We start from the raw sequence: 57,671 nt of genomic DNA on the forward strand, positions 1-57,671 counted from the left end.
ACCGCCAGCAAGATTGGTATCGTCTCTTGAACCATCAGATAAACCTAGATTAGTATTAGATGCTTCTACTTCAGTTTTCGCTACACCCAGCTTACCTTTTGCATATAAGCCAGTATTTGGGAATGCATAACGATAGGTACCATAAGCGCCATATGTTTTGGCATCGATGTCGCCGCCTCTATAGTCAGCGTCATCTGAACCAACATACTCAGCTTCTATACCGAAGTTAGGATCAAAGTTGTAACCAGCATACACACCATAGGCAGTTGGATCATCAGCATTATCGATATCTAAATCGAATTGACCGACTTTAGCACCAACATACGGCTGACCTGTATAGCCATTACCATAGTTAACAGCGGCTTGTGCGCTAACAGTAAGTAAAGAACCAGTTGCTAGTGCAAGTAACGTTTTTTGTAGAGTTTTCATTATTAGCTCCTCAGAGAAAATTGGGACAAACAAGTTGTTTATTTATAGTGGTCTTAGTGACCTATCGTCTTGTCTGCTAACGATGAGGATATAGTAACAAACTATTTCAGACACTCTGTCAGTGTTTAATGGTATGACAGTTAAAGTTTGAAAGCATTTATCAGTCCACTAGTTACAAAGGCTTAGATATGAAACCTTTTGTTACAACCGCTCCATTTGTGCAATAATTCCTACTCATTTCGCAGAATTTTTGCCAAATATTTGGTCAAATACGACTTAAATGATAAAAAATAAAGAGAAAAGATGAAAAAAGCCATCACCGATCATTTGCAAGTCGCACTTGCAGACCTCAAAGCAAAACAACAATATCGCCAACTGCCCGAGCTGCAACATCATGGTCGCTACATTATTAAAGAAGGCGAAGCATTACTCAATATCGCCAGTAATGACTATCTAGGCTTGGGCGGTGATACCGAGTTGCAGGCTGAATTCTTCGATCAGTTGGAGCAATCATCCGATACGCTGCCTCCCAAAATGAGCGCTACTTCATCGCGGCTATTAACGGGCAATGACACCCAGCTACAAACATTAGAGTCTGAACTGCAAAATTGGTACGAGAGCGCAGTAGAAAAACAAAACGTTCCTAAACAAAATATCCTTAACTCAAGAACAGCACTGGTATTGAATAGTGGCTATCATGCTAACCTTGGTATTTTGCCCGCGTTGACCGCCTTGCCAGTCAAGACACTTATATTAGCTGACAAGCTGGTACATGCGAGTATCATCGATGGTATGCGTTTGAGTCAAAGCAAACTGGTCACCTATCGTCGCTACCGTCACAACGATTACGAACATTTGGCTCGGTTTATTGAGCAGGCAGATGAGAGCGTTGAGCGCATCATCATTGTCACTGAAAGTATTTTTAGTATGGATGGTGACCGTGCTGACTTACTTCAATTAGTACAACTAAAAGCAAAAGATGCACGTATTGAATTATATGTCGATGAAGCACATGCTGTTGGCGTACTTGGCAAAACAGGTTTGGGCCTAGCAGAAGAAACACATACTTTAGTAGATATTGATTACTTGGTGGGGACGTTTGGTAAAGCCTTTGCATCAGTTGGTGCTTACATCATGTGTGACGATATCACAAAGCAGTGGTTGATAAACGCCATGCGTCCACTGATATTTAGCACTGCACTCCCCCCTATCAATCATGCATGGACGCGCTTTATTTTAGGAAAAATGCCAGCGCTCACTGATCAACGCGTACACTTAGCACAAATTTCAAGACAACTGAGCCAAGCCATCAGTCCTGAATATCGTGTCCCATCATCAGCACAAACTCCTACCTACGAATCGCCTATTGTGCCTTATATCTTGGGTGACAATGCGCGTACCATGGCAAAGGCAAAACAGCTCCAAGCCGCTGGATTTTACGCCTTGCCTATTAGACCGCCTACTGTTCCTGCCAACACCGCTCGCATTCGACTCGTTATGAATGCCAAATTGACCATCGCAGACTGCGAGCAACTGATAGCGCAGTTATGACATAGTCGTTTAGCACAAACGTTTGCGCTCACTATCAGCTGATTAGTGACTCACTTGGATAGAATAAAGCACATGACAATACTTAGCGCCCCTAATACCTTTAGTGTCCGAAAACAAACCATCGCTCATCACTTTGCTAGTGCCAGTGACTATGATCAGCACGCCAGTATTCAACGAGAAATCTGTCAGTATTTGCTCGCAAATATCGCTCATACGAAGCAATCAAGTGTGTTAGAAGTTGGCGCAGGTACAGGCCAGATGACTCGTCTGCTTGCTGAGCACATTCGTAGCCAACACTGGCGCATTAATGAGTTATGTACTGAGCAAGCTGCGACATTGCAATCGATACTACCAACTGCTGAGATAGTTATTGGCGATGCTGAAACGATGAATTTGGCAGCACATCACAGCCTAATCATTAGCGCCAATGCGATACAATGGTTTGACAATCCACTCAGCTTTGTCGCGCAATCAGCACAGCGTCTACAATCTGGAGGACAGCTGGTCTTTAGCACCTTTACGCCAAATAATTTTCTGCAAATCAAGACTCTCACTGGTCAAGGGCTGAGTTATCCAGACATTGATGCATGGCAATCAGCATTAGACTGTGCTGGTTTTAAAAATACTGAGCTTTCGGTTCAGCGCTATGATTTACCATTTCTATCTCCCTATGCTGTCTTAAAACATATGAAACTCACTGGCGTATCGACCAATCAGACACAACAGTCAGCCCATGATACTCAGACTTTTAGATGGACAAAGTCACGTCTACAGCAATTTGAGTCAGACTACTGGCGGTATTTTTCCGCAGAAAATGAAACAGGGCAACCTGTTGTGAATTTAACCTATGAAGTACTTGTAGTGAACGCCTTTATGCCATAAGCGCGCAGCACGAAATCAAGGCAGTAGCTGGGGCATATCATAAATAGCAAAAATAACAGCCATAAAAAAACGCATCTCGAAAGATGCGTTTTTTGATTTAACTGCTTGTCGATTTGTATCAACTATACCATTTTCAAAAACGTGAGTAGCAAGGAAAACGAGCGTAAGTACTACATTGAGTAGACTAGGCGAGTTTGACGCAGCTAAACGCGTTTTTGGAGTTGATATTATTTTTTGTCTTCGTCTACTTCAGTAAACTCAGCATCAACGACGTCGTCATCAGCCTGGTTGTTTTCTGCTGCACCTTCAGCACCTTGTTGGAACTGGCTTGGATCCATACCTTCTGCGCCAGCACCGCTATCAGCGTAGATTTTTTGGCTGATTGGCAAGAAGGCATTGTCTAATGCTTCAAGCTTGGCTTTGATTTCGTCATGATCGTCTTCTTTCGCTGCCGCTTCAAGCTCAGTGATCGCAGTTTCTACTGTTGATTTTTCTTCATCAGTAACTTTATCTTCTGCTTCTTTCAGTGCTTTTTGTACCGCATGAATACGACCATCTGCTTCGTTTCGAACTTGCGCTAGGTTAGCGAATTTCTCATCTTCAGCAGCATTGGCTTCTGCATCACGAACCATTTGTTCAACTTCTTCATCCGACAAACCAGAATCTGCTTTGATCTGGATGCTTTGTGCTTTACCAGTACCTTTATCGGTTGCTGAGATGTTCATGATACCATCAGCATTGATGTCAAAAGACACTTCGATTTGCGGTAGGCCACGTGGTGCTGGTGGGATATCCGTCAAGTCAAAACGACCAAGCATTTTGTTTTGGTTAGCGATTTTACGCTCACCTTGATATACCTGAATCGTTACTGCTGGCTGGTTGTCTTCAGCCGTTGAGAATACCTGTGATTTCTTGGTAGGAATCATGGTGTTTTTCTCGATAACTGGCGTCATCACACCGCCCATGGTTTCGATACCTAGGGTCAATGGCGTCACATCAAGTAGCAATACGTCAGTTTTATCACCAGACAATACCGCACCTTGAATCGCTGCACCCGCTGCAACTGCTTCATCAGGGTTCACGTCTTTACGTGGCTCTTGACCAAAGAACTGCTGTACGTTTTGCTGTACTAGTGGCATACGAGTCTGACCACCAACGAGGATAACGTCATCGATATCGCCAATTTTTAGACCAGCATCTTCAAGTGCAGTCTTACATGGACCGATTGTACGCTGTACTAGGTCTTCAGTTAGGCTCTCAAGTTTTGAGCGGCTGATAGTAACAACCAAATGCTTAGGACCACTGCTATCAGCGGTGATGTATGGCAAGTTGACTTCAGTGCTTTGCGCGCTTGATAGTTCAATCTTCGCTTTTTCAGCGGCTTCCTTTAGACGCTGCATCGCAAGAGAGTCACCTTTTAGGTTCACATCTTGCTCTTTTTTGAATTCAGCAACTAAGAAATCAATCAATGCTGAGTCAAAATCTTCACCACCAAGGAAAGTGTCACCGTTGGTCGCTAGTACTTCAAACTGTTGCTCGCCATCGACGTCTGCGATTTCGATGATTGAGATATCGAAAGTACCACCGCCCAAATCATATACAGCAACCGTGCTATCGCCTTGCTTCTTATCCATACCATAAGCAAGTGCCGCAGCAGTTGGCTCATTGATGATACGTTTTACATCAAGACCAGCGATTTTACCCGCATCTTTAGTTGCTTGACGCTGTGAATCGTTGAAGTAAGCAGGTACAGTTACGACCGCTTCAGTTACGCTCTCACCAAGATAGTCTTCTGCTGTTTTTTTCATTTTTTTCAAGATTTCAGCAGAAACCTGTGGTGGCGCAAGCTTTTTACCGTTGATTTCTACCCATGCATCGCCGTTGTCTGCTTTAGCGATTTTGTAAGGTACCATGCCGATATCTTTTTGCACGACTTTGTCATCGAAACGACGGCCAATCAAACGTTTGATTGCAAATAACGTGTTGCTTGGGTTGGTTACTGCTTGACGTTTAGCTGACTGACCAACAAGCGTTTCGTCGTCTTTATAAGCGACGATTGATGGTGTGGTACGCGTACCTTCAGCATTTTCGATAACTTTAACTTTGTCACCTTCCATCACTGCTACACACGAGTTAGTTGTACCTAAATCAATACCAATTACTTTACCCATAATCAATTGCTCCTAATTTGTTTTTAACTATAAATACTTATTTATCCAGACCGTAGTCGGTCACTTGTTGCTATATATCGGTTTGCCTGTTGTATTTTTCAAGGCAATAAATACGCAAAAACTGTCTTTCCTGTGGTTTTTTGTGAAAAACCTTCATATTAGTAGGGTTTAACCCCTAGAAATACTACTGACCAACACGAACCATCGCCGGACGCAACAGACGACCATTTAGGCTATAGCCTTTTTGTAAGACTGTACCAACTGTATCCGCTTCTGCTTCTGGGTCAATACCAACAGCTTCATGGAAGTCAGCGTTGAACTTTTCGCCTTGTGGGTCGACGGTCTCTACGCCATTTTTGGTCAATACAGCGACCAGCGCTTTATGAGTCAATTGAACCCCTTCAGCTACTGGATCGTTTGCATTTGCATTTTCCATAGCGCGCTCTAAGTTATCAACGATGTCGAGTAACTCTTTAGCGAATTTTTGCAGGGCGAATTTTTTGCTCTTATCTGCTTCTTGCTCAGCACGCTTTTGCGCATTGTAAGCTTCAGCATTAGCGCGCGCAGTACCTTCTTTGGCTTTTTTTACTTCGCCTTCTAGCTCAGCAATACGTGCTTTGAATGTGTCGAGGTTGATTTCGTTTTCGATAGTCGCCTCTTCACCTGAGTTGTTTTGCGGATCAAACTCTTTCATGGTTTCTTCTAAGATACTGTTTTGATGCTCAACATTATCGTGTACCACAGTCTGGTCAAGCGTTTCTTTATTTGGGGTTTGCTCGCTCATGATAGCTCCTTGGAATTTCAATAATAATGATTACGACAATAATAGTTACGACAAGACGCAACGACTCAGCCAATTGTTGGCTGTATTGAACCTTTATCAGATGCCTAACGATTCTTACTCATTGTTTTTATTAATGCGCTCTAATAGCTGATTGATAAAGGTGATACGTATAAATTTCAAGCCTAAAACGCAGGATTTTTTCGTATTTATGACAAATATAGTCAAAATACTCTTTAGCAGCGTTGCACAGTATTTTTCCGTTGTGTCAACGAATCTCCATATTTACTCACAAAACGTACAAAAAAACGTCAATTAGTCAAAACACTTTACTATTGCTATTCACGCCATTACTAAACAACACCCTGCTTTACGCACTACTGCCTTATTATTGCTACAAATATTATGACTTACATCAAAATGTACCTCGATGTAATCGTAAACACCCAAACCGTTATGAGAGATGTTATGTCCAATCCCACAGTATCATCAATCAATACCTTACTTAACAAAACCTTGATGGCGATGCACCTAGCATCGAATGATGAAACAGCCAATGGAACAAGAGAAAGTAGCGCACATGAGAAGCGTCTGAGCGTCAGAGAAAAAGTACTCAGCTACAACCCAGTTTCACAGTACCAACCACATACTTTGCATTATGCGATGAAAGGCTTTGGTTATTTGCCAACGCCGATACTAGAGGGCTTAATTGCCTATCTAAAAGGTCCGAATTCAAAACAATATCTTCATGCCAATGCACATTTACGCTTGATCCTCGCTGTAAATAGTCATCTGAAGACGCCTTTAGAGCTGACGCCCATGCATGAGCTTCGCGAAAGGTTTATTACCGATGCGGTGGCAATGCAGGCACCAAGAGTATGGCAGCAAGCTAGCGACAACATCCTGAACAATATTAAACCCTTTACCAAAAAGGGCGAAAAGCTTGTCAATTGGGAAGACAAGACGATAGCTAATGCTGATGACGGTGATATGACCATTCGCTGCTATCAAACGAAGGCCAATAAAAAACGCGCTAAAAAAGGGGCAGTACACAATCCTGACGAGACAGTGATGCTGTTTTTCCACGGCGGTGGGTTCTGTATCGGCGATGTCGATACACATCATGAGTTCTGCCATGCAGTCTGCGAGCAAACTGGCTGGCCTGTTGTTAGTGTCGACTATCGATTGGCCCCTGAGTGTCCTGCACCAGCCGCCCTCAAAGACTGTATCACAGCTTATGCTTGGTTGGCTGAACACTGTCATACACTAGGCGCGTTGCCATCACGTATCGTACTTGCAGGTGATAGTGCAGGCGGTGGTTTATCCACTTTGATCGCACAGCAGCTGACTGCACCGACCGAGAGCGCTTGGTCAGACTTGGGCGCTCAAGGTCAGAAGATGTACAAGCTTCTAGAGAGCCTACCAAAGCCATTAGCACAAATGCCGCTGTATCCTGTTACCGATATCGAAACAGACTATCCAAGCTGGGAGTTATACGGCGAGGGATTATTGTTAGATCATGCTGACGTAGCAGTGTTTGATGCAGCCTGCCTAAAAGACAGTCTCCTACCACGCCTACACATACTAAACTCACCCATGCTCGGTGATAACAGCAAAGTATGTCCGACTTATATCGTGGCCTCTGAGCTCGATGTACTGCGTGATGAAGCGTTTGCTTATGCAGAGCAGTTGAAAGGCTACAATGTGCCCGTTGAAACTCATACTGTTTTAGGTGCACCGCATGGTTTTATTCATTTTATGAGCGTGCATCAAGGTCTTGGGCAAGAGACAAAAGACATTATCAATGGGTTTTGTGGTTTTGTGCGCGATGTCATCAGTACTCGATCACAGCTGGCAGCATAGTGGTTTTTGAAGGTGCTTTACTTAAAGGTACTGTGATTTAAAGATGCCGCTATTTAAGAGCGCTATTACTTAGAGGTACCACTCAAAGACACTGCTTAAAAATGCTATTGTACGAATACATCAGTATATTGAAGGTACTGATCGATTAAAAACATCTATCAATCAGCATTACCAGACACGTTGATCAACCAGACCTCAGAGCGTGAACCCAATCTAAAGGGAATGCCCCAAAATCCATAGCCAGAGGAGACTACAAAATGTCCTTGGCCGATTGCTTCATATCCATAACCTAGTCTATTGATAGCACTGACAATAAAGTTAGCAGGAAACACCTGGCCATTGTGGGTGTGACCTGATACTTGCAGATCGATTGGTAACTGGCTATGCTCGTCGATATCACTCGGTCTATGATCTAGTAGAATCACTGGCTGTGAAGTATCCACTTTCGCTAACAGATCTATCGTGGCGACACGCTGACGTTTATGATTATCAAAACGTCCGACCAACCATACCTTCTGCCCTTCATGCTCTATACAAAATACGTCATCATTTAATAGATGCACATCTGCATCACGTAACGCTTGGCTAATTGGTCGCTCATGACCGTACAAATCATGGTTACCCAACGTCGCATAGACGCCATATGGCAAATTGGCACACAGTTCGGCTAGATTATTCTCCATACTATAATCATTAAATGCGTCTGTATTATCATCCATGATATCCCCTGGCATTAGCAGCATATCTGCACGTGTACTGTTCATCAGACGGGTGAGTCTATCTATTGCTGTAACCCCGAATAACCGTCCTAAATGTAAGTCACTTGCAACTGCGATGCGTAGTGGTTTGGCTAAAGGTTTATCAATACTGATAGACAAATGACGTACGATAGGGACATAGGCACTATATAGCGAAAAAATAAACAGTCCTAAGAACACGACTACTGCCAGTGCTCGCAGCCTAAGAGAAAGCGTATTTGACCCGTACCCTGTCTCACCTATTAGCGATACTACTAGCCAATAACCACCATACAAAAAGCTTACTACCAAAGCGGTTAATAGTATGAAATGCATGATCAGCATCCAGCCACTGACCCAGCGATAACTGTTCGCAAAGACTCGTTTTACACTAAGTACTAATAAGCCATTGGTGATAATAAACACGGCAGACCATACGATAGTTTGCAGTGTTTGGGTGATCCAAGGTTGTAGCCACCACTGTATACTCAACGCCGCACCTGCACTGAACAGCTGCAATAGCACAAAGATAGTAATAAAGAACGCATAGCGCATGATAGATCCTTGAGCATGATTAACTACAATATATGATGCTCAGAGCAAATAAAGCTATATAGAATAGCTTACTATGTTTCACATGAAACAATCGAAACTTATTGGTTTTGCTTTTCTAATGCTTGCTTGAGTGTAGTGTGTTCAAATGAATAACCTGCTTCCAACAATGCTTTTGGCAACACTTTTTGTCCATCGATGAGTAATGTCGACATCTCACCAAACATGAGCTTGAGCAAGAATTCTGGTAAAGTAAACACTGTCGGACGATGTAGCCACGAGCCAAGTGCCTTAGTAAAAGTGTGATTGGTCACAGGCTCAGGTGCTGTAAGATTATAGACGACTGCTGCTGTATTATTTTGCGTCTTTAAGCTATTGTTATTTGAGGTGCGGTCGCTTAAAACTCGGTCATTTGAAACATTACTACCTAAAGCCTGTTCGTTAAGACTCATAGCATCAGTAACTGGCTCACTGATATATTTGGCAGCTTTTGTATTAGCAAGATGCTGTTCGATAATAAAAATCACCGCACTTACCCAATCATCTCGGCTAATCCAACTCATAATTTGTTGTCCATCACCCAGTTGCCCACCAACACCAAACTTAAATGGTAGCAGTAACTTGGCCACCATACCGCCGTTGGGATGAATAACCACACCTGTTCGCACGATTGCTACAGGGACATCATACTCAGTTGCTCTGAGTGCCATATCCTCCCATTCCTGACACAGTGCATGCGCAAAATCTTCTTTGTAGTCGCTGTTTTCCGTTAGTGTTTTGTCGCCTTGCGTACCATACCAGCCAATGGCTGAGCCACTTACTAATAGCTTGGGCTTTGTGCTGATACGGGCGATGAAGTCGAGTATTGATTGAGTAGGTTTGATACGACTGGCAACCAGTTGCTCTTTGCGCTCATCGCTCCAGCGTGAATCGGCAATACCAGCACCCGCTAAATTTAAGATGACATCAAAGCTCGTCTCACACGTCGTAAGCTCATCATAAGTCATCATATTGATGTCATCAGGATGCGCCTGACTACTATCGCGAGTCAACCAAGTCACACTCACATCTTTATCTTGTTTACGATACCGTGCCAGTAGCTCTCGGCTGAACGCACTGCCCAAAAATCCTGAACCACCACTGATCAAAACATGCATACCCTACTCCCTATATGTACCCAATATTGCTTGTCACCAATATTGCAACTATGACTTATCGTTAAATGATTTGTTATTCCATAAATACCAAATGGTTATAACCATCGTCTGCTTTTTTGTGGTGTTTATCAAAATGACTTTTACATACTTTTGGTAAAGCAAGGACGAGATAAGAATAAGCTTAGTTGGGGCGGTACTCAGGAGAGGTATTTCTATTTTAGTGATATGACGATCGTAATCACTCGCTCAAGAACAGTTACTTTATATAAGGAACGCTGCTTCATAAATAATAAAGTCAAAAGGAGTTGTTGTAGAAGATTGCATTACAGTTTTGTGTAAAGGGGTATATTACATTTTAACGAATAACTAAGCCGGTCACAGCATCACGGATTTGGCTAGGAAGCGTGTAATGCAACGTATCCGCCTGCAAATACCCGATTTGCTTATCAAAATACGCATAGGCAGCATCGAAAGTACTGGCAGGTGATTGACCTGATGGGTTGCAGCTGGTCGAGACAAGTAAGCCAAACGGATTATGGGTACTGACCATCTGTTGACACAGTTTACGTATGGTCGGATGAGCAATGACTCTTACCGCGACAGTCTGATGCTCACCAGTTATCCAAGTAGGAATGGCTGTAGACAAAGCGTCAGGAATGGGTAGTAACCAAGTATGGGCTTGTCGGTTCTGTCGGTCATTGTCATCACTGCCTACCTGCCAGCTGTCAATGACTTGTTTTCGCTGCTCATCGTTTAACGCAACCAATAATGGTGTCAAGCGAGCTGCACTGTCAGTGATAACAATCATACCTTTGGCTTGTGGACGCTGCTTAATGTCCAAAATGCGCTGTACAGCCGCTTGGTTATAAGGATCACAGCCAATGCCCCAGACGCTCTCTGTTGGATACGCGAGCAGCTGTCCTTCTTTTAGCCACTGTGCAGCTTGAACGGTAGAATCAGTAATAAAAGATGTAGAGTGGCTCATAGCTGAAATATTTCATACTAGAATGGAGGTAGATGCTCATAATAGCATAACAAAAAGAGCAACTCAGAGCGCTACCATTATAGATGAGCCTTCTTTATATGTAGAAGCAAACATGTGTAACACTTTAAACACGTAGGTACCGTCCGCCCTGAACGCTAATAATACCCATTAGCTCAAGTTCCATCAACTGTCCGATGAGCTGTGATGGCTCAAGCTTGGTTGCGACAATAAGCGCATCCAAATCCTGTCCATGCCAATCGAGCTGCTCGTAGATTGCTGTTAAATGCTCAGGTATAACGGGCGCGCTACGAGTAGATTTGATGTTAGAAGGCTTCTGCTGGTTATTCGCTGTGCTAAGCGATCTACTATGCGATTTTTCGACATCTGAGCCTTCAGAGGACACTTTTGGAGAATGACTTATTGCTGGTTGATCGTTACTTAGGTCAGTAGTAGCGCTTGATGCATTATACGAGCGATTGTCGTAGTCGAGCTGAGCATTCACATCTTCTAGTACTTGCTCAGGATGATAGATCAAGGTTGCGCCTTCACGTATTAAGTGATGGCAGCCTTCGGCATTGCTGTTATCAATATGACTTGGAATCGCAAAGACTTGTTTGCCTTGCTCTGAGGTTAGACGGGCGGTAATCAGCGAACCACTTTTGATTGTGGCTTCGGTCACGATAGTGGCTAGACTGAGCCCAGCTACCAGACGATTACGACGCGGGAAAGTATGCTTGTGCGGCTGAGTATGCGGTAACAGTTCACTAATAATACAGCCACCTTGATCAACAATTTGAGCAAACAACTGGTCACGATGATTGGGATAGTTCACATCAATCCCTGTACCCATCACGCCAATAGTACGGCCTTGATAGTCCTGATCTGTCTGCGCCAAGGCTCCTAAGTGCGCTCGTTTATCCACCCCTATCGCCAGACCACTAGTGATAATATATCCTGACTGCGCAAGATATTGCGCCATATCAAAGGTAATTTTTTGCGCGTGTGCAGTGGGTTTGCGGCTACCCACAATAGCAATTTGAGCCTGATGTAGACGCGCACTATTCCCCCGAAAAAACAATAGTGGCGGTGGATCGTAAATCTGTAGGAGCTGGATAGGATAATCAGGCTGATCAGCAAACAGTAGACTATAGCGACTATCAACGAGTGCTTGCTGGATTTTATCGATACTAGCGCGCGTTTGATCTGGCTGCTCGTGGCGTTTGAGATGGGTGTGGTGCAGACCCAACTGCTTCCACGCCTCTACTGTGGCTTGCCAAGCAAGCTGCGCGTTACCATAAGAGGTGACTAGCTTGTGGTAGGCAGACAATGATGCATTCACCTCGTACCATAGCGACAATATAGCACGCTGATCGTCGGATAAAGAAGCGGTGACTGCCGTCATTTTATCTGTCTCTTATAAGCAAATTTAGTATGGCTGTTTTATCACTCGTATTTATAGATAAGGTGGTGGTAATAACTGGTCACCAACGTTGAGTGGTAGCTCAGAATCAAGTACATAAGCATAGCTGATGTGGTCAAATGTGTTAAACACCATTACCATCCCACTTGGCTCATTTGGCAAACGTACAGGCATATCGTTGTCTTTGGTGTCACGTACTAATGGACCTTTTTGATAGACAGTCAACACATCGCCTGGCTTGGCACCATGTAGGCTACCTAAGTTGATAGCGACCACACTACCTTTAGCAGCAGCACTAATGGAATCCATCACCCGTACAATCATACCGCCACGGCTAACGCTGGCAGGTGTTGGGTAAAATACTGGTGGAATAGCATTATCAAGCTCAACAAACACGCGATCGCCTTCGCGCACTTCTTTATCATAACTTTCGGTCAGCTGTAAGCTGGTAATACCATTCGTTTCTGTCGATGTGACAAGACCAGTCGCTACCTGTGTAACCTCTAATCCGATAACCTCTTGAGTTTTAGGATCGACATACAGATCACCCTCGCGGTATACGCCATAACGCTGACCGACGATAAGCGGTACACCTTTGGCATAGACCTTGTCACCGCTTGCAGTAATGAGGTTGCGGTTTTTTGACGCCAAAATATAAGGAGTAGTATTGAAATCTTCTGGATTTACAATAAGGGTTTTATCCAACCAGTGTTGGATAGCAGACCATGGAATAGGCGGGACACTATTGGCGGTTGAAGTAACAGTGACTGTACTCGCAACCATGTTACCCATCATTTGTTTTTCGATACCTGCACAGCCTTCACCCGTATCGACTCCGATCAAGGTTTTGCCTTGAATAACACAAAGGATCAGAATGTCATTAGGATAAATAAGATTTGGGTTTTTGATTTGTTTGTTGGTGGCCCAAATCTCTCTCCAGCGCCATGGACTGTCGAGATAGCGACCTGAGATATCCCACAACGTATCGCCTTTTTTGACAGTATAGCGGTTGGGAGCATCAGCTTTGATAGTAGGTGGCGGATTGTTTGCGTGTGCTGTAGTCATCAACATAGCACTGCTAAATGTCGTAACTAATAATCCTTTTGCCAGTGCTTTTGCTGTCTTTTTTAAGCTCATCTTCATGGTTATATCCACAATATGTACCACTGTTTTGATCATAACAAACTGCACTAGCACTATTGATCTAAAGATATTTTACTTTATTAAAAAATAGCAAAAATCATTTAATATCAGCAATCTACAAGCAGTTCAGTCATGACAACTATAGGGCGGCTGTTCAGTATAATTGGCTGGAACGATTCCTAAAAAAGCGTCTAGCATAATGATGACTTGCCGACGCTGTTTCTAATACTACAATTATCTATACCATAACACAATCATAAACACTTTATTACAATGGTGTAACCTTTGGACCGCCCTACTGGTTCATTGAAGATGAGCTTATACTATCTGGTTGTCTAAGCTGGGTTTGGGGTCACATGCTGACGAATTTGCTCAGCGACCAGATCAGCACTATTTTCTAATACCACAACATGCTGCGGTAGGCTCTCTAAACCTTCCGTGTGAGCTGGGCGCTCGATGTCGATTTGACCCACTGCTTCGATGATAGTATCGGCAAACTTAACAGGCAATGCAGTCTCTGCACAGACAATGATTTCACCCTCACGCTGTAGCTCTTTAGCGACCTTGATACCGTCAGCTGTATGCGGGTCAACCAGCTCACCATGCTGCTCATATAGTGATTTGATCGTATTTAAACGATCGCTATGGGTTGATTTTCCAGCAGCAAAACCATAACGCGTATTGACCGCTTCCATCAAATCAGACAAGTCAAACCCTTGTCCTGATTTTACGCCGTCAAATAACTCGTGGACGCGTGCACTGTCTTTATCCAGCAACAAATAAACAAAGCGCTCAAAGTTCGAAGCTTTTGAGATATCCATTGATGGACTCGAGGTGACATAGGTTTTGTCAGTGGGACGCGGCTGATAAGCGCCTTGATTAAAGAAGTCATTGAGCACATCGTTTTCATTGGTGGCTACTATCAAACGCTCCACGGGCAGACCCATTTCACGTGCGATGTGACCGGCGCAGATGTTGCCAAAGTTGCCTGATGGCACGCTAAAACTGACTTTTTCGTCGTTACTCGTCGTCACCGCAAAATACGCTTTAAAGTAATAAACGATCTGCGCGAGGATGCGTCCCCAGTTGATAGAGTTGACCGTGCCCAAGTCATACTGAGCTTTAAAATCCGCATCTTGCTGTAGCGCTTTTACGATATCCTGACAGTCATCAAACATACCATCGATCGCGATATTATGAATATTATCGTCGGTCAAGCTATACATTTGCGCCCGCTGAAACTCACTCATTTTGCCATGCGGTGATAGCATAAAGACTTCGACGTTTTCTTTACCACGCAGAGCGTATTCTGCCGCACTACCTGTATCGCCGCTGGTTGCCCCAATAATCGTGATACGTGCCTCTTTTCTTTTGAGGACGTATTCAAAGGCATTGCCCAAAAACTGCATAGCAACGTCTTTGAATGCCAGCGTTGGGCCGTTTGATAATCCTAAAATATATATGTTGTCTTTGAGCTTGCGGACAGGGACAATATCATCGGAGCCAAACACATCGGCCGTATAAGTACGCTCGATAATGTCCTGCAAATCAACCGCAGGAATATCAGTGGCAAAGCGCTGCATAATCGCCATCGCAAGCTGTGGATAGCTGAGCGTGCGCCATTCATCAAGTACAGCGCTATCAATCGTTGGGTAATGCTCAGGCAGCATCAAACCACCGTCTGGCGCAAGACCCATTAATAGCACATCACTAAAGTCCATTGGTGCTGTCTGACCACGAGTACTGATATATTTCATTAGATTGTCCTGTCTACAATAATGTTATTCAATAGTTAAAAACGGTTTATTCAGCAGTCTTCTGCAACAACGCATAATAAAAACCATCGCCACTCTCGCTATCAATTGGCAAGCACTGGCGACCAATCTCTTGGGCAATACCCCAATTGCAATCCTCGGTAAACTCAATCGCTACCGCATCGTTGTGATAGCTGATGAAGTCTTGCATTTGCAGCACGTTTTCTTGCTTTAGAATAGAGCACGTGACATACAACAGATACCCGCCAGCTTTAAGCTGTGGCCATAAGTTATGCAAAATATCTGCTTGCAGCAGGACGGTTTGTTCGATGTCTTCTTCGGTACGCAAAATACTGATATCAGGATGGCGGCGAATCACACCCGTCGCGGTACAAGGAGAGTCCAATAATATCGCATCAAATACCGGCTCATTGGTCGCGGCTTTTTTATTTTTGCCGTGCTGCCATCTGGTGGCATCAGCACAGACAACGTTAAGGGCAATATTTTTCTCAGCTTGCTCTAAATCCTGCTGCTTTAAATTGAGACGCTGCAAATTATCATAAATGCGTTCGATGCGCGGAGCTTCATTATCGATAGCGGTTAGCTTTACTTTAGAAGCTAACGGTTTCGCTTCCTCATCGTCTTGTTTCACGTGAAACAGCGATGGAGAGTCGTTTGAGCTGAGTAGCTCTAACCAATGTGCAAGCTTACCACCGGGCGCGGCGCAGGCATCTAGAATATGTATCTCGTTATTGGTATTTTCCGTATCAGACTTTTCAGCGCTGAGCTTCGCCATTAACGCTTTGTTGACAATAGGTGCCGCAAGCTGAGCATGCATGTCTTGCACGCTAGCAATGCCTTCAGCAAAATGAGGCAAAGCATTGACAGCGGTAGTCTGATGCAGTCTTAACCCTTTAATCGACAACGTCGTCGTTGTCGCTGCCTCTGATGAACCAGTCAATTGTAAACCACTGGTAAGCTCAACGATATCGGCATCAATTTCTGCACCATACAGCGACTGTTGATAATCCTCTACTGAAGTAACTGCCGAGTTGACTCGCAAAAACATTGGCGCCGCTTGGCGTAAGCCTTGGGTCAGCTCATCGTACTGCTCACTCCAATCTTGCTTAAGCTGATAGGCAAGCCAGTTGGGCAAGCTGTGTTTTTTATCGCACTTCTTACGGAATTTACTCGGATTCTTAGCAACTTTACGCAAGATAGCATTGATCAAACCTGTCGCATGCGCAAATTCAATCTCCTTTGCCGCTTCGACCGTTTCATGGATCGCGGCATGATCTGCCACTTCTAAATACAACAATTGTGCTAAACCCACCTGAATTGTGGTACGAACTTCGACCTCATCTATGGGGTTGTCAGCTAGCGTATCAAGCAATCGTGCCAGAGCATGCCATTGGCGTAGTGTTGTCAGCAATAGCGCATGAGCAAAGCCTTTGTCACCATCGTGCAAGCTGTTTAATAACGGATCAAGCACGCTTGAGAGGGACTGACCGTTTTGAATAGCCAGTAAGGTACGAATCACACGTACGCGTACGCTACCGTTCATAATCAGATTGCTTGACGGTTTTAGCTTGTTGTTTCTAGGTGCATTGTTTCTAGAGCCAGTGCTGGTTTGTCTCATTGAGTTGTATTTCCTTGACGTCGTATCGATCGCGTCTTGTGCAAGTAAAAGGGAGTGTAGTGAAACTATTTTGATTCTACTGTGAATTTATCACCATCGTTTAACTGGTTGCCATGACAAAGTTGCTCCGCCGTCATCGGCTTACCACCAGCGAACTGTAACTTAGTTATGGCCAGTGTATTACTCAGCTGTATGTCATGAGCGGTATTATTGTTTGACGCCTCTACCTCTTTGCCGCAAGCGACCAAAATTGCTTTGCGCCCGACACTTACGACCGTACCTGCAGGCTTATCTGATGTTTGTATGGTGTTAATGGGCAGTGCCGTCAGTATTTTGACGCGTTGGCCTTCTAAGAAAGTGTATGCACCTGGCCACGGGGTCAATCCACGAATTTGACGCTCAATGGTAGCAGCTGGCTGTGTCCAGTCAATTTCACCTTCGGCTTTGACCAGCTTTTCCGCATAGTTTGCTTGACTATCATCTTGGGGAACGGCGTTCGCTTGATACTGTGACAAATCACCAAGCACCGTAGTGATCGCGCTCGCACCAAGAGTGGCCATCTTATCATGTAGGCTGGCAGCAGTATCATCCGGCGCGATATTGGCGCTAATCTTGTAAATCATATCACCCGTATCTAGTCCTTTGTCCATCTGCATGATGGTAATACCTGTCTCGTCATCGCCTGCCAAAAGCGCACGATGGATAGGAGCAGCACCGCGCCAGCGTGGTAATAACGAGGCATGAATGTTCAAGCACCCATGAGTAGGCGTGTCTAATACTCCAATAGGTAAAATCAAACCATAAGCAGCAACAATCATAAGATCTGGCTGATACGTACGCAGTATTTGACGAGCATCCATTCCTTCTGTGCTTGATTTCTTAAAAGTAACTGGCTGCTCCACCGTGATATTATTGGCTAATGCCACTTCTTTCACAGCAGATGCTGATAGTTTTTGACCACGTCCCGCTTTGCGATCAGGCTGAGTGTATACCGCGACGATATCTATATTGAGTGCTTCTTGCTGACGTATCAATGCCTCTAGACTCACCGCAGCAAACTCAGGCGTCCCTGCAAATACCACCCTTAATCGCTGAACAGATGGGTTATCATGGTTGAAAGACGAATCAGATGGAGCAAAAGTGGCAGCAGTGTTAGTCATAATCATGCATTATATAAAGTTAATTCGCTCATTATAGGTGAGTTTGCGACGTAGTGCCATGACCGTGCTAGTGACAAAACCTGTAGAACCTTTGATACTGTTTACCTTTATAATATAAAAACGATAAGTATTTTATTGATAAACATTCTATTTATCGTCTTTATGCGTAACATAAAAACGTACCAATCGTGACGTGCTACAAACAGTGACCCATTATTCTGTTATAAATAATAGCTACAGGGATTCAGTATCAAGTCAGTGCCAAATTTTTGAGAAGATTAATTATTAAAAAATTACTATGATTTCACTATATTTCTTTGTGTCGATATAGGGCCATGCTCTTATGCAACAGTTTCAGTCCTTACAGCGCTTATTGATTTTTTATGCATTGACTCTGTTAGTAATGCTACTGCTGTATTACGTCACAATGTTCGATGGGATAAGACAACATAGCGAACAACATAGCATAGATACTTTTTACTCATTACAGCACAGTATCATTGAGCATGCTGACCCTATTGATGAAGATATAGAAACTATTTTAGATCAACCTACCCTTCACCATGTCAGTTATCAGCTTATTTTAATGATGCCATCTGGGCAAACCTATATCTATCGTAGGACTCGTCCTAACGAATCAGCGTTTGCTAACGTAACATTCCCTGCTATCAGTGCAACTGCCTCTGATAATAGTCAGCAGAGTGCGTATAGGGTTGGCAGTAGCGAGCTCACAGGAACTATAAACCTCAAAAGTGGCCATCAGGTCTATGTTATTTTGCGGCATGAGCCTTTTACGATTGACTGGACGTCTTATCGTTACTGGTTGCCTTTGATGGTCGCAATCATACTATTTTTTATGGCTATGCTTTACATGCTCAATCGTCGAACCAACTGGGAACAACTACTGGTTTATACCGACAACTTGAGCAGCCGGGCAAAAGAAGCCTACACACCGCCGCCCTTCTCACAAAAAAAATCTACCACTGAATTTTTGCTTTTAGGTAATGCGCTGAGCCGTGTCAGCTATCAGCTTCATAATGACTATCGACGCGTCAAAACACTAAAACATCGTTTGGAGCGCTTGGTTGATCAAGCACCGCTGCCCATGCTGATGAGTGTACGTCATGGTCAGATTAGCTTTTACAATCAACGCTTTGAGCAAATATTTTCGCCATCTTCCCAAAATAGTGGCAGGCATGAGCTTACTGATTTTTTTGTAGGTAAGGATGCATCGACCCAGCAACTATTACAGACTTTAGCCAACTTACGAGTTACACGCATTCTGACAGCTTACAGTATAGAAAATAAGCAAACCTACCAGTTACATATTACACCGTGGTTTGGTGAACATGGACAGGTTCACGGCTTTACTGTCATTATAAATAATATCCATGAACTCATTAATCAAAACGAACAACTGCAGCAGCAAAACACACAACTACAGCGCAAGCTTGATGAGTTTAATACGCTTAAATTTACCATCGGTCACAAACTACGCATACCGTTAGAGGCTATGATTGACATCCTTGAGCCAATCGACCCTAATACGCTAGATGCGAGACAAAACAAGACGTTAGATATTTTGATTACTACCAGCCAAGATATGCTAACAGCGCTGAATGATACTCTACATATAGGAAATATCGAGGCAAGGAAGACTCGTCTCAATGTTGAGCCTGTCGATGTATATAAACTGGGTCAAGAAGTTAACGACCTAATCTTAAATGATGCGCGGTACAAAGGAATTGAGTTAATATATTTCTTTTCGCCAGACGCTCCACGCTCTATCGCTACTGACGATATTCGTCTCCGGCAGATCTTGCTTAACTTATTGCACAATGCTGTGAAATTTACCCCTTCTGGTCACGTCGCGCTGACTATCAACCCGATAACTCAGGAGCAAATATCAGAGGCCAGTAGAGAGACATTACGCCTTATTAGTAAAAACATAGTCACAAATGAAGTTGATTGCTGGATACAGTTTAGCGTGCAAGATACTGGTATCGGTATCTCCTCTGCAAAACAGCAACAGCTATTGGCATACTTCAATAAACCCCGCGGTCAGGATAATAACGAGATAGAGAAAAATGTAATCGACACAGGGCTTGGTCTAAAAAACGTCAATAGTTTTGCACGGTTATTAGGCGGATTTATTGAACTGGCAAGTACGGTCAACGAAGGCAGCATATTTAACCTTTATCTCCCTTGTAGACGCCCAAGTTATCAGCCGGTATATCATCATAGTCAGCATTTGAGTCAGATTTATCTTATTGCAGTTGTCCATCAACCACTTGTTGCAGCACACTTACAGCAACTGTGTGACCACTTGTCTATATCGATAACGATTTATACCTCTGTGGACCTAGCGACTATAGAGCAGCTGACAGACCGACTCAAACAGGATAAGCAAACCCTAGCACCTTTGCTGTTACTGGACTACGAGTACTATGATACCAGTACTATAGTAGTGGGCAGTAACTCTAGTTCTGATAGTCTGGACACCTATCCGCAGCAGTTGAAACAGGTACAAACTGAATCGGCAACAGCCATACTAAGCAATAGCCCTAAGTTAGCCACTAGCATCGATAGACGACAAGCGTTAGACAGCCTACTCGCTAATACCATACTCCCTAAGATATTGTTCAGCATGAAACCTGAGCGCCGTATACCGTCTGTGCTGCTCGACCAATGTGATGGTTTCTTAGCAAAACCTCTAGACAGTGCGCTGTTACTATCTGAGCTGATGCGTCTGACGTTACCAGTCAGGCAAACATTAACGCAGGTAAAAAACGTCAAAGACAATGTTAGTCAGATAAATACCTCAGATGACGTGAAACAAGAAATACAGCCGCTTGTTTTAGTGGTAGAAGACAGTCCAACCAATCAAAAGATAGCTTGCAAGATGCTGAGTAAAATTGGCTATCGTAGTATCGTGGCAGAGGATGGACAGCAAGCACTTGATGTACTGCAAACCCAACGTGAAGAGATTTCACTCATTTTGATGGACTGCCGTATGCCTGTTATGGACGGACTAGAAGCCACCCAAGCAATCCGCGCACAAGGGGATAATATACCTATCGTGGCATTAACTGCAAACAACACAGAAGAGGATCGCGAGGCCTGTATGCAAGTCGGTATGGATGAGTTTTTAGCTAAGCCAATCAGTAAGAAAGAGCTAGAAACTGTTTTGCAGAGCTTTATACCCTAAGGAATAAATAAAAAACACTCTTTCAATATCACTAAATTAAAGCAATATTGGAAGAGTGAGTTATTTGATAAAGAGACTGAGATGGTGGCAGATTAAGTACCTAAACGTTATTTCATAAAACCATTATCTGCCAAAAAACCTTCCGTAATTTGGCTTTGAGGGTTTGACGTATTCATGCCACTAGGTTGCGACTTATTTAATAAACGCTCTAAATAACGTGCAACGATATCCACTTCAATATTAACCTTATTACCAACCAACCAATGCTTAGCGATATTGGTCACTTGAGCCGTATGCGGAATAATGTTCAAACAAACAATGTTGTCACGCACAAGATTGGTAGTCAGACTAATACCATCCACCGTAATAGACCCTTTGGTCGCTGTATAGTGCGCCAGCTCTTGTGGTATTTCAATTTCAATATAGATAGAACGCGCATCTTGTTGCAGCTTACTAACAACACCCACCCCATCTACGTGACCAGCAACGATATGACCACCAAAACGAGTCGTTGGCAGCATTGCTTTCTCTAGGTTGACTATATGGCCTGCTTTCAACTCTTCTAGCGCTGTACGAGCAATAGTTTCACGTGAGACATCGACAGCATAGTAGTTGCTACCGAACTCTACCACAGTCAAGCAAATACCATTTGATGCAATAGAATCGCCTAACTGTACATCACCAAAATCCAAATCATCAGACTCTACGGTCAAGCGTATATCGCCGCCTGTGGGCTGCATGGATTTAACTTTACCAACGCTTTCTATAATTCCAGTAAACATATTACCCTCATCTCATTATTGTATTGTCTTTAGCAGCGATATTTTGTGGTGTATCGAAACCTCAGTATTGTTTGATCAGATCTATGTGTATGGTGAGTTATATACTCAATGTGGACGTTCATAAGATAGATTGTGGATAAGTAATAGTAAATCAATGGTCATTCACCAAAAAAACTTGAGGATTATAGAGTTATCCACAACTCTCCTAAATTCATTTTTTGGCATAAACAGTAATGGTAACTATACCAAGTCATTGATTTATAAATAATTAATTTTTTTTTGATATAAAAATTCGTATTTTATGTTTCATGTGAAACAGAGTTATACACAGTTTCATGTGAAACCCAACATATTCTAGCTTACTTATCCACATATAATGCACACAATAAGAAACTTATAAAGTGCAAGACGGAAAATAGGCAGTTTACAAAGGTAACAAGGTTAACTTGAGGTCAGAACCGAGCTGCTCGTGGTTCTGAATATCAAAGCGTAACTGCTGTGCCAGTGAAATAGGGTTAAAGTTAACCATCGGCCTTGCTTGATCACCGAGTAGACAAGGGGCTTGATAAACAATTAATTCGTCTACAAGCTGTTGACTCAAAAAACTACCGGCAACGCTAGCACCCGCCTCCACTAAGATGTCATAACATTGATACTTACTTACTAGCTCCGCGAGTAACCCTGTAAGATTATCTGTATGCCAATAAACTGTGTCTGTATGGCGACACAATTGATAATCAGACTGCAGGCTGTGTGCTAAACGCTGACGCCTATCAAGTACAATTACTTTAGGTCTTGGTATCTCATCAGCTGATACGCCTAACTGTGTTGAGCGTACATTGAGTTTTGGATCGTCCATTATTACTGTTTCACTACCTGTGATAATCGCGCCACTTATTGCTCTTAGTTTTTGCACATCTTCGCGAGCAGCAGCTGAAGTAATCCATTTAGATTCACCAGATGCCATCGCTGTACGGCCATCTAAACTGGTTGCTATCTTTAGTCTGACGTAAGGCATCTGTGTACGCATGGCTTTCAAAAACCCCCGATTCAATGTCTCTGCCTGCTCTGTTAGCACACCAACCTTCACGTCAATACCTGCTTGCTCCAGCAGCTTTACACCGCGGCCTGCGACCTGCGGGTTCGGATCTAGACCTGCGATTACAACGCGCTTCACACTGGCTGCAACCAGTGCAAGCGCGCATGGCGGCGTACGACCTGTATGACTACATGGTTCTAATGTCACATAAGCAGTTGCACCTACTGCGCGCGCGCCTGCTTCTTTGAGCGCAAATACCTCAGCGTGTGGCTCACCAGCTTTGGGATGAAATCCTTGACCGACTATTTCTTCTTTTTGGACAATCACACAGCCGACCGCTGGGTTGGGTCTGGTGGTATATAAACCGCGTTTGGCTTGTTCGATAGCAAGCATCATGAAGTAACGATCTTGCATATCTTGAGCGTGGTTTTTGGTTGGCATAGCAGTAGACTTAATGAATGATTAATAGTAATTAAGAAACAATGAGTGATTAGGAAACTACGTGCCGATAAGCTGCGAGCTTATTTATCGTTTGGACGGATATTGGCAATTTCTTGATGGAACGCATCAATATCTTGGAAGTCGCGGTAAACACTAGCAAAGCGTACATAAGCAACATCGTCCAATGATTTTAGCTCACTCATGATAATTTCGCCCAATACTTTACTGCTGATTTCACGCTCACCCATCTGTCTGACACGTTTTTCGATGCGACTGATCATCGCCTCTTGCTCGTCGATAGTGATCGGGCGCTTTTGCAACGGCAGTAAAATAGAACGGCGCAGCTTTTCGTTGTCATAAGGCTCAATTTTATTGCTTGATTTGATAATTCTGGGCATAACGACTTCTACCATCTCAAAAGTCGTAAAACGCTCTTGGCAGCTATTACATGAACGGCGGCGACGTACTTGTGCACCTTCTGCAGCGAGACGTGAGTCAATAACCTTTGTCTCTGATGCATTACAATACGGGCAGTGCATAGCATTTCCTTGTTTTACGATTGAGAATAAGATCGATGTTCCATAAGTAGCTAATACAAGTGATTCATAGAAGCTATTGCTGGGTCATTACTTGCCGATACAAAAGCTACCAAATATCTTGCCCAGTAGGTCATCAGCGCTAAACTCACCTGTAATCTCACCCAAGCTCTGCTGGGCTTGACGCAAGCTTTCAGCCACCAATTCACCTGCTTGAAATACGGTTAGTTGCTCATGTGCCTCTGCTAAAAAGTTAGCAGTTCGTCTAAGGGCATCTATATGTCTTGTACGAGCGATTAGACTATTTTCTGGTGGGTGAAAACCTACCTTTGCGCATAGTGCTTCGACTAGACTATCAATACCAATGCCTGTTTCACATGAAACATTGACTTGTTCGTAGCCTCTGTCTCTTATTTCAGCTTGTGTCATAGAAGCAGATTCTTCACTGCTATGATCATTCAATAAGTCGCTTTTATTGGCAATGATTAGTAAGCGTTTGGCTTCTGGTAGCTCACCAAACAACTGCTCGGCGAGTTGCAATGGTGTGCTCGCCTCTTCGACATCGCGAGTCACATCGTAGACCATCAACAGCATATCAGCTTGAGTGATCGCTGTACGGGCACGTTCAATACCAATACGCTCTACGGTATCCTCTGTGTCACGTAGACCTGCCGTATCGGTAAGATGTAGGGTCAAGCCATTGAGTACCACTGTCTCTTGTAGCGTATCACGTGTGGTACCCGCGACATCTGTAACGATAGCACGTTCCTGTCCCGCTAAACGATTGAGCAAGCTTGATTTACCCGCATTTGGTCTACCTGCTAAAACAACGTGAATGCCATCACGCAAGAGCTGCCCTTGTTTTGCAGTTGATAAGACTTGCTGTATTTTATCTTGCGTTTGCTCAAGCTTGCTTTGTATCACACCATCAGATAAAAAATCGACATCCTCTTCATCAGGGAAGTCAATCGCCGCTTCAACATGCAAGCGCAAATGGATCAGCTGTTCTAATAACTGATTGATTTTTTGTGAAAATTCACCGCTCAAAGAACGAATCGCACTACTGGCTGCAGCAGCACTGGTCGCATCAATCGCATCGGCAATCGCTTCTGCCTGTACCAAATCTAACTTATCATTATCAAAAGCGCGGTAAGAAAACTCTCCGGCACTCGCTTGTTTGGCACCTAATTCGAACACGCGCGCGAGCAATTGATTTTGCAAAATAACGCCACCATGCCCTTGCAGCTCAATCACGTCCTCACCCGTGAACGAATGCGGACCTTTAAAATACAGTACCAACCCTTCATCGATCACCGTACCATCCGCCTGATAAAAACGGCAAAAACTGGCCATACGCGGTGTAAATGCAGATTTGCCAGTGAGGGCGCAGGCCATGGCATAGGCACGGCTACCTGATAAACGTATAACGCCCACACCCCCACGTCCAAGCGGCGTTGCAATAGCGGCAATCGTGGCGAGTCCTGCTGTATTAGATTTTTCAGAAGAATTAGGTGTGGCTAGGGCCATCTCTAAGGAATCCACAATTACTCTCAATAGCTTAAAACCCTATTATAGACGCCTGAACTCATACTGACAAAACAAACTTTGAAAGGTAGTCCTTTCTTTACTGTGTTGATAAGCTGTGGATAACTAACCTATCACCTATAAAAAAACCACCGCTTACGCGATGGTCTTTATTATTGAGTATTAAATAGTGTATCGGTTAATCAACTACTTTTACCGTACGGCGCTTTTGCTCTTCTTCAACTTTTCTATTAACAATATATTGCTGAGTCATACTAAACAAGTTATTCACTGTCCAATATAGAACCAGACCTGCTGGGAAGAACAACATGAACGCTGTAAAGATAATCGGTAAGAACTTCATAACTTTTGCTTGCATTGGATCAGCTGGCTGAGGGTTCAGCTGCTGCTGTACAAACATTGAAGCGCCCATTAGCAATGGTAAGATAAACCATGGATCCATCGCGGAGAGATCTTGAATCCACAAAATCCAAGGGGCATGACGCAATTCGACACTCTCTACCAACACCCAATATAGCGCTAAGAAAATTGGCATCTGCATCAAAATAGGCAAACAACCCGCCATTGGATTGACTTTTTCCTCTTTGTATATCGCCATCATTTCTTGCGACATTTTCATGCGATCATCGCCGTGCTCTTCTTTGAGCACCTTAAGTCTTGGAGCGATAGCGCGCATTTTTGCCATAGAGTAGTAGCTCTTATTAGAGAACCACATTAGAGCAATTTTGACCAAGATAGTCAGTATAATAATCGACCAACCCCAGTTTCCTACTACTTTATGCACACCATCCAAGATAGCGAATAGGACCTTAGATATCGGCCATAATAAACCGTAATCAACTGTCTGATTAAGACCTTCAGCCACATCTTTGAGCTCAGACTGTACTTTTGGACCTGAGTATAGCGTCGCATTCAAAGTCACTTGTTTGTTCGGTGCTACGTTTACTGGCTGACTATTAAAGCCAATAAAGTAATCATCGCCAGTTTCGCGACTAAAGAATTTACCCGTAAAGTTTTGAGGCGTCCATGCAGAGACGAAATAATGCTGGACAATGCCGACCCAACCTTTATCACTGGTCGTAGTCAACTCGCCATCACTAAAGTCACCAAATTTCAGCTTGTTATAAGGATCGTCTGGTGTACCCCAAGCACCGCCTAAATAGGTCGCCATGCTCAGCGCGCCTTTATCAGACATGCCAGGATCTTTACTATCGTCACGCTTTAGCTGCGCAAACATTTGGCCTTGCCAAGCGTTGGTAGAAGCATTTTGAATTTTGTAACTGATATCGATTGGATATTTATTTTCGGTAAAGGTAAAGGTCTTAGTAACTGTTACACCATCTTTTTTGTACGTAAGCGGTACTGAGAGTGTTTGTTGACCATTTTCCATGACATAGTTATTAGCAGTGTGCGTATATATCGCTCGACCTTCTGCTGTATCGATACCATTTTGACCAATCAGACCAGACTGAGCGACATATACACGGTTGCTATTATTTTCTAGCAATACGAAAGGCTTATCGCTATCGAGCGTTGCGTCATACTGCTTGAGTGCAGCATAGACAATATCACCACCTTCTGGGTTGATTTTAATATCATAGCGATCGGTCGTTACTGTGATTAAGCCTGTATCTTTCGCAGGCGCAGCTGTCACAGCTCCGTTATCGACAGGTACTGTCTGTACCGGAATATCACCTGCTGCACCAGTGGTAGAGGGAATGTCAGCACCTACTGAACTTGTAGTTTCTGGCACCGCATCGACAGCTGGCGCATCGGCATAATCATCTCGCCATGCCAAAATCAGCAGATAAGCGGTAATTAACATCGCAATGATGATCATCACCCGAAATATCTTTTGCATAAACCTTTCCTAGATTAAAAAATTAGGGAATGAAAAATTAGGGCATGTGTCATGACTATACATCACAGTTGCTGGCTAACATGACAACTGCATTGATAGTCATTTACATAAAATGTGCATCATTTTACTAAAAATCTACTATAAATGATACCAAGAGTGTGGATAACTTGTGGGTAACTCATTAGTTATCCACATTCAAGTTTTGACACCTTATTTTCTACATTGATTTCATCAAATAGTTGAGACGTGAAACGTAGCTCTGACTGTCTCGGTAAACGCTCCATCCTTGAACGCTACTAACTGATATAATAGTAGAGGATAAGTAATGATAGTGATAAGAGGATAGAGGAAGGGGTACAAAATCAATGCCATGTCCACCAAGTGGATGGCACTTACTAAGGCGTTTTAAAAGCAACCAACTACCTGCACGTGTTCCATGCCAAGCTAAAGCTTGTTTGCCATAGCTTGAGCAAGTTGGGTAATAACGACAGCGAGCAGGTAGTATGGGGCTAATTATTTTTTGATAAATAACAATTAAATTAAATAAGATTTTATAAATTATTTTATTTAATATATCTAATGAAAAATTCATTTTATTTTTTTTCTATTTTTTTAAAAATACTATTTATTTGATTTTTTATTTCTTCAGAATTTATATCTCTTAAAGATTTTTTTACAATAAAAACAATATCCTTATTTTCTATATTAAAGGCCTTTGTTCGAAACTGTTCACGTATATGTCGTTTGATCAAATTTCGAGCCACCGCAGTAGGGACTTTACGCTTAGTGATTGCCATGCCAATACGTGGTTTTCCGTGAGCACTGGGCTTCACAAAAGCCATAAGGTGGCTCTGATGTAGTTTACGCTCAGGTGCGTCAAATACTTCACGGAAAGCTGCAGGCGTAAGCAGACGCTGCTCTTTAGTGAAACTGGCTGCAGGTATAGCTGAAACGGATTTTGGCATGATATAACCTAGTATAAGAGCGAATGACGTGTGACAGATAATAGCAAACTATAGAAACAAAAAAAGCGCCGATGCGGGCGCTTTTAATATGTGGCTAAGTGTTAGTTGTGATGACTGCCTATAGCAATCCATAAACAATAAGCACTATTAGCCATGCTTATCGCAATCTAATGATTACACAGTAAGACGATGACGTCCTTTAGCACGGCGACGGGCTAAGACTTGACGGCCTTTTTTAGTTGCCATACGAGCACGGAAACCGTGAGTACGTTTACGCTTGATCACGCTTGGTTGGAATGTACGTTTCATAACTCACCTATCAAAATAATGGACTAAATTCGTAATAACGGAGGATTATACCATCCAGTATACTCTCGGTCAATAAACTAATTTGTCTTACTGTTAGAGAGTCGATTTGTACTACAAAGTTATTAAGCCTTTCTGAATAAATTGATCATCTAACATTAGCTAAATTGCGTCTTTGTTCACTCGTACATTTTGAAGTTATCCACAGTTATTCTTCAACTCTATAATAATAATTAATTAATATATATAAGTATTGTTGTTATTGGGAGCTTATTTTTCTGTGGTTAACTCATATTTCCCCTTTACTATCAAAATACTAGGCTATGGGTAAACCTGTGGATAACCTGTGGGCTAAATATGGATAACTCTCTATTTAAACTTATCCACAAAACTGTCCACAGTCTTATCCCCAAAAAATGATGTTTTATCCACAGGGCATCTGTGTTAGATTAGCGCCTACCTAAAAGTCGCTTTCACATACTGTGCTAGTTTGATTTTTGAGATAAATAAACATTAGTGATATTGATAACTAAGCAACAAGCTAAACGGCTAAAAGTAGCTATCATTTCAAATTATAGGGTCAGTACTTTTCATGATAGACACAGCAAATATTTGGGATAGATGTCTGAACGATTTGCGTTATAACGTCAAAGATAACGTATTCACGATGTGGCTGAGGCCTTTGTCAGCTCATCAAGAAGCACAAACGCTTATCATTCTTGCTCCTAATGACTACTTTGTAACGTATATCAAAAAAAATCACTTGCAGGATATTCAGCAATTGGTAGCTAAGCACAGTCAAGGCAGTATTGAAGAAGTTGTCGTACGTGTTGATAATGCTGGTCGTGATGTAGAAAGTAGTAACCAAGACCAATCAGGCTCGTTGTTTGTAGAAGATAACCCCTCCCCTACCCCATCTGAGCACAAATTTGAATCTATTCATCACAATAATTCAAAAGCAGATATAGACGCTAATATGCGTCATGCAGAATTGATAGATTCCGTTGACGCCAAGTCATTGAGTTATCTTAACCCTGATTTTACTTTTGAGACGTTTGTCACTGGTAAGTCTAATAACCTAGCTTACAAGGCCTGCTATGAGCTTGGTAAGAAACAATCAAAAAATCGACACAATCCTTTATTTATATATGGTCCTTCTGGATTGGGAAAAACACATTTAATGCATTCTGTAGCGCATCGCTATTTAAAAAATAATCAAAGTTTTTATTATTTCACTTCTGAAAAATTTATAAATCAATTGGTTTATTCATTGAGAAACAATAAAATAGAAGATTTTAAAAAGAAAATAAAAAAAGTAGATTTATTGATTGTAGATGATATTCATGTATTGGCTGGAAAGACAAAAAGTAGTAATGAATTTTTGACATTATTTGCTGATTTCACCAGTGGTGATAAGCAGCTGATCTTGGCCTCTGATCGTCATCCCTCACAAATGACAGAGTTCGATGAACGTTTTAGATCACGTTTTTCTTGGGGACTAACAGTTGCTGTTGATCCTCCTGAGATTGATACTCGTGTGCAAATTCTGCAGAAAAAAGCAGCCTCCTATGGCATGGCACTACCTAAAGAATGTGCTCTGTTTATTGCTCAGAATGTCGTATCCAATGTCAGACGTTTAGAAGGCGCCTTAAATCAGGTATTTGCAAATGCCAACCTAACAGGTGCACAAATTACGCTTGAAATGGTGCAATACGCACTAAAAGATATCGTTGCAATGCGTGTGCAAGCCGTCAACATGGATAATATCCGTAAAATAGTCGCCGAATACTACGATGTAACTGTTAAGGATATTATGGGGCGTAAACGTACACGTAGTATTGCAAGACCTCGCCAAATAGCGATGGCTTTATCACGTGAACTAACAGGTGATAGCTTCCCTGAAATCGGTCAATCATTTGGTGGACGTGACCACACCACAGTAATGCACGCTTGCGATAAGGTAAATGAGTTAAGAGCAGCAGATCCTTCGTTTGATAAAGACTACAAGACATTGGCTTTAATGCTACAGGCAGGTTAGACGCTGCAAATATCATTGTGTTTTAGCAGATGGAGATGGTCTATAATAGTGAAGATATAAGCGTACAGATGCTTTGTGGATTATCGTTAGTAGACAAGGTATTATTAGACCATTACGTCAGGTCTTTACAAAAGAATCATTCAAATAAGAGTAACTAAGCATGCAATTATCGATCAATCGAGAATCGTTACTAAAAGCTATCAACTTGATCGCCAAAGCCGCTGATAAACGACACAATATGGTGATATTGGGTAATATTAAGCTTCAGTTATCAGAGTCTGAGCTTATCTTGACAGCTTCAGATTTAGAGGTGGAGCTGACATCGACATTGAAATTGCCTGCTGGCGCTTGTATTGAAGCGGGTAACACTACTTTGCCTGCGACCAAGCTAAAAGATATTTGTAAGTCACTTCCAGCTCAGGCGCAAATCAATCTAGCCACTCAAGCAAATGAGCGCTGTCTGCTTACTAGTGGCAAGAGCCGTTTCACACTAGGTACGTTGCCAAGTGAAGACTACCCAAGCTTGGGTAATCCTGAAAATATCACACCATTGAACATCAGCCGCAGCCGTCTAACAGACTTGATCCATAAGACTCAGTTTGCAATGGCGATTCAAGATGTACGTTATTATCTGACAGGTATGCTGTTTGATGTTTCACAGCAGCAACTAACGACAGTAGCAACTGATGGGCATAGATTGGCTCTAGCACGTAGCGTTATTGATGCGAATGCTAATCTAAATATGCAGGCTATCTTGCCACGTAAGGCAGTAATAGAGCTTGAACGTTTGGCGACTGAGCTGGGTAAGATGCTGGGTGATCAAGACAATGCGGTTACCTTGAGCTTTGGTCGTGAGTTTCTGCAAGTGAGCTTACCATTTGGTGATGTAGATAGTGCAGGGCAAGTGAGCCAAAATCTAATGGTAACCTTTACTGCTCGTCTGATTGATGGAAAATTCCCTGATTATCGCCGTGTCATGCCAAGTAATACCGATAAACTTGCGTTATTTAGTCAAGATAAGATGACTGACGTATTACGCCGCGTTGCTATTTTGAGTAACGAGAAGTCTCGCGGTGTGGTCTTTAATTTTGCCAGTGATGGTATGGTAGAAGTACGTGCTAATAATGCTGAGCAAGACGAAGCCGTTGAGATGATACAAGCAAAATATCAAGGTGAGCCAATGGAGTTGTCATTTAATGCCGCTTATCTACAAGACGTGCTAGGGGTGATACAAGGTGATTTGCAGATGCATATGAGTCAGTCAAATGCCTCTGTACTAGTAAATCAGCTCAATGATGAGTTCCATCAATACGTTATTATGCCGATGCGTATATAGTTTGATTTTTTACGATCTATACAGCATTTAACCACGTTAGTATTTTCAGAAATCTATGTGAACGAATGGAATTTAAATAAACCTTTGCCTAGTTTGGTGTCTGGAAATAATAGGCGGCTATCGATAATATGATTGAACGTCTACAAATATCAAATCTGAGAAACCTTACACAAGTGAATTTACAGCCAACCGTTTGTAATGTCATGATTGGTGCAAACGGTAGTGGGAAAACTTCTTTACTCGAAGCTATATTTTTACTATCAAGAGGTAAAAGCTTTCGTCATCACCAGCCTAAACGCTATATTCAGCACCATCAAGATAATACCGTCGTATACGCCAAACTCAATGACAGCCGTACAGTGGCTATTCAAAAGCAAGCAGACGCCACAACTATTCTACGTCTCAATCAAACCACTGTCTATAACCAAAGCATATTAACAGAGCAGCTGCCCACGCTACTGATAGATCCTTCTACGATGGACATGTTAGAGCAGGGTAGTGCCAGTCGTCGACAGCTATTAGATTGGCTAGTGTTTCACATGAAACATGGGTTTCATGCGCAGTGGGTAGCCTATCAACGTCTTCTAAAACAGCGCAATAGTTTGCTAAAGAGCACACGTCAGTTGACTACAGTTCAGTTGGCTGAACTCAAATCGTGGGATAAAGGGCTAAGCAATCATGCTGCATTGATCCATCATTATCGTGAACGTGTCTTTACAGAGTGGCAGCCTTACTTTGCTGAAAGTGTCCTCAAACTACTGCCAACCTACGCTGAGCAATTGAGTCTAACGTATCAAGCTGGCTACGATACTAGTATTGCACTGGATATACAACTTAACGAGCGATTGGAGCAAGATTTACAGTTAGGATATACCCGTATAGGCAATCATCGCTCTGATGTTCATGTGCACTGGCGCTCTGATAGCGACACAGGCAAGCATGCTGAAAGTCTAAAAACGGCATCATTATCTCATGAGACGAGTGCTAAATTGCCGGCTCTAAAAGAGCAAGCAGCCAACGTCTTATCTCGTGGTGAGAAAAAACTGCTTATTACCGCACTGCGTTTGTCTCAATTACCACTGCTACTCAACAGTACTGACAACAACACTTCAGTTGATACTGGTTCGACATTAGGATTTACTCCTGTTGTATTGTTAGATGACATCACCGCAGAGTTAGATGGCAGAGCGATAAAGATTCTTTTATCAGCCTTGGCTAAGCTGCCTTGTCAGGTTTTTATGACCAGTTTGACGGATGACATTGTTCCTTTAGTTAATGAGTTATGGGCAGAGCCTAAACTGTTTCACGTGAAACGTGGGCAGATATTTCCTGTTGATTAGTCTCTTATCTATCATTGCCTATGACTTTTTCTAGTCTATTCTCAACTCTTTTATGTGATATCTACTTACCGTCATAGAGCAGATTATGGCGCAGATAATCTATCGGGTCAAAATACTGACTCTCTAGCAGTAAAACTCCCAGTAAACAGTGACTTAGAGACAAAAAAATGCTAAAATAACACTTTATTTTTGTCCTGTTCTCAGCAAGTTATTTGATTGCATCATGCAGTTAGCTTTTATCGTTTCTTGATTTTAACATATTGATATATATGCATTTTATTTTTTATATGGCTGTTATCATGTTTGCAATAACAAAGGTCATCGTTAATAAATAGTTCGATAATTTCAATATTGTGCGCCCATCCAAATAATCATGGTTGATAGTATATTCATCATCTATGTGCACTCAAGGTTTTGACGATAAAAGTTAATTTTAAAATGCCATCATAAAGCTTAGCCTTATAGGCGAGCTGATAAAGAAACAGCTGATAATGGCTAGATTAAGGAATGTACATGAGTGATTCATTACCTATTGACCACGAACAACTGACGTCAGATAGTGCTACCGAAACGATGGCCCCTGTTGTAGCGCCAGAAGGGTTGCCTTCTGATTATAGCTCTAAAGATATCCGTGTACTGCGCGGGTTAGAAGCGGTACGCGTGCGCCCTGGTATGTATATCGGCGACACTGACGATGGAACAGGCTTGCATCACATGGTCTTTGAGGTCGTGGATAACTCTATCGATGAAGCACTGGCCGGCCACTGTGATCAAATTGATATCATTATCCATGAAGATGAGTCTGTCAGCGTGATGGACAACGGCCGCGGCGTACCTGTTGATATTCATCCAGAAGAAGGGGTATCAGCGGCACAGGTCATCATGACGGTCCTGCATGCAGGCGGTAAGTTCGATGACAATAGTTATAAAGTATCGGGTGGCCTGCACGGGGTTGGGGTATCGGTCGTTAATGCGTTGTCTAAAAAGCTTGAGATGAATATCTGGCGTGAAGGCTATCACTACCATCAGACTTATACTGATGGGGTGCCTGACGCTGATATTCAGCAAATGGAAGCAACGGATCAAACGGGTACACAAATCCGCTTTTATCCAAGTAGTGAGGTGTTTACTGGTACGATTTTTGAGTATGATATTTTAGCAAAGCGCCTACGCGAGCTATCATTCTTGAACTCTGGCGTGCGTATCGTTCTGACCGATGAGCGCATTGATAAGCGTCACGAGTTTGAGCACAAAGGTGGATTGCTAGAGTTCGTCAGCTACATCAATGCGGGCAAAGACGGTATCAATGAAGTTTTTCATTTTACCAGTCAGCAGGATGACGGTATTAGTGTTGAAGTTGCACTGCAGTGGACGGATACTTATAACGAAAAAGTATTGTGCTTTACTAACAACATTCCGCAAAAAGACGGTGGTACGCATCTATCAGGTTTCCGCTCAGCACTCACACGTGGCTTGAACAGCTATATGGATCGCGAAAACTTGTTCAAAAAGGAGAAGGTCGCGGCGACTGGTGATGATGCTCGTGAAGGGTTGACGGCCATTGTCTCGGTGAAAGTGCCAGATCCTAAGTTTTCAAGTCAGACTAAAGATAAGCTGGTATCGAGTGAAGTGAAGTCTGCTGTCGAGTCAGCGATGCATGATAAGTTCAATGATTACCTGTTAGAGAACCCAAGTGCGGGTAAGGCCATTGCCAATAAAATTATGGAAGCAGCACGTGCGCGTGATGCGGCTCGTAAAGCGCGTGAAATGACCCGTCGTAAAACTACTTTAGATATTGCAGGTCTGCCTGGTAAGCTGGCTGACTGCCAAGAAAAAGATCCTGTACTATCAGAGCTGTACATTGTGGAGGGTGACTCTGCAGGTGGTTCAGCTAAGCAAGGTCGTAGCCGTAAAACCCAAGCAATCTTGCCATTAAAAGGTAAAATTCTAAACGTCGAACGTGCACGTTTTGACAAGATGCTATCTTCTGCTGAAGTGGGTAATCTGATTACTGCACTAGGCTGCGGTATTGGTCCTGATGAGTACAATCCGGACAAAGTGCGCTATCACAAAATCATCATCATGACCGATGCCGATGTGGATGGCTCCCATATTCGTACTCTACTGTTGACGTTCTTCTTCCGTCAAACGCCTGAGCTGATTGAACGCGGTTATGTATATATCGCTCAGCCACCGCTGTATAAAGTAAAAAAAGGTCGTCAAGAGTTGTACTTAAAAGATGATGAAGCGCTGAAAGCGTATCTATTGTCGTCAACGATTGATAATACTAAGCTTCATGTCAGTGCCGATGCACCTGCGATTACTGGTCAAGCGCTTGAGACATTGCTGAATGATTATAACCAAACGCAGCTTATCAAAGCGCGTTTGCAGATTCGTTTTCCAGCGGTGATTTTGGACGCGTTGACCCACACGCCAAAGCTCAGCACTGATATGACTTATGATAAGTCTGCAATGCAGGACTGGAAAGCTGCGATGCAGCTCAAGCTCGATCATTTCGGTAGCGATTTAAACCCTGAGATTGAATTGGTTAATATTCATGCGCCTCAGCCAGAAAACATGGATGCAGCAGCAGCCGATTTACTAGGTATGGCACCAGTACTAGGCGCTGAAGAAGGCGAAGCATCAGATAGTGAGGCGTTATCTACTAAGGCTCAGTGGCTACCACGTGTCACGGTATATGTGCACCAGTTGGCGCATCATTATCTACTAGATGCCAGCTTTATCAACTCAGGTGAGTATAGCAAGCTGTTACGCTTATCGAGTGAATGGAATACCCTGCTTGAGGACGATGCTTTTATTCGCCGCGAGAGTAACAGTGGTAGTAAAGACATGCCGATACGCGACTTTGATTACCTGTGGCAGCAGATGATGCTTGATGCACGTCGTGGTCTATCGGTTCAGCGTTATAAAGGTCTGGGCGAGATGAATGCCGACCAGCTATGGGATACGACTATGGATCCTGAAAATCGCCGGATGCTACGCGTCACTATCGAAGATGCGATTGCCGCTGATCATATGTTCACTTGCCTAATGGGTGATCATGTCGAACCGCGCCGTATCTTTATCGAAGAAAACGCACTAACAGTGTCAAATTTAGACATTTAAGTTTGATCAGCAATAATATAAAAAAACCGCTTCGATAATCGAAGCGGTTTTTTTTGTTTCACATGAAACCTTTTTTATGAAGCTTGCTATACCTAGCACTTGAGATAAGGTAAAAGATACGTAGTTGTAAAGTCGCTTAATTAAATGATGTTTTTCTTTCTTACTATGACGGCGTCTTCATAGGCTAGGAAAAATATCACTTGATCGTATTATCTCTTTTTTATAACGTATAGACTGTATCCCAAAATATTCCCAATAGAAAGCACCGCTTGGACTATCAAAGCGGCGCTTTTTGGTTTCACGTGAAACTTAAATTAACTGATATGTCTACGGGTTACTCTTCGTCAGTGTCAAAGCGCCAAGCCAGTACACGCGTGCTTTTTTGACCTTGGCTCATCTCGATAATACGCATTTGCGCGACATCCAGCTGCTTTAATAGCAGTTGCAAAGGTTTCACGTTTTCTGATTTTGAAACCAGTGTTGTGAACCATCCGACATGCTCAGCAAAGCTTTGGCTTTCTTTTGCCATCTTGGTTAAGAAAGCAATCTCGCCACCTTCGCTCCATAGCTCTTTATGCTGACCACCAAAGTTTAGGTTTTGCGCCGCGTTACCTGACTTGGTTGAATGACGGCTGATCTGCTCGCTTTCATTTTTACCACGATGGCGTTGCAAGTTGTGTTGCTTGCGGCTGTTGGCTTCCATCGCTTCTTCTAATGACGCGTGAAATGGAGGGTTACAAACCACCACATCGAAATAATCTTGACGACCGATGATGTTCTTAAAGATAAACTTAGGCTCAGGTTGCAGCTTTACTTTGACTGCGCTTTTTAGCTTAGGATTGGCGTCACAAATGAGGGCGGCAGTATTGACCGAAATCGGATCGATATCACTTGCGGTAAAGCGCCAGCCGTAGCTTTGGCTACCGACGATCGGGTAGATCGCACTGGCACCCGTACCAATATCAAGGGCATGAATCTCTTTGCCCGTTGGCGGTGTGTTGTCGGCATTGACATGCGTGGTTTGCGCGAGTAAATCCGCAATATAGTGGATATAATCGGCACGTCCAGGGATAGGTGGACATAAGTAGCCGTCTGGAATATCCCAAAACTTAACGCCGTAATAATTTGCCAGTAGCGCCTTGTTCAGCACGCGAACCGCTTGATGATCCGAGAAATTAATCGTCGGCTCGCCTTTGGGGTTGGTGATGGTGTGCTCAGCAAGCTCAGGCAACGCGCGTGTCAATACGGCAAAGTCGTAACGACCTTGGTGCGGGTTTCGCGGATGCAGCTGACCAAGTTTTTTGGCGGTCGCAGGCGATCGGTTTCTATGTTTGCTATTGGCAGGATTACGGGTCATGGGCTTACTTGTCATAATGTCAGGCTACGATATATGGATATAAGTCAGCAGTGTAGCAGATTTCACCGCTCACAAATGAGTTATCGATGACGCAAAATCAGGTTGAGTCCCAATACAATCATCGCCGACCCCAATACACGGTCGATCCAATGCTCAAAACGCTGAAAGCGGCGGTGAATCGCAGGAATAGAGAGTAGTATCACCACGGTGCTAAACCATGCCATCTGTAATACCATCATCCACACACCATAGATGGCCAGTTGCCAAAGTGGGATGTCTGGCGATAAGACGAGGGTAAAGATAGCCACAAAATAAACAGGCGCTTTTGGATTAAAGACATTACAGAAAAACCCACGGCGCAATATGGCAACGGCAGACTCAGCATTCAAAGATTCACTATTTATAGATTTGGTATGAGTAGATGCGTTTTGCTTCGCTTGTAAGTGATCAATAGGTGCGTTCTCTTGCGTTGTGGATGTTGCTAGTTCTGCTGGCTTTTTTGGTTTTGCCTGAATACCTTGCCACCCTAGATAGATCAAATAACCACCACCCAACCATTTAATCGCGGTCAATAGTGGCTGCGAGTGAGCAATGACTGTTGCTAGTCCTAGCACCGAATAAATAATATGTACCGACAGCCCCAAGGTAATCCCCAAGCTACAAATCAAACCAGTACGGCGACCCTTAGCTAACGTCTGCTGTGAAACCAAGACGAAATCAGGACCTGGTGAGGCGGCCGCTAGTAAATGAACGCTCGTGATAAGCAAAAACCCATGCCAAAATTCCATAAAATACCCTGTACGCTACCTGAACCTGAATTATAGTTGCACTTATCGCAAATGAGGTCAACTTTTATCGATTAAGCTTCATGCAAGTCATCTCTACTGCTTGTGTTATGGCATCATGATGTCTATATTAAAAGTCAGATTAAAGACAGAACTATCGACAAATCTCTATCAATATATCTCTATCAATAAGCAATCGAGATTGAGCGATGTGAGCGATATAACCACTTAATACAAAAAATTATTTCAACAAGGACAGTACCATGACAACGGACAGTAATACTCAAGACAATCGCATCACCTATGATACTGACGGTCACGTCTGCCTTATAGGGCTAAATCGCGCTAACAAACGTAACGCCTTTGACAGTCATATGATTGCTCAGCTCTCCGAAGCCATGAGCCGATATGAAAACGATGATCATTTACGTTGTGCGCTTATCTTCGCCCATGGCGATCACTTTACCGCTGGGCTAGATTTGGTCGAGCTACAAGACAAGCTAAACGACGGTGTGTTTGAGTTTGATGACAATCAAATTGATCCATGGGGTATCAGTGGAAAGCTACGTACTAAGCCAGTAGTGGTCGCGGTAAAAGGCACATGCTTTACGGTAGCTATCGAGCTGATGCTCAATAGTGACGTGGTTATCGCCAGTGACAACTGCAACTTTGCCCAAATGGAAGTCCAACGCGGCATCATGCCATTTGGCGGGGCGACGGTACGTTTCGTTGCGGCGGCAGGCTGGCAAAAAGCCATGCCGTATCTACTTACGGGTAAAGCCTTCGATGCGCAAACGGCTGATCGTCTGAACTTGATCAGTGAAGTGGTGGCAAATGGGACTGAGTATGAGCGTGCATTGACGTTAGCCCAAGAAATAAGCAAGGCTGCGCCGCTAGGTGTTAGAGGTGCACTCTCCTCAGCGCAGGATGCGAGCCGCAACGGTGCCGCGACGGCACTGGCTAATATCCATAGCTATCTGCCACCGCTCTTTCATTCAGAAGATGCAAAAGAAGGCGTAATGGCGATGGTTGAGAGAAGGGAAGCTGAGTTTACTGGTAAATAGTTCTTAACCATATTAAAAAGTATTACGCCTCGTGATAAGTATTTAAACCTGCCGTAACAGTGTCGTTCCTAGCAACTACTGATATTGCAGGTTTTTTATGAGGTGCGAACTATACCTCTCCTAAATTCTCCAAATCCACATACTCTTTTTTGCCATGGATCTTATACATCTTACGGTCGATCTCTGGATACAGGGTAATATCGATATCAGGTCGGCTGCCGCCCATTAGATAAGTGGCGTCCGCATCGCTATCATTACGCATCGAGTGCGCCGCGCCATGCGCAGGGAACGCCGCAAAATCGCCAGCCGTTAGCTGATACTGCTCATCACCATAGCGTAGTGACAGCTCACCTGACAGCACATAAATAAACTCATCTGACTCCTCATGATAGTGATGGGTCGTTGTCTCATCGCCTGCCTCAACGCGCACCAGGTGCAAGCCAAATTTGGTCAGACCGGCAATATCACTGAGCGACACTGTATGGCGAATAGCGTGTTCGTTAAACTGGTGGACATGCTTGGTCTCGGCGGTGTTATCGATATCGGATTTGGTTAAGACATATGTTTGCGTATCCTTACGCGGCTTTTGTTCTGTCGTCATCATCAGTCTCCATGATTTTTATTTTGAGTTCACACAGTTATTATCTAACAGTATTAGGTTGCAAAAAGTACAAAGTAGGCATGATTTTGTTAATGTCATCGCGCGTTTGTCTAATTCTCATAAAGCGATTGGTGATGATGCTACTCCTGTTGTACTCTAGGTCATTATCTTTAGATTTAGGAGCGTGCAGGTGTCATATAACTTTGATGAAGTCGTCGACAGACGGGATACAGGGTCGCTCAAATGGCACTATAGCGACGATACGATTCCGCTATGGGTGGCAGATATGGATTTCAAAGCTGCCCCGCCTATCTTAAACGCGATCGAGCAAGCCGTGCAGCATGGCATACTGGGTTATACCAAACCCACCAAAGCGCTGTATGACGCAATTATTAATTGGCACGGCAGTCGCTATGATTTGGCGCTTAATCAAGAAAATATATTGTTCTCTCCGGGTGTCGTGCCAAGCCTAGCGCTAATGATGAATGTCTTCACCGATGTAGGGGATGCGGTACTGGTCAACGCTCCGATCTATACGCCATTTATGAGTAAGGTTGAGCAAAATGGGCGCACGCTCATTACTTCCTCACTACAAGAGAGCGAAGACAAATATCGTTTGAATTTGGTCGATATCGAAGCCAAGATTATCGAGCATGATGTGAAGCTATATTTACTTTGCAATCCACACAATCCGGGCGGGCGCGTGTGGACAGCAGATGAGCTGAATACACTGCTTACCATTTGCAAAAAACATGATGTGGCGATTGTCAGTGACGAGATTCACCAAGATTTGACCCTGAGTGGGTATGCTTTTACGCCGTTTTTAACACTAGCGGCAGGATATGAACATAAGGTAGTTAGCCTAACCTCTATGACCAAAACCTTCAATATCGCGGGTATCAAAGGCTCAATGATCTTTGCTAAGGATGCAGCATTAATCCAAAAAATCAGCCAGCAGCAGCAGCTAAACGACGAGTATGAACTGAATTTATTTGCATACACAGCGATGCGTAGTGCGTATAGCGAGGGCAGTGAATGGTTGTCACAGGCGCTGGAATATATTGAGGGTAATATTGATCTAACCATGCAGTATTTCGCTGAGCACTTGCCTAAGATCAAGGTCATGCGTCCAGAAGCGTCCTATTTGATCTGGCTAGATTGTGCAGCCTATAGTCAAGACGATCAACAACTTTATAATGCGCTGCGTGCAGCAAAAGTGGAGCTCAATGCTGGAATTAAATATGGTGAGGAAGGGCATTCAAAAATGCGCCTTAACGTGGCTTGTCCTCAAGCGGTGTTGATAGAGGGATTAAACCGCATCCATCACGCTTTGAGCACTATATAGTTCCTGTATATAAAAGCTATATACAGGAGCTATTATCAAATGATTTGCTCATAAGTTTCGTCATAGTGAGATATAAAAAACCCCGCAATAGCGGGGTTTTTGCTGTTCATAGCATGACTAATAGTTGTTAGGATTACTGAGCTGCTTTGTAATAATCAACAAGCATGGTACCTAACGTGCCGTTCTCATCAATCGTTACGATACTGACTTGACCTGTCTGTGAGGCGGTACTTGATTTAACTTGTCCTGCATTACCCAAGACGACTTGATGTTTATTGGTTGCTTTGACGCCGTTACCGATAGCAATGCTGTTCAAACCGCTAGCAACCGAGATATTACCGATAGCAATAGAGGCTTCACCCTGTGCTGCAGCAGCTTCACCAACTGCCGTTGCACGTATGCCGCTAGCATTGGCGAGGTGACCAAACGCTTGCGCTCGCTCGCCCGTGGCTTTTGATTTCCAGCCGATAGAGGTAGACCCTAGACCTGCTGCATTGGCTTCGCCGCCGACCGCTGTGGCAGAGTTCATGCCAGCATTGGCTTTGTTACCGACCGCGACAGTGTCATTAGTTCCACCAGCCATTGCAGCTTCACCGACTGCCGTTGCACGTACACCGCTAGCATTGGCGAGATGACCAAACGCTTGTGCTCGCTCAGCCGTGGCTTTTGACTGCCAACCGATAGAGGTAGACCCTAGGCCCGCTGCATTAGCTTCACCGCCGACCGCTGTAGCAGAGTTCATACCAGCATTGGCTTTGTTACCGATAGCGACAGTATCGTTAGTTCCACCAGCCATTGCAGCTTCACCGACTGCCGTTGCTCGTACACCGCTAGCATTGGCGAGATGACCAAAGGCTTGTGCACGCTCAGCAGTAGCTTTTGATTGCCAACCGATAGACGTAGACCCTAGACCGGCTGCATTGGCTTGACCACCGACCGCTGTGGCAGAGTTCATGCCAGCATTGGCTTTGCTACCGATAGCGACAGTATCGTTAGTACCGCCAGCAGTTGCTGCGCTACCACAGGCAATGGCAGATTTGACGTTGCTAGTGGCACCCATAATGGTTTGGGTATTGGCATCATTGATCTGACATTCAGCTGCCATCACAGCGGTAGTGCTCAAAGACGCCGCGGCAACTGTTAGGGCAAGAGTGCTGATCTTTCGTGCTGAGTATGACGAGACTGCAATTTTCATAGTTTTTTCCTCTGTTAAAATAGTTAAAGACTTCCTAGTTGTTTTGATGGAACCGTAAACACGTCTCTGTGAAACGAATTTTTATTTATGTTGAGTAAACTTCTAACGCTAAGAGATATCTACCTCGCTATGTTCAAATACGCATGCAGACGAGGTAGATATCTGTTTATTGACTAGCCCGTATATCAATTAATAGACGAGCCAGTTGCTAAGCCAAAATTATCAAACGAAAATCACTAAGCAACACTTACCAAGCAAAGGTTACCCCGCCGCGTGCGCCTACTTTACCCGTGTCAGTACCGAAACCTGCACCAGTTGAGATAGTGATACTGTCACTGACTCGACCAGCGAATGAGGCGCTGATGGCTGAGCTGCTATTGTAATAGCCCGTACCGATAGTCATGGCGTAACGCTTACCTGAAGGGATAACTGGGGTTTCCATCGATAGAGCCATCGCAATACCATCTTCTGCTTCATCTAAGCGGTCTTCTTGACGGTTGTATTGACTACGCAAATCGTTGAATTGTCTTGATGTTGCTAGGGACTCCATATTAAGAGTACCTAGCGTACCACTTGCATCCGTTGTCACAATATTGGTTACGCCAGATTGTGATAGAGTGCTCTCTTGCAGTTGGTTTGTGCTACCTAAGACGATTTGATTGTCGTTTGCCGCTGCAGCACCATTACCAATAGCGATACCGTTTGAGCCACTAGCAGATGACTGATTACCCAGTGCTACTGATCCTGAACCTTGTGCTTGCGCAGCTTCACCCACAGCAGTAGAGCGTTCGCCCGTTGCAGATGCCAGATGACCAAAGGCCTGTGCACGAACGCCACTAGCGGTTGACTGCCAGCCGATTGCGGTCGCACCCGCTTGCGTCGCTTGGGCTTGCGCGCCGATAGCAGTAGAAGAGGTACCAGAAGCGGTCGTTTGACGCTCGCCGCTTCTATCGCCGCCAACCGCTACACCATCGAGACCTGAGGCGACTGAGTTATTACCGATAGCAATTGCATTGTCTGATTCAGCACTAGCATCTTCGCCTACAGCAAGTGAGCGTACGCCAGAAGCACTGGCTAGATGACCAAAAGCCTGCGCCCTCTCTGCGGTAGCCGTTGCACGCCAACCCACAGCGGTCGCACCTGCAGTCTCACCCGTAGAAGTTAGAGAGCCTGCGTTTAAATCTGTACCATCCGCCACTGTTCCGGTAAAGGCTTCGCCGCCTAATACCGTCGTCGAATTACCATTGGCTTGAGTCTTGTTACCGATAGCCACGGTATCGTTAGTCCCGCCAGCAAAAGCGTCTTCACCGACTGCGGTAGAACGAACACCAGTAGCACTGGCTAAATGACCGACTGCGGTCGCTCTCTCTGCCGTAGCCGTTGCACGCCAACCGAGGGCAGTCGCACCTGCTGTCTCGCCTGTAGAAGTTAGAGCACCTGCATTTAAATCTGTACCATCAGCCACTGTTCCAGTAAAGGCTTCGCCGCCCAATACCGTCGTCGAATTACCATTGGCCTGCGTCAAGTTACCGACAGCCACAGTATCATTGGTTCCACCAGCAAAAGCTGCTTCACCAACTGCTGTAGAGCGCACACCATTTGCTTGAGCCAAATGACCGAATGCTTGCGCACGCTCTGCATTTGCACCCGACTGCCAACCGATAGCAGTGGAACCAGGGCCAGTTGCCACTGATTCGCCACCAACCGCTGTCGTAGAGTTGCCTTGCGCGCTAGCACCAGCACCGATTGCTACAGCGTCATTACCATTGGCATTTGAGCCAACACCATCTTCGTCTAAGTTCCCGTCATTATTGACATCATTATTACCACCAATCGCGATAGCACCGTTACCTGTCGCCGTTGCATCCTCACCGACAGCAACTGACTGAACACCGATTGCAGAGGTCTGATGACCCAGTGCGGTTGATCGATTGCCTGCAGTAACTGCTTGCCAGCCGATAGCAGTAGCACCAGGACCACTCGCCACTGACTCGCCGCCAACCGCTGTAGTTGAGTTACCAGTTGCTGTGGAGTCTGTACCAACAGCAAGCGCATCTACACCTGTTGCAGCCGCATTGACACCGCACTCTAGAGCGGTGGCATCAGTGCCTGCATTACAGTCTGGAGTGGTATCAGCAAAAGCAGAAACCGAAGTCAATGTTGCTGCAGCAACTGCTAAAGTGAGTGAGCTAAGCTTAAGTGCTGAGCGCTTTGAAAATTCCTTTTGCATAATCTTATTCCTTTGATAAAAGCTCCTACGAGCCTTGTGGTTGGTACGACAAGTGTGAGTAAAGGCGTATTGACCCCCATATTTATAGGGCATTTATCTAAATGATTTAATGGTTTATTGTCTCTGTGATAGTAAGAACCTCTTAACAATGTACACGGAGTCGTAACAAAAATCGACTAATATTTCGCTATTGTTTGAATATATTTTTTATTGGATAGCAGTGCTTTATCGTCATTTAAGGACAGGTGTTAAGTGGGTGTAGTCGTTGTACTCTTGAGAAGATTTACAGCTAAAATATACTGACTAAAGAGCCGCTATAAAAAGTAAGAGTCGTTATATAGACATGGTGCTATAGCAAGTGAAAAGTCAGGAAAGTCAGGAAAGTCTTGAACATACAACAATACGATTGAAAAATAACAGGATGCCAGAGGACAAGGTCGTTTAAATGACAGGATTGAATGTTTTTTCCAAAGAAAATGATTGAATAGTAAAATATTGCGGAGGAAGTAACCCTTATGAGGCGTAAACTTGTTAAAATAGGGCACCAATTTATCTATTGATGGACATCGATTTATGACCACTGCCGCTGCCACTCCTACAATCAAAGAAGATCGCATCTTAATCCTCGATTTTGGCTCGCAATACAGTCAGTTAATCGCCCGCCGTGTGCGCGATTCTGGGGTGTTTTGTGAGATGTTCCCTTATGACATCGATACTCAGCGCATCATCGATTTTGGTGCAAAAGGCGTCATCTTATCAGGTGGTCCTGAGAGCGTTCATGCTGAAAACAGCCCACGTATCAACGATGCAGTGTTTGAGCTAGGCGTGCCCGTATTAGGTATCTGCTACGGTATGCAAGCGATGGCAGATCGTTTCGGCGGGCAGGTTCATGCTAGTGATATTCATGAGTTTGGAGCCGCGACCATTGATGTCACTGGTCATTCACAGCTCACTGACGGTATCGAAGACAGCAAGACTGACGGCGCGGCTGCTAAGCTAAACGTTTGGATGAGTCATGGCGATAAAGTCATCGAAGCGCCTGAAGGCTTCGATATCATCGCCAGCACGCCAAGCTGTCCGATTGCAATTATGGCCAATGATGACAAGCAATACTACGGTCTACAGTTCCATCCAGAAGTCACGCATACGCTACAAGGTCAAGAGTTGCTGGGTCGTTTTGTCCATCAAATCTGCGAGTGCGCAGGTGAGTGGACGCCAGACAATATCGCTGATATGCGTATCGCACAGCTAAAAGAGCAAATCGGTGACAAGCAGGTATTGCTAGGTCTATCGGGCGGTGTCGACAGTTCAGTCGTTGCCGCGCTATTGCATAAAGCAATCGGTGATCAGCTGACTTGTGTGTTTGTTGATAATGGTCTATTGCGTCTGCACGAAGGCGACCAAGTGATGCAAATCTTTGCCGAAAACATGGGTGTAAAAGTCATCCGTGTTGATGCTGAAGATTTGTTCTTAGATGCGCTAGCAGGCGAGTCTGATCCAGAGAAAAAACGCAAAATCATCGGCAAGACATTCATCGACGTATTCGCTGATAGCGCGCGTCAAGTGAGCGAGCAGAGCGATGGTAAAGTCGTTGAGTTCTTGGCACAGGGTACGATTTATCCAGACGTTATCGAATCTGCTAAGTCGCATCAAGGCAAAGCCCACGTGATTAAGAGCCATCATAACGTTGGCGGTTTGCCAGATGACTTGGCATTCAAACTGATTGAGCCGTTACGTGATTTATTCAAAGATGAAGTGCGCAAGCTTGGTATCACATTGGGCCTACCAGCCAAAATGATCTATCGTCATCCGTTCCCAGGTCCAGGTTTGGGCGTGCGTATCCTTGGTGAAGTCAAAAAAGAATATGCTGATATCCTGCGTTTGGCTGATGCTATCTTTATGCAAGAGCTTGAGCGTTCAGGCTGGTATGACAAGACGGCACAAGCATTTGCGGTCTTCCAACCTATTAAGTCTGTCGGCGTAGTCGGTGATGGTCGCCGCTATGCGTGGGTAATCGCGCTACGTGCGGTTGAGACGGTAGACTTTATGACGGCTCGCTTTGCACATCTGCCGTATGATCTGATCGAGACGGTATCGAACCGTATCATGAATGAAATCGCTGACGTATCACGCGTGACTTATGATGTGTCGAGCAAGCCACCTGCAACGATTGAGTGGGAGTAGTCCGTTTAAGTATTCTAAACAGTAACGGTGTTAACCGAGCGCAGATGTACAAACACGTACTATCTGCGCTCGGTTGCCTTGTTACCATCTTAGACTACGTAAACTTATCTAAATAGCTTTTCAAAGTAGCTTTTTTGAATTGATATACAGCTTGTCGTAAATAAAAAAGCACTCAACTTAGTTGGGTGCTTTTTTTTGTTGTTACAAGTACCTTATTGGTTTAGACGAGCTTCGATAGCAATAACTGTATCTATTAATCTACTGTTAAACTCTAAATGATCTAGAGAGTAGTGAGCTTTTCGATGACATATAGGACACAACGCGATAACGTTTTGAGGTAAGTCTGCCCCACCGTCTGCCAACCTAGTTAAGTGATGGACTTCAAGGTAAGGTCCAGACTTAGTTTCAAATGGAGCTATCTCGTTACACCCTTCGCATATGCCGTTAGCTCTTTTCTTAGCATAAAGCTTAATTGCTCTACTACGGTTTTGGATAGACTGAATTTTTTCTTGTGTACTTCCTTGGGTTGGTGTTGAACTTAAAGCAATCTCTCGTAGTTTTTGTAATGACTGGCCTTTGCTAGGCTTAGTAACGTACATCGCTTTAGGTGATTCAACTATTTTGGAATTTAGAGTGTGAGCTGCATCAATATTTCGATTGTTAACTATATCTAGATGGAAAATGATAGCCTCACGAAGATTACCATTTCTATCTGGTCGCTTTTCAATATGATGAAAAACATAATTGCATGTTCCTAAAAGCCGTACATAACCTCGTGATGTAGATTCAAAGAGTAGGATTTCTTTATTGTTTTTTTGATGATCGCGAATAGCTAAATTACCTTTAGACATTTTCATGTCACCCTCTTGTCCTTCACCTGTGTATTTAAAGGTACCATTAGGATCGAAATCGTCAATATATCCATACTCGCTACCAGAATCACCTGTAAATATAAATATATATGGATGAGCGGCAGGAGTAGCTATACCACCATATTGTTGGCCCTTATATTTACCGTGTATATCAGCACGCCTATTATAAATTTCTCCTATCTCAAACAATTTAACTTCCTTATTACTAATACTCTATGAAGATATTATAGTAAACTTAAGTTTGTTAAAGTCAATTCATGTTTTTCGACTTTTTATCCTAAGTCTCAATATGAACGAATTTTCCATTGTATATATGCCAAAAAAAGCGGTGCTCTTTTAGATAAAGAGCACCGCTACTATTTATAAAATTCGACCTTAAGCTAAAATCCTAACCCTTCACATTTACTACATAACGCCCAACCACTTTGCTAGACATAAAGCGATCTAAGTATTCTGGCGTTTGCTCTAGCGTAATCTCTTCACCATAGCTCTCAATATTAGGCAATTTCATATCGGTGGCGACACGTTGCCAAATCGCTTCTTTATCAGCCAACGGGATATAGACCGAGTCGATACCCAATAGTGACACGGCACGAGTGATAAATGGCATGACCGTCATGGAGAACTCAGCACCACCTGCTAGACCACAATTGGTCACTGCGCCGCCCGCTTTGGTTTGCTTGAGCAAGTTAGATAGATACTCACCGCCGAGGGTATCGATAGCGTTTGCCCACAGCTCAAGGCCGACAGGTTTTTTACCGATTTCATTGATGGTATCGCGATGACGGACTTCGCTTGCACCCACTTCTTTTAGATGATCGCTCTGCTCTGGCTTACCTGAGAACGCAATCACCTCGTAGCCGAGCTGCTTTAAGATAGCGATACTGATCGTACCGACGCCACCTGTTGCCCCAGTGACAGCAACTGGACCATCACTTGGTTTTGCGCCCATTTTCTCTAGTTTTTGGACACTGAGTGCTGCGGTCAGTCCGCCTGTACCATAGGTCATCGCTTCTTTTAGCGTCAGCGTCTCTGGACACGCCAGCGCCCAATCTGCTGGGATAGAGATCATTTGACCCAGACCGCCGTCGGTATTCATACCGAGATCATAGCCGAATACCAATACTTCTTGCCCTACGCTAAACGTGCCTGACTTATCACTGACGACCACGCCCGCTGCGTCGATACCAGGGGTATGTGGATATTCTCTCGTGATTCGCTTGTTGCCTGACGCCGACATTGCATCTTTGAAGTTCAATGATGAGTAGTGTACTTCAATGAGTAGGTCGTTCTCTGGTAGGTCGCTGACACTACGCTCTTGGATACTTTTTTTAAATTCACCGTCGCTGGTTTCTTCGACGACGAGTGCTTTGAATGTTGTGTTGTTTGACATGGTTATATCCTTATTCGGTTTTATTATGGGTACTTATTGATGATGGTGTAGCAACTATACTAGCGCCGCACTATGGTTAGAGACGTCTGGTCAAAGCAAAAAAGCCCACAGTATTATCTGACGAGTAATACGAGCGGGCTCTTTTGGATGTCATGTTACCTCTCTAGAGGACAGTCATTGTAAGGGTAATATATTGCTTACGGTTTTAAAATAACCTTGCCTTTTTTGCTTGATTGTACTTTTCCAGAGACGGCAGTTGTGATGTCATCCAGACTATAGATGGCTTCGATAGGGAGTTTTAGGTCGCCATTAGAAGCGCGCTCTAGTAGCTCATCGATCAGACGTTGTTTGTTATCGAGATCCATTTCTTGACTGGTTTTGCTGCCCCAGAACCCTTTTACCACCGCTTGTTTAAAGATCAAGCTACCAGCGTCTAGTGCCATTGGCTTGCCTGACATGATACCAAATGAGACCAGCGTGCCTTTGCTACCCAGTAGTGATAGCAGCTCATTGCTTGAATCACCGCCGACCGAGTCAACGGCTGCGGTAATCTTGTCATCACCGATGATGGCGCGGACTTGGTCTTTCCAATCATCGTCAGCGGTGACGACGTTGTTTTTAATATCGAGTGCAGTCAGCTCTTCAAGCGACTCTTTACTACGCACCAGATTGATGGTATTCACGCCGCGCGCAGCAGCGAGCATGGCTAGTGTCTTACCGACTGCGCCATTTGCAGCGTTATGAATAATCCATTGACCGCTATCGACTTCTAAGAACTCTAATAGCATCAAGGCAGACAATGGCATAGCAATCAGCTGGGCTGCTAGCTCGTCTTTGATACTGTCAGGTATGACAAATACCATATCAGCAGGGGCGACAAAATACTCGGCCCATGTCTCATGTACACTAGCGCACGCTACTCGCTGACCGACACTGAGATCTGTGACGTCGTCGCCGACAGCATCGATGATACCTAGCGCTTCACTACCACCGATGGCTGGCATCTCAGGCTTATAGCCGTATTGACCACTGACGGTTAGCAGGTCATGGTTGTGAATAGGGGAGAGAATGGTTTTGATGCGGACTTCGTTGGCAGCAGGCTGCGGCATGGGACTGTCGCCCACGCTTAATACGTCGGAGGGTTTACCAAAACTGTTATGAATAGCACTACGCATGATGATTTCCTTTGCTTATTTATGATTTTATTTATAAGTATATTAAGAGTCTGAATAACCAGCTAAAACATGATGTTATCAAGGTTATTCACCAATATTTTTTTGTTCGAGTGAAAACAATACCACGATAATGATAAATATAGGCCATCGATTCACAAAGATACTATACTTGAAAAAGGATACTATACTTAAAAATAGACTGGTCGTCTAGACAGTGGATACATTCGTGCTAAATGGATTTTATTATAGAAAGCTTGGCTTACATCGGTAATATTTTTGTCTGCTACATTATGGTCTAATAAAACTCAATACGACTGAGGACATGCTCTTGTATCATATAGGCACAGATATACGCGCTCGGCCACGCAAAGATAAAGGCCAGTCCCCAAGAGTGCATCAATTCTGCAAAAAAGCCATCAACGTAGCCTACTTTTACCAATAATAGCGCTGACGAGATGATAAGCGACATCATCATCGCCATCAGACCTGTAAAGATAAGGCGATAGAGCTTGCGGCGGATGCGTATTCTGATAGTGGGGAAGTTTGTCATAGTGTTCGGTGTCCTACAGGATGGTAGCAAATAGCGACGCTCAGCCTATGATGCTGGCGTATGGTATACATCTACGGTAATTAACAAACGTAGCCGACAGGATAGTTGGCTACGAGCGCACATGATACGCCTCAAAAATGAGTAGGTAAAATCGTTATTATTAATGGTAGTAATCGTTGTATATTGATTACAAGGGTTTTGTGTTGAGCAAAATAGCATTGGTGTAAACGCGCACACTATATATAGCCAGCGTTGCTACGATAATTGGCGATGAGCCAGACGATAAAATACCTAGGAGAGTGACATGGCAGATCAACAACAGCGAGATTTTGAACAACGAACATTGGGCATCATCGGCGGTATGAGCTGGGAGAGCACCGAGAGCTATTATCGCCTGATTAATGAAGGCATCAAACATCAGCTTGGCGGACTACATTCAGCAGACTTGATGATCTATAGCGTGGATTTTGCAGCGATCAATGAGTTACAAGAGCAAGGTCAATGGGATGAGCTGGGTACGATCATGGCTAGCAGCACTCAGCGTTTGCAAGCAGCTGGCGTGCAAGGAATCATGATCGCCTCCAATACGATGCATAAATTGTTTGATAACGTAGCAGCTGTCACAGCGCTGCCGTTGATTCATATCGCTGATGCGACTATCGAGGCTATCAAAAAGCAAAACCTGACCACAGTAGTACTACTCGGTACGCAGTTTACGATGACTCAGGACTTTTATAAGCAGCATCTGATCGATGCAGGCTTGCAAGTGCTGATACCAGAGCAGGATGCAAGAGTAGAGGTACACCGTGTCATCAAAAAAGAGCTGTGTGTCGGTGAGTTTAAAGACAGCTCACGAGAATATTATCGTCAAGTGATTAAGGACTTGGCTGCGCAAGGAGCAGAAGGCGTGATATTAGGCTGTACAGAGATTGGTCTACTTATCAAAGAAACCGATAGCCCGATTCCTGTATTTGATACCACTGCTATCCATGCTGCGGCTGCGGTAGAGTTTTTGTTAAATCAATAAAGGCAGTGGAAAAGGCTAGAGCACAAAAGGGTGGCATAAATAAGTGTTGTGCAACTCATTTACTGATAACTAATAAGGATGTTTTGATGTCATTGATGCGTATATGTTTTCCTCTTTTCTTGGCTTTGTCTGTTGCCAGTTGTACAACGCCTAATAGTTTCACCGTTGCCACAACCCAAAAAATCATCCAACACGAGCGCAATAAGTCTGATCTGACCACTAAGGTATTTACACTGGCGTCAGGTGAGCAGCTGACGTATGCCGAAAACAACAATACCGCTGCTGAGCCTTTATTGTTGATTCATGGGTTTGGTAGTAACAAAGACAGCTTTACGCGTGTTGCAAGCGAGCTTGGAGACTATCACCTCATTATCCCAGACCTACTAGGATTTGGTGACTCAAGCAAGCCCGATAGTGCAGACTATCGCGCAGACGCACAGGCTCAGCGCTTACATGAGTTGATGCAAGCGAAGGGCACCGCTTCAAACCTTCATCTAGGTGGTAACTCAATGGGCGGTGCTATCAGCGTGGCATATGCAGCAAAGTATCCAACCGATATCAAAAGTCTTTGGCTCATCGACAGTGCAGGATTTTGGTCAGCAGGTGTCCCAAAATCACTAGAAAATGCCACGCTTGAGAACAACCCACTATTGATCAATAAAACAGAAGATTTCTACAAGCTGTATGAGTTTGTCATGTACAAACCGCCTTATCTGCCCAAAACAGTGCAAGCAGTCTTTGCCCAAGAGCGTATTGAAAATAAAGCGCTACATGCCAACATTCTTGAGCAAATCGTGGTAGACAATGTCGAGACACGTGCCGCAGTCGTCGCAAAATATAATCTCCCAACGCTGGTCGTTTGGGGCGAAGAAGACCGAGTTATCAAACCTGAAACCACAAAGTTGATCAAAGAAATCATCCCACAGGCGCAAGTCATTATGATGCCTAAGGTTGGCCATGTGCCGATGGTCGAGGCGGTAGATCAGACGGCTGAGGATTATAAAGGGTTTCGCGACCGGCTAAAAAGTAAGTAAACCTATAGCTGTTTTACCAACCGTTCAAGCAGGTCAAGTGTGCTTTCTTGTTTGACTAAAGCTACCCCTTGTCCTGCCCATAATGATAGATGTTCTGCATCAAGACTATGAGTAGCATGCGCGCGCATAGACTTAGTCATAGCATTGAGTTGCGGGTAGGGTGGTAGCACATCCGTGTTCTCAAACTGAGCAAAATCACGTAGATAATCGTTTAATAAACCACGAGCGAGCTTACCTGAAAACAATCGAGTTAAGCGTGTCTCACTACTGCGTAACCCTTGCCTGGCATCAATGAGAGCTTGTTTATACGTGTCATTAATACCGCACTGATCTGTGGTCAAAAACGCTGTTCCCAGTTGCGCAAGCTCAGCACCAGCGGCTTGTACTGCCTTGATATCTTGTGCTGTCATGATGCCACCTGCTGCAATCAACGGAATCTCTGTGCATGCGCGCGTTTGGCTAATCAGTGTCAGCAATCCCAAAGGATCGGTTTCGCTTTGTGGCAACCAGCCACCGCGATGACCGCCAGCTTCTGCCCCTTGTACACAGACCGCATCAGCACCAATCTCGCTCCATGCTTTGGCTTCTAATGGATGATTTGCCGTACCGATGACGCATGTGCCGAGACTTTGCAGACGCTGAACTTGCTCAGCACTGATAAGACCAAAGGTAAAACTGGCAACAGGCACAGGGTTGTCATAGAGTACTTGTAGCTGATCTGTGAAATTTTGAGCAGGGCGTTCAGGTAATTCGGCGACTATGCCATTCTCTTGATAGTACTCACTTAGCCAAGCAGGTATAGCGGTATCAAAAATGTTCGAATCATACTCGGAGAGCACCATCAGATTAATCATAAAAGGACGGTCGGTCAGGGTCTTAATCGTATTGATTTGGCTATTCAAAACATCTGGTGCGGTCATGCCAGATCCCAATGAGCCCAACCCACCAAAGTTACTTACCGTCGCTGCCAGTTCAGGTGTGGTTGCGCCTGCCATCGGTGCTTGGATGATCGGGTAGGTTAAGTTTAGAGTATCAAGTAAGCTCATGAATGGCTCCTTTTTATTAGGATATTTGCATGGCTTACTGTAGCAGAGGAAGGCAGTGCGCGTGTTAGATAGTGTTTATTTAGTTTCTGAATGAAGAGGTGAGTTTTGACTACAAAGTTGTAGTTAAAGTAGTTGGCTATAAAACTGTAGTTGAAGCTTGTTAATACATATACTTGAGATTACTAAACACCTAGTCAAAGAAAGTTGGAAATAACTAATGAATAAAATATCTTCAATTACTCGACGCGATATATTTGATTCTATTCAGATAGGAAGTATCGATTGGGCTGGAAGGTTAGATGAAACCACATTTTTATCCAGACTTTATGATTTAGAAAGCCTCTCTTCAACTGATAGTAGGTATCCAAATGCTAAAGGTGATATTTGGCAGCATATATTTAATAACCACGATTGGGATGACGACTGGGTTTTTTATGATAGTAGGTTCAATTTGCTAGATTGCAACGATAATATCTTTCTGGATTTCTTGTGTCATATGATACATCCAGTAGTAAGAACAGATAGAGAAGAAGTAAAAATGCTTCTTGATATCTTCAATAAAATTCTAAGTCATGACGATTTTGAAATTGTCGAAGCAGTTCATATTTTTAATAGACCAACTTTTAGTGGAAGAAAAAAATTTACTGGCAAAGCTTCTATAGAAAAAAAAGGTAATGAGATTAAAATCATTTTTAACGCTGATTACGTTTCTCAGCAGATTAATTTAATGGAATCATCAATTGAGACTTCACCTTATCAAGCGATAGGAGTAGCGAAGGAGTTGATTGAAACTGCTTGTAAATCAATCTTTAAAAGTAGGCAAGAAGAATATAATAAAAACTGGGACTTATCTAAATTAATGAGAGAAACTACTAAACTACTCAAAATTACGCCTGATGATATATCTAACGAAGCAAAAGCGGCGAGGTCAATAAGACAGATTCTAGGTAGTTTATCCGCTGTTATCCAAGGCATTGCAGAAGTTAGAAACGAATATGGCAGTGGTCACGGTAAAGATAGTGAATTTAAAGGGTTACAACCTAGGCACGCTAAGTTAGCAGTTGGAGCATCATCTACCTTGGCTATATACTTACTGGAGACTCATGAAATGAGAAAAGATGATTAAAATTTGTCTTTTGAAGGAGTTTTACCAACTTAGAAAGTAAAAGAGCCAATTATCCAAGCCACCAAAAAGATGACCAAGAAAACTGACCCATTCTTATAACTTGGCTTCTTAATTTTTGCTATTAATTCAACTGCAGCGACCCTTTTGCATTCATCAGCAGCTCAACCACATCATCACCGCTAATCACTTCAAAGCGTTTATCGATATCTGATTCCTCGACTCCGCCATGTTTCATGCAGGCACCGCAGACCAGTACTTGTCCGCCTTTTTCAATAAAGGTCTCAAGCAACTCGTCAGCGGGCTCAAACGGATCGCCAATATCGACACCGTCTAGCGCGTTCGGTTTTGCCAGATGTACCGCATCTACCATGAGTATAACAGTAGCAGAGTGGCCTTTTTTGAGTGCTACGCCAGCCATAGTAAAGGCTAGGGTGATCTTGCTTGGATTTGTTTCGCTATTATCAAATAACGTACCGACAAAATCCGTCATGTTAGCCATATTATTCTCCTTATAGGACTATTTTTGGGTGAGTCAAATATAATACTCACTATTATCCTAACATTTATTATATGTATTTATATAATGACTTGTTATGGAATAGTAGTCATAAGGTGACTTGTTTGTGACGTGACTTTGACTTGTCTGTAATGTGCTTTTTCATGGCTTTGACGTGCTTTTAATCAATGTTCAGCAGCGCCACTTTTAGCTAAGTGGTCTATTCATTATTATTATATCTGTTACCAATCTGCCCATTATTCCGTTGGCGGCCATGGACGATCAGCATCGCTTTTAATCCATTCAGCCACGTAACCCGTTGGCGGTAGTTCCCAGTCAGACTGTCCTAATGCTGCCAGCACCTGTGCCGTGTCTATTACCCGTCCACCTTTGGTCACACCTGTACGCAGTAATCCAGACGAGCAAGGCTTGCCCTTGACCCACATGGATTGCTCGATATAGAGCCAGCGCGCATCGATACCGACAATTTTGGTCTTTAGCGTGACTTTGTCAAAGGCGCGAATACGCTTACGGTATTGGATAGTACTGCCAGCGATGACCAAACCCCAACGCTGTTTTAGGAGCTGGTTGCCAAGACCCGTCCGTACCGCAAAGTCCATACGACCCAAGTCATATAGCGTGAATACGCGACCGTTATTCATTTCCAAAAAGTTATCGATATCGGATAAGCGGCAGCGAAACTGAATCTCACTGGTGTCTTTGAACGTCAGTGTGTCACCCCGTTTTGCTTTTATGGCAGCATGAGCGATGGTAGCGGCATAGCGGATAAATGGATACATAGAACACTCTCAAAAGTTTGTAAACGTTGGCGTTATTATTTTGTCATTGATGACACTGGTGTCATTGATTATTTATCGTTAGAGACTACATCTTGAGAAGGCTCGCTAATGGAAGCCAAACCAATCCAATTAAAATAAGCACTAACCGTTTCAGGTATCCAGTTAATATCGAATTTTGAAATCTTAGACTTTTTAGCACTGGTGACAGACGGTTTGCTTTTGGCATGAGCACTGTCTGAACGATAGCGCAGATAACCGATATGTCCACCGTGTTCTGTATCCAATATAGTGACGCTATCAGAAACATCGTTTGGCGTCGCGGTAAAGCCAATGAAAGGATCGTCTTTTGCACTAATTAACAGTAGAGGCTTGGTGACATTGATCAAGTAAGGTAGGGCAGACGAAGAGTGGTAATAGTGATTGTTGGAGCGGTAGCCATGACGGGGCGCGGTAAAGATATCATCGAAGTCGCTGATACGATTGACGGCTTTGATAGCATCAATTTCTTCTTTGGTGATGTCGTTCGCCAACGCTTTTTTGATAATTGGATTGAGCAGATAAGGCGTATAGATACGATGACTCAAAAAGCTGTGCATAGTAATGGCAGCCGATGACATATCGACGGGAGCAGAGATGACTGCCGC

General features: G+C 43.7%; 46 protein-coding genes (2 of these 46 cut by a window edge). 14 read left to right on the top strand and 32 right to left on the bottom strand.

Translation table 11 applies throughout. The annotated features are described in order from the left end of the window. A protein-coding gene (locus ACTXGL_RS03450) for a porin family protein (protein WP_443524905.1) crosses the window boundary here: on the bottom strand, nt 1–429 show its 5' portion. 108 nt of this gene lie to the left of the window's left edge; 429 of the gene's 537 nt are visible here — the first part of the coding sequence; the start codon lies at nt 427–429; the stop codon falls past the left edge of the window. A 303-nt stretch (nt 430–732) separates the two neighbouring features. Between ACTXGL_RS03450 and ACTXGL_RS03455 the strand changes: the two genes are divergently transcribed. Continuing rightward, complete coding sequence (locus ACTXGL_RS03455; RefSeq protein WP_443524907.1) at nt 733–1,980, top strand: 8-amino-7-oxononanoate synthase; 1,248 nt, start codon at nt 733–735, stop codon at nt 1,978–1,980. 72 nt (nt 1,981–2,052) lie between these two features. Further along, the gene (locus ACTXGL_RS03460; protein ID WP_443524908.1) at nt 2,053–2,862 is read left to right on the top strand and encodes a methyltransferase domain-containing protein; all 810 of its coding nucleotides are present in this window, start codon (nt 2,053–2,055) and stop codon (nt 2,860–2,862) included. A gap of 227 nt (nt 2,863–3,089) precedes the next feature. On the opposite strand, the gene dnaK is transcribed toward ACTXGL_RS03460, so the two are convergent. Next, complete coding sequence (gene dnaK / locus ACTXGL_RS03465) at nt 3,090–5,033, bottom strand: molecular chaperone DnaK (RefSeq protein ID WP_443524909.1); 1,944 nt, start codon at nt 5,031–5,033, stop codon at nt 3,090–3,092. Between the two features lie 184 nt (nt 5,034–5,217). Next, nucleotides 5,218–5,817 (bottom strand): nucleotide exchange factor GrpE, encoded by a 600-nt coding sequence (grpE, locus tag ACTXGL_RS03470; protein ID WP_443524910.1) that lies wholly within the window; start codon nt 5,815–5,817, stop codon nt 5,218–5,220. Between the two features lie 465 nt (nt 5,818–6,282). On the opposite strand from grpE, the gene ACTXGL_RS03475 reads away from it, so the two are divergent. Continuing rightward, a complete protein-coding gene (locus tag ACTXGL_RS03475; protein WP_443524912.1) occupies nt 6,283–7,677 on the top strand; it encodes an alpha/beta hydrolase in 1,395 nt (464 codons plus the stop codon). Nucleotides 7,678–7,835: 158 nt separating this feature from the next. Here the strand turns inward: ACTXGL_RS03475 and ACTXGL_RS03480 are convergent, their stop codons facing one another. From ACTXGL_RS03480 to fmt, 8 genes are all read right to left on the bottom strand, one after another. Further along, complete coding sequence (locus tag ACTXGL_RS03480; RefSeq protein WP_443524914.1) at nt 7,836–8,969, bottom strand: metallophosphoesterase; 1,134 nt, start codon at nt 8,967–8,969, stop codon at nt 7,836–7,838. Between the two features lie 98 nt (nt 8,970–9,067). Beyond that, the gene (locus tag ACTXGL_RS03485; RefSeq protein ID WP_443524915.1) at nt 9,068–10,123 is read right to left on the bottom strand and encodes a TIGR01777 family oxidoreductase; all 1,056 of its coding nucleotides are present in this window, start codon (nt 10,121–10,123) and stop codon (nt 9,068–9,070) included. Nucleotides 10,124–10,478: 355 nt separating this feature from the next. After that, complete coding sequence (locus tag ACTXGL_RS03490; RefSeq protein ID WP_443524916.1) at nt 10,479–11,108, bottom strand: L-threonylcarbamoyladenylate synthase; 630 nt, start codon at nt 11,106–11,108, stop codon at nt 10,479–10,481. A gap of 124 nt (nt 11,109–11,232) precedes the next feature. Beyond that, nucleotides 11,233–12,510 (bottom strand): DNA-processing protein DprA, encoded by a 1,278-nt coding sequence (gene dprA, locus ACTXGL_RS03495; protein ID WP_443524917.1) that lies wholly within the window; start codon nt 12,508–12,510, stop codon nt 11,233–11,235. A 51-nt stretch (nt 12,511–12,561) separates the two neighbouring features. After that, on the bottom strand, nt 12,562–13,671 hold the full coding sequence (locus ACTXGL_RS03500; RefSeq protein WP_443524919.1) for a LysM peptidoglycan-binding domain-containing protein: 1,110 nt from the start codon (nt 13,669–13,671) through the stop codon (nt 12,562–12,564). A gap of 335 nt (nt 13,672–14,006) precedes the next feature. Continuing rightward, nucleotides 14,007–15,428, bottom strand: a complete 1,422-nt coding sequence (gene thrC, locus ACTXGL_RS03505; RefSeq protein ID WP_443524920.1) for a threonine synthase — start codon at nt 15,426–15,428, stop codon at nt 14,007–14,009. A 46-nt stretch (nt 15,429–15,474) separates the two neighbouring features. After that, nucleotides 15,475–17,064, bottom strand: coding sequence for a transcription antitermination factor NusB (locus ACTXGL_RS03510; RefSeq protein WP_443524922.1), 1,590 nt, complete (start codon nt 17,062–17,064; stop codon nt 15,475–15,477). A gap of 65 nt (nt 17,065–17,129) precedes the next feature. After that, nucleotides 17,130–18,224 carry a methionyl-tRNA formyltransferase gene (gene fmt, locus ACTXGL_RS03515; protein WP_443524924.1) on the bottom strand — a complete coding sequence of 365 codons (1,095 nt, stop codon included), beginning with the start codon at nt 18,222–18,224 and terminating at the stop codon, nt 17,130–17,132. A gap of 343 nt (nt 18,225–18,567) precedes the next feature. Here fmt and ACTXGL_RS03520 point away from each other — a divergent pair, with 343 nt between their 5' ends. Further along, complete coding sequence (locus tag ACTXGL_RS03520; RefSeq protein WP_443524925.1) at nt 18,568–21,432, top strand: response regulator; 2,865 nt, start codon at nt 18,568–18,570, stop codon at nt 21,430–21,432. A 107-nt stretch (nt 21,433–21,539) separates the two neighbouring features. On the opposite strand, the gene ACTXGL_RS03525 is transcribed toward ACTXGL_RS03520, so the two are convergent. The 8 genes from ACTXGL_RS03525 to rpmH form a co-directional block, all read right to left on the bottom strand. Then, on the bottom strand, nt 21,540–22,214 hold the full coding sequence (locus ACTXGL_RS03525) for a riboflavin synthase (RefSeq protein ID WP_443524926.1): 675 nt from the start codon (nt 22,212–22,214) through the stop codon (nt 21,540–21,542). 424 nt (nt 22,215–22,638) lie between these two features. Continuing rightward, the gene (ribD, locus tag ACTXGL_RS03530; protein WP_443524927.1) at nt 22,639–23,694 is read right to left on the bottom strand and encodes a bifunctional diaminohydroxyphosphoribosylaminopyrimidine deaminase/5-amino-6-(5-phosphoribosylamino)uracil reductase RibD; all 1,056 of its coding nucleotides are present in this window, start codon (nt 23,692–23,694) and stop codon (nt 22,639–22,641) included. 80 nt (nt 23,695–23,774) lie between these two features. Further along, the gene (gene nrdR / locus ACTXGL_RS03535) at nt 23,775–24,233 is read right to left on the bottom strand and encodes a transcriptional regulator NrdR (RefSeq protein ID WP_319050816.1); all 459 of its coding nucleotides are present in this window, start codon (nt 24,231–24,233) and stop codon (nt 23,775–23,777) included. A gap of 87 nt (nt 24,234–24,320) precedes the next feature. Continuing rightward, nucleotides 24,321–25,757: a tRNA uridine-5-carboxymethylaminomethyl(34) synthesis GTPase MnmE gene (mnmE, locus tag ACTXGL_RS03540; protein WP_443524929.1), complete on the bottom strand. Its 1,437-nt coding sequence runs from the start codon at nt 25,755–25,757 to the stop codon at nt 24,321–24,323. A 196-nt stretch (nt 25,758–25,953) separates the two neighbouring features. Beyond that, nucleotides 25,954–27,636, bottom strand: a complete 1,683-nt coding sequence (gene yidC, locus ACTXGL_RS03545; protein ID WP_443524931.1) for a membrane protein insertase YidC — start codon at nt 27,634–27,636, stop codon at nt 25,954–25,956. Nucleotides 27,637–27,853: 217 nt separating this feature from the next. Continuing rightward, a complete protein-coding gene (gene yidD, locus ACTXGL_RS03550; RefSeq protein WP_443524933.1) occupies nt 27,854–28,228 on the bottom strand; it encodes a membrane protein insertion efficiency factor YidD in 375 nt (124 codons plus the stop codon). A gap of 1 nt (nt 28,229) precedes the next feature. Further along, nucleotides 28,230–28,601 carry a ribonuclease P protein component gene (rnpA, locus tag ACTXGL_RS03555; RefSeq protein WP_443524935.1) on the bottom strand — a complete coding sequence of 124 codons (372 nt, stop codon included), beginning with the start codon at nt 28,599–28,601 and terminating at the stop codon, nt 28,230–28,232. Nucleotides 28,602–28,775: 174 nt separating this feature from the next. After that, the gene (rpmH, locus tag ACTXGL_RS03560; RefSeq protein WP_007394757.1) at nt 28,776–28,910 is read right to left on the bottom strand and encodes a 50S ribosomal protein L34; all 135 of its coding nucleotides are present in this window, start codon (nt 28,908–28,910) and stop codon (nt 28,776–28,778) included. A gap of 589 nt (nt 28,911–29,499) precedes the next feature. Between rpmH and dnaA the strand changes: the two genes are divergently transcribed. From dnaA to gyrB, 4 genes are all read left to right on the top strand, one after another. Next, a complete protein-coding gene (gene dnaA, locus ACTXGL_RS03565) occupies nt 29,500–30,945 on the top strand; it encodes a chromosomal replication initiator protein DnaA (RefSeq protein WP_443524936.1) in 1,446 nt (481 codons plus the stop codon). Between the two features lie 160 nt (nt 30,946–31,105). Beyond that, nucleotides 31,106–32,281: a DNA polymerase III subunit beta gene (gene dnaN / locus ACTXGL_RS03570; protein WP_443524937.1), complete on the top strand. Its 1,176-nt coding sequence runs from the start codon at nt 31,106–31,108 to the stop codon at nt 32,279–32,281. Between the two features lie 128 nt (nt 32,282–32,409). Continuing rightward, nucleotides 32,410–33,621, top strand: a complete 1,212-nt coding sequence (gene recF / locus ACTXGL_RS03575; protein ID WP_443524939.1) for a DNA replication/repair protein RecF — start codon at nt 32,410–32,412, stop codon at nt 33,619–33,621. Nucleotides 33,622–34,194: 573 nt separating this feature from the next. Next, entirely contained in the window at nt 34,195–36,747 is a 2,553-nt protein-coding gene (gene gyrB / locus ACTXGL_RS03580; protein WP_443525531.1) for a DNA topoisomerase (ATP-hydrolyzing) subunit B, read from the top strand. Between the two features lie 334 nt (nt 36,748–37,081). Here gyrB and rlmF read toward each other — a convergent pair whose 3' ends face one another. Together rlmF and ACTXGL_RS03590 are read right to left on the bottom strand one after the other, a co-directional pair. Further along, a complete protein-coding gene (gene rlmF / locus ACTXGL_RS03585) occupies nt 37,082–38,119 on the bottom strand; it encodes a 23S rRNA (adenine(1618)-N(6))-methyltransferase RlmF (RefSeq protein ID WP_443524940.1) in 1,038 nt (345 codons plus the stop codon). A 65-nt stretch (nt 38,120–38,184) separates the two neighbouring features. Then, nucleotides 38,185–38,892, bottom strand: a complete 708-nt coding sequence (locus tag ACTXGL_RS03590) for a LysE family translocator (protein WP_443524942.1) — start codon at nt 38,890–38,892, stop codon at nt 38,185–38,187. Between the two features lie 260 nt (nt 38,893–39,152). Here ACTXGL_RS03590 and ACTXGL_RS03595 point away from each other — a divergent pair, with 260 nt between their 5' ends. Continuing rightward, nucleotides 39,153–39,953: a crotonase/enoyl-CoA hydratase family protein gene (locus ACTXGL_RS03595; RefSeq protein ID WP_443524943.1), complete on the top strand. Its 801-nt coding sequence runs from the start codon at nt 39,153–39,155 to the stop codon at nt 39,951–39,953. A 109-nt stretch (nt 39,954–40,062) separates the two neighbouring features. On the opposite strand, the gene ACTXGL_RS03600 is transcribed toward ACTXGL_RS03595, so the two are convergent. Then, entirely contained in the window at nt 40,063–40,554 is a 492-nt protein-coding gene (locus tag ACTXGL_RS03600; RefSeq protein WP_443524944.1) for a cupin domain-containing protein, read from the bottom strand. 190 nt (nt 40,555–40,744) lie between these two features. Here ACTXGL_RS03600 and ACTXGL_RS03605 point away from each other — a divergent pair, with 190 nt between their 5' ends. Further along, nucleotides 40,745–41,899, top strand: a complete 1,155-nt coding sequence (locus ACTXGL_RS03605; protein ID WP_443524945.1) for a MalY/PatB family protein — start codon at nt 40,745–40,747, stop codon at nt 41,897–41,899. Nucleotides 41,900–42,032: 133 nt separating this feature from the next. Here the strand turns inward: ACTXGL_RS03605 and ACTXGL_RS03610 are convergent, their stop codons facing one another. After that, nucleotides 42,033–43,094, bottom strand: a complete 1,062-nt coding sequence (locus ACTXGL_RS03610) for a hypothetical protein (RefSeq protein WP_443524946.1) — start codon at nt 43,092–43,094, stop codon at nt 42,033–42,035. 247 nt (nt 43,095–43,341) lie between these two features. Next, nucleotides 43,342–45,324 (bottom strand): YadA-like family protein, encoded by a 1,983-nt coding sequence (locus tag ACTXGL_RS03615; protein WP_443524947.1) that lies wholly within the window; start codon nt 45,322–45,324, stop codon nt 43,342–43,344. Nucleotides 45,325–45,897: 573 nt separating this feature from the next. Here ACTXGL_RS03615 and guaA point away from each other — a divergent pair. Further along, nucleotides 45,898–47,508: a glutamine-hydrolyzing GMP synthase gene (gene guaA, locus ACTXGL_RS03620; RefSeq protein ID WP_443524948.1), complete on the top strand. Its 1,611-nt coding sequence runs from the start codon at nt 45,898–45,900 to the stop codon at nt 47,506–47,508. A gap of 212 nt (nt 47,509–47,720) precedes the next feature. On the opposite strand, the gene ACTXGL_RS03625 is transcribed toward guaA, so the two are convergent. The 4 genes from ACTXGL_RS03625 to ACTXGL_RS03640 form a co-directional block, all read right to left on the bottom strand. Then, nucleotides 47,721–48,569, bottom strand: coding sequence for an HNH endonuclease (locus ACTXGL_RS03625; protein ID WP_443524950.1), 849 nt, complete (start codon nt 48,567–48,569; stop codon nt 47,721–47,723). A 199-nt stretch (nt 48,570–48,768) separates the two neighbouring features. After that, nucleotides 48,769–49,773: a YhdH/YhfP family quinone oxidoreductase gene (locus tag ACTXGL_RS03630; protein WP_443524951.1), complete on the bottom strand. Its 1,005-nt coding sequence runs from the start codon at nt 49,771–49,773 to the stop codon at nt 48,769–48,771. Nucleotides 49,774–49,970: 197 nt separating this feature from the next. After that, nucleotides 49,971–50,948 carry a zinc-binding dehydrogenase gene (locus tag ACTXGL_RS03635; RefSeq protein WP_443524952.1) on the bottom strand — a complete coding sequence of 326 codons (978 nt, stop codon included), beginning with the start codon at nt 50,946–50,948 and terminating at the stop codon, nt 49,971–49,973. 295 nt (nt 50,949–51,243) lie between these two features. Then, complete coding sequence (locus ACTXGL_RS03640) at nt 51,244–51,498, bottom strand: DUF2798 domain-containing protein (protein WP_319050797.1); 255 nt, start codon at nt 51,496–51,498, stop codon at nt 51,244–51,246. A 304-nt stretch (nt 51,499–51,802) separates the two neighbouring features. Between ACTXGL_RS03640 and ACTXGL_RS03645 the strand changes: the two genes are divergently transcribed. Both ACTXGL_RS03645 and ACTXGL_RS03650 read left to right on the top strand, forming a co-directional pair. Then, nucleotides 51,803–52,525, top strand: coding sequence for an aspartate/glutamate racemase family protein (locus ACTXGL_RS03645; RefSeq protein WP_443524954.1), 723 nt, complete (start codon nt 51,803–51,805; stop codon nt 52,523–52,525). Nucleotides 52,526–52,611: 86 nt separating this feature from the next. After that, on the top strand, nt 52,612–53,559 hold the full coding sequence (locus ACTXGL_RS03650) for an alpha/beta fold hydrolase (protein WP_443524956.1): 948 nt from the start codon (nt 52,612–52,614) through the stop codon (nt 53,557–53,559). 2 nt (nt 53,560–53,561) lie between these two features. Here ACTXGL_RS03650 and ACTXGL_RS03655 read toward each other — a convergent pair whose 3' ends face one another. Further along, nucleotides 53,562–54,605, bottom strand: a complete 1,044-nt coding sequence (locus ACTXGL_RS03655) for an NAD(P)H-dependent flavin oxidoreductase (RefSeq protein ID WP_443524958.1) — start codon at nt 54,603–54,605, stop codon at nt 53,562–53,564. Nucleotides 54,606–54,822: 217 nt separating this feature from the next. On the opposite strand from ACTXGL_RS03655, the gene ACTXGL_RS03660 reads away from it, so the two are divergent. Beyond that, complete coding sequence (locus tag ACTXGL_RS03660) at nt 54,823–55,731, top strand: abortive infection family protein (RefSeq protein WP_443524960.1); 909 nt, start codon at nt 54,823–54,825, stop codon at nt 55,729–55,731. Between the two features lie 121 nt (nt 55,732–55,852). On the opposite strand, the gene ACTXGL_RS03665 is transcribed toward ACTXGL_RS03660, so the two are convergent. The 3 genes from ACTXGL_RS03665 to ACTXGL_RS03675 form a co-directional block, all read right to left on the bottom strand. Beyond that, nucleotides 55,853–56,230 carry a DsrE family protein gene (locus tag ACTXGL_RS03665; RefSeq protein ID WP_443524962.1) on the bottom strand — a complete coding sequence of 126 codons (378 nt, stop codon included), beginning with the start codon at nt 56,228–56,230 and terminating at the stop codon, nt 55,853–55,855. 254 nt (nt 56,231–56,484) lie between these two features. Continuing rightward, nucleotides 56,485–57,027 (bottom strand): acyl-CoA thioesterase, encoded by a 543-nt coding sequence (locus ACTXGL_RS03670; protein ID WP_443524964.1) that lies wholly within the window; start codon nt 57,025–57,027, stop codon nt 56,485–56,487. A gap of 68 nt (nt 57,028–57,095) precedes the next feature. Continuing rightward, nucleotides 57,096–57,671: the 3' portion of a YheT family hydrolase gene (locus ACTXGL_RS03675; protein ID WP_443524966.1), read on the bottom strand. 522 nt of this gene lie beyond the right edge of the window; only the last 576 of its 1,098 coding nucleotides appear in the window; its start codon lies off the right edge, out of view — the gene reads right to left on this strand; the stop codon is at nt 57,096–57,098.

The sequence above is a fragment of the Psychrobacter sp. T6-6 genome (assembly GCF_052258185.1).
GTDB lineage: Bacteria > Pseudomonadota > Gammaproteobacteria > Pseudomonadales > Moraxellaceae > Psychrobacter.

What these genes read in the sequence shown, in the direction of transcription:
- fmt (WP_443524924.1), bottom strand. Translation starts at nt 18,224, where the DNA reads ATGACTAACACTGCTGCCACTTTTGCTCCATCTGATTCGTCTTTCAAC.
- ACTXGL_RS03595 (WP_443524943.1), top strand. Translation starts at nt 39,153, where the DNA reads ATGACAACGGACAGTAATACTCAAGACAATCGCATCACCTATGATACT.
- guaA (WP_443524948.1), top strand. Translation starts at nt 45,898, where the DNA reads ATGACCACTGCCGCTGCCACTCCTACAATCAAAGAAGATCGCATCTTA.
- yidD (WP_443524933.1), bottom strand. Translation starts at nt 28,228, where the DNA reads ATGAATTTTTCATTAGATATATTAAATAAAATAATTTATAAAATCTTA.
- dnaK (WP_443524909.1), bottom strand. Translation starts at nt 5,033, where the DNA reads ATGGGTAAAGTAATTGGTATTGATTTAGGTACAACTAACTCGTGTGTA.
- ACTXGL_RS03660 (WP_443524960.1), top strand. Translation starts at nt 54,823, where the DNA reads ATGAATAAAATATCTTCAATTACTCGACGCGATATATTTGATTCTATT.
- ACTXGL_RS03615 (WP_443524947.1), bottom strand. Translation starts at nt 45,324, where the DNA reads ATGCAAAAGGAATTTTCAAAGCGCTCAGCACTTAAGCTTAGCTCACTC.
- ACTXGL_RS03475 (WP_443524912.1), top strand. Translation starts at nt 6,283, where the DNA reads ATGTCCAATCCCACAGTATCATCAATCAATACCTTACTTAACAAAACC.
- ACTXGL_RS03485 (WP_443524915.1), bottom strand. Translation starts at nt 10,123, where the DNA reads ATGCATGTTTTGATCAGTGGTGGTTCAGGATTTTTGGGCAGTGCGTTC.
- recF (WP_443524939.1), top strand. Translation starts at nt 32,410, where the DNA reads ATGATTGAACGTCTACAAATATCAAATCTGAGAAACCTTACACAAGTG.
- dnaA (WP_443524936.1), top strand. Translation starts at nt 29,500, where the DNA reads ATGATAGACACAGCAAATATTTGGGATAGATGTCTGAACGATTTGCGT.
- thrC (WP_443524920.1), bottom strand. Translation starts at nt 15,428, where the DNA reads ATGAAATATATCAGTACTCGTGGTCAGACAGCACCAATGGACTTTAGT.
- ACTXGL_RS03520 (WP_443524925.1), top strand. Translation starts at nt 18,568, where the DNA reads ATGCAACAGTTTCAGTCCTTACAGCGCTTATTGATTTTTTATGCATTG.
- ACTXGL_RS03670 (WP_443524964.1), bottom strand. Translation starts at nt 57,027, where the DNA reads ATGTATCCATTTATCCGCTATGCCGCTACCATCGCTCATGCTGCCATA.
- ACTXGL_RS03645 (WP_443524954.1), top strand. Translation starts at nt 51,803, where the DNA reads ATGGCAGATCAACAACAGCGAGATTTTGAACAACGAACATTGGGCATC.
- ACTXGL_RS03525 (WP_443524926.1), bottom strand. Translation starts at nt 22,214, where the DNA reads ATGTTTACTGGAATTATAGAAAGCGTTGGTAAAGTTAAATCCATGCAG.
- grpE (WP_443524910.1), bottom strand. Translation starts at nt 5,817, where the DNA reads ATGAGCGAGCAAACCCCAAATAAAGAAACGCTTGACCAGACTGTGGTA.
- ACTXGL_RS03640 (WP_319050797.1), bottom strand. Translation starts at nt 51,498, where the DNA reads ATGACAAACTTCCCCACTATCAGAATACGCATCCGCCGCAAGCTCTAT.
- rnpA (WP_443524935.1), bottom strand. Translation starts at nt 28,601, where the DNA reads ATGCCAAAATCCGTTTCAGCTATACCTGCAGCCAGTTTCACTAAAGAG.
- ACTXGL_RS03490 (WP_443524916.1), bottom strand. Translation starts at nt 11,108, where the DNA reads ATGAGCCACTCTACATCTTTTATTACTGATTCTACCGTTCAAGCTGCA.
- ACTXGL_RS03500 (WP_443524919.1), bottom strand. Translation starts at nt 13,671, where the DNA reads ATGAAGATGAGCTTAAAAAAGACAGCAAAAGCACTGGCAAAAGGATTA.
- ACTXGL_RS03635 (WP_443524952.1), bottom strand. Translation starts at nt 50,948, where the DNA reads ATGCGTAGTGCTATTCATAACAGTTTTGGTAAACCCTCCGACGTATTA.
- rlmF (WP_443524940.1), bottom strand. Translation starts at nt 38,119, where the DNA reads ATGACAAGTAAGCCCATGACCCGTAATCCTGCCAATAGCAAACATAGA.
- ACTXGL_RS03630 (WP_443524951.1), bottom strand. Translation starts at nt 49,773, where the DNA reads ATGTCAAACAACACAACATTCAAAGCACTCGTCGTCGAAGAAACCAGC.
- ACTXGL_RS03650 (WP_443524956.1), top strand. Translation starts at nt 52,612, where the DNA reads ATGTCATTGATGCGTATATGTTTTCCTCTTTTCTTGGCTTTGTCTGTT.
- ACTXGL_RS03665 (WP_443524962.1), bottom strand. Translation starts at nt 56,230, where the DNA reads ATGGCTAACATGACGGATTTTGTCGGTACGTTATTTGATAATAGCGAA.
- rpmH (WP_007394757.1), bottom strand. Translation starts at nt 28,910, where the DNA reads ATGAAACGTACATTCCAACCAAGCGTGATCAAGCGTAAACGTACTCAC.
- ACTXGL_RS03590 (WP_443524942.1), bottom strand. Translation starts at nt 38,892, where the DNA reads ATGGAATTTTGGCATGGGTTTTTGCTTATCACGAGCGTTCATTTACTA.
- dnaN (WP_443524937.1), top strand. Translation starts at nt 31,106, where the DNA reads ATGCAATTATCGATCAATCGAGAATCGTTACTAAAAGCTATCAACTTG.
- nrdR (WP_319050816.1), bottom strand. Translation starts at nt 24,233, where the DNA reads ATGCACTGCCCGTATTGTAATGCATCAGAGACAAAGGTTATTGACTCA.
- ACTXGL_RS03610 (WP_443524946.1), bottom strand. Translation starts at nt 43,094, where the DNA reads ATGAAAATTGCAGTCTCGTCATACTCAGCACGAAAGATCAGCACTCTT.
- ACTXGL_RS03510 (WP_443524922.1), bottom strand. Translation starts at nt 17,064, where the DNA reads ATGAGACAAACCAGCACTGGCTCTAGAAACAATGCACCTAGAAACAAC.
- ribD (WP_443524927.1), bottom strand. Translation starts at nt 23,694, where the DNA reads ATGCCAACCAAAAACCACGCTCAAGATATGCAAGATCGTTACTTCATG.
- ACTXGL_RS03655 (WP_443524958.1), bottom strand. Translation starts at nt 54,605, where the DNA reads ATGAGCTTACTTGATACTCTAAACTTAACCTACCCGATCATCCAAGCA.
- mnmE (WP_443524929.1), bottom strand. Translation starts at nt 25,757, where the DNA reads ATGGCCCTAGCCACACCTAATTCTTCTGAAAAATCTAATACAGCAGGA.
- ACTXGL_RS03455 (WP_443524907.1), top strand. Translation starts at nt 733, where the DNA reads ATGAAAAAAGCCATCACCGATCATTTGCAAGTCGCACTTGCAGACCTC.
- yidC (WP_443524931.1), bottom strand. Translation starts at nt 27,636, where the DNA reads ATGCAAAAGATATTTCGGGTGATGATCATCATTGCGATGTTAATTACC.
- dprA (WP_443524917.1), bottom strand. Translation starts at nt 12,510, where the DNA reads ATGACGGCAGTCACCGCTTCTTTATCCGACGATCAGCGTGCTATATTG.
- ACTXGL_RS03460 (WP_443524908.1), top strand. Translation starts at nt 2,053, where the DNA reads ATGACAATACTTAGCGCCCCTAATACCTTTAGTGTCCGAAAACAAACC.
- ACTXGL_RS03480 (WP_443524914.1), bottom strand. Translation starts at nt 8,969, where the DNA reads ATGCGCTATGCGTTCTTTATTACTATCTTTGTGCTATTGCAGCTGTTC.
- gyrB (WP_443525531.1), top strand. Translation starts at nt 34,195, where the DNA reads ATGGCCCCTGTTGTAGCGCCAGAAGGGTTGCCTTCTGATTATAGCTCT.
- ACTXGL_RS03600 (WP_443524944.1), bottom strand. Translation starts at nt 40,554, where the DNA reads ATGACGACAGAACAAAAGCCGCGTAAGGATACGCAAACATATGTCTTA.